The following is a 56,697-nucleotide window of genomic DNA, read 5'->3' as shown; positions in this document are numbered from 1 at the left end:
CAGCAGCGGCGGCGGTGCCAGCAAGTTCGATGTCGATTCCTTCCTGCGCGCACCGGACTCGGGATTGCCCGAAGTGCTGGGCAATCCGGGCTTTCTCAAGGCCACGCGCGTGTCCGCCACCGAGTGCGCGGTGATGCTGCAGTCGGCCAGCACCGGCGTGCTGGAAGACCTGCCGCCCAGCAGCAATGCGCGCGGCCCGGCCTGGCTGTTGCATCCGAAGGGCCAGCCGGACCAGGTATGGCTGGTGGTCAGCGAGTCCGGCGGCGAGCGCACCTGCCATGGGCCGCTGCCGGCCGACGCCATGCGGGCGCTGGCCGCCCGGGCCAAGGGCTGAACCCGAGGCGCCGCCGTCAGTGCGGCTTGATGGCGATCTTCAGCACGCCGTTGCGCTGGTTGGCGAACAGGTCGTAGGCCGCGACGATGTCGTCCAGCTTGTACTGGTGCGTCACCAGCGCTCCCAGGTCGACCCGCCCCGACTCGATCACATTGATCAGCCGCCGCATGCGTTCCTTGCCGCCGGGGCACAGCGCGGTGTTGATCTTGTGGTCGCCCAGCCCCGCGGCGAAAGCCGACAGCGGAATGGTCAGGTCGCTTGAATAGACCCCCAGGCTGGACAGCATGCCGCCGGGCTTGAGCACGCGCAGCGACTGCTCGAAGGTTGCCTGCGTGCCCAGCGCCTCGATCGAGGCATCCACGCCGCGCCCGCCGGTCAGCTTCATGACCTCGTCCACCACGTCGCAGTTGCGGAAGTTCAGGACCACGTCCGCGCCCATCTTGCGCGCGATCTCCAGCCGGTGGTCGTTGCCGTCGATGGCGATGATGGTGGTGGCGCCGCACAGCCGCGCGCCGGCGGTCGCGCATAGCCCGATCGGGCCCTGCGCGAACACGGCCACGGTGTCGCCGATGCGGATATTGGCGTTTTCCGCGCCCTTGAAGCCGGTGGACATGATGTCGGGGCACATCAGCACCTGCTCGTCTGTGAGGCCATCGGGGATTGGCGCCAGGTTGGCCTGGGCGTCGGGCACCAGCACGTATTCCGCCTGGGTACCGTCGATCATGTTGCCGAAGCGCCAGCCCGCGGTCGCCTTGTAGCCGTGGCAGCCGCACTGGCCGCTGGCCATCAGGTAGCTGCCATCCTGCGAGGCCACGCCGTCCTGCGCCGCGTAGGAGTTGAAGTTGGGGCAGATTGCGCCGGCGATCACGCGCTGGCCTTCGCGGTATCCCGTCACCGCGCTGCCGAGCTTTTCAATGATGCCGACGGGCTCATGGCCCACGGTCAGGCCCTTCGCCACCGGGTACTCACCCTTGAGGATGTGCACGTCGGTGCCGCAGATGGTGGTGGTGGTGATACGCACCAGCGCATCGTTGGGGCCGATATCCGGGATCGGCTTGTCTGCCAGTTCGATCCGGCCAGGCTCGACAAAAACGGCGGCTTTCATCATTGCGGTCATGCGTTGCTCCCAGGGAAGGCGCAGAGGGATGCGCGGTGGGTGGAGTGGTGCGGGACGTTGCCGGCCCGCTTACTTACTGATAGCACGCATGGCTTATAGCTCGGTTTATCCAGATCAAGCCGAAGCCACACTGAAAATGTGCGCAATACAACGTAATCTGGCAAAAGTTTCATATCGGTGTGCAAAGAAGCTGAACGCCGCGGTGTGCCGTGTGTCCCAGCATCCTCATACTCGCCAAATCCATCAGGAGAACGACATGATTGCGAAGCGAACCATCCGGCGTTGGCTGCGCCAGTCCGCCATGCTGGCGGCGGGCGGGGCCCTGCTGGCGGCTTGCGCGGCGCCCGCGCCGACCGGCCCGCAAGGCGCGCGTGGCACGCCGGAGGGCTGTGCCGCCGACAAGCTGGCCGACGGTGCCTTGGTCGGCAAGCCCGAGGCCGAAGCCATCGGCCTGCTGCAGGGCTGCGCGTGGCGACTGGGCGAGCGCGACGGCCAGCAGTTCCCCGGCACCACGGACTACAACCCGCAACGCCGCACGCTGGGCGTCAAGGCTGGCAAGGTGGTCTGGGTACGCCGCGGCTGAGATTCGGCGCCCGCCTTGCCGGTTCGTCTTCGCACAGGGGGCGATTAGGTTAGTGCGGGCATCTCCCTGGTATTGATCGGTCAACGGGCGTCAACATGACAGAAATGTAATTTGACCGCCTGAACAAGAATCAATATTGTTTCCCGCTGACCGGAATCCAATAACCGGGCGGCCTCGGGGTCCCCGGCGGCTGCCCAAACCATGCTGGGGAGCCATCCGCGTGAAGACCACTATCCGAACCTTGCTGCCGCGCGCTGTGGCGCTGGCCCTGCTGACCCTGCCGCTCGCCGCTGCGGCGCAGGAAAAGGTGCTCAACCTCTACACCGCGCGTCACTACCAGACGGACGAAGCGCTGTACGCCAACTTCACCAAGCAGACCGGCATCAAGATCAACCGCATCGAAGGCCAGGAAGACCCGCTGCTGGAGCGTATCCGCAATGAAGGCGCCAACAGCCCGGCGGACGTGTTCATCACGGTGGATATCGGCCGCCTGTGGCGCGCCCAGCAGGCTGGCGTGTTTGCGCCGGTAAAGTCGAAGGCGCTGGAATCGCGCATCCCGGCCAACTATCGCGACCCCAATGGCGAATGGTTCGGCTTCTCGGCGCGCGGCCGCGTGATTGCCTACAACAAGACCGCGGTCAAGGCCGGCGATATCGCCAGCTATGAAGACCTGGCCGATCCCAAGTGGAAGGGCAAGGTCTGCACGCGTTCCAGCGGCCATGTCTACAACCTGTCGCTGGTCTCCAGCCTGATCGCCCACGATGGCGAGGCACGCACCGAGCAGTGGGCGCGCGGCGTGGCCGCCAACCTGGCGCGCGTGCCCAAGGGCGGAGACACCGACCAGCTCAAGGCGGTTGCCGCCGGCGAGTGCGACGTGGCCATCGCCAACACCTATTACATCGCGCGTCTGCTGAAGTCGACCAAGCCGGAAGACAAGGCCGTGGCCGACAAGCTGGGCGTGCTGTGGCCGAACCAGTCGAGCCAGGGCGTGCACATGAACGTCTCGGGCGGCGGCATGCTCAAGCATGCGCCCAACAAGGAAGCGGCGGTCAAGTTCCTGGAGTACCTGGCCAGCGACGAGGCGCAGCGCTACTTTGCCGACGGCAACAACGAATGGCCGGTGGTGCAGGGCGTGAAGGTCAGCAACCCGGCGCTGGAAGCGCTGGGCACGTTCAAGGCCGACACCATCAACGTGGCCGAGCTGGGCAAGTACCAGCCGCAAGCGCAGAAGCTGGTGGACCGCGCCGGTTTCAAGTAAGCCGCCACGGCCTTTGCAGTAGGGGCGGTTCCTGCTACAGCAGGAACCGCTTGTTCCCAGTCACCTGCGTGGGCTCCAGCTTGCGGAACGTCAGCTTCACGCTGCTGTTGAGCCGCCGCCCCGCCTGTCGCCGCACCAGTGCGCGGTGCAGCAGGCCCTTGTGGCCGACCGTGCCTTCGGCATAAGGCTGGTCCGAGGTCCCGCCCAGCGCCATCGCGGCCAGTGCCTGGTTGCGTTCGGCCGCACTCTTTTCCAGCAGCTTGTCCAGCGCCATGCGGGCGCGCACCTGCGCGGCCAGCGCGATGTCGCCGGGATTGGCGCGGGCGCGCTCGGCGTCCCACGGCAGTTGCACCTTGCCGGCAACGCGGCGCAGCGCGGCGCGCAGTTCGGCGCCATCCATCCGGGTTTCCTGCACGATCCAGACGGCGTCATGGCGCAGCACCGCTTCGGCATCGGCCATGCGGCGCACCAGCGCGGGCTGCAGCTCGGGCGACGAGAACTGCCGCGCGCGGCGGATCGCGTTGAGCGCGATGCGTCGCACCTGCGGGTTGGCGTGATCGAACAGGTCGGCGATGACGCGCGCGGCGGTGTCGGCCGAATCGACCATCTCGGCCAGCTGTCCGGCCAGCGAGACTTCTTCCACGCCGCTCAGCTTGTTGCGGCTCAGCCGGTTCAACTTGAACAGCAGGATGTGATATCGCAGCATAGGTTCTTGCGCGGCAGGCATGCCGCTGTTCGCTCCCGGGCGAACGCCGGGCCATAAAAGGCTATCGGCGCGTTGTGGCGCGACTTTAGGGCAAGAAGCGTGGGAGGCTCAGCGCTGCGCTTCGCGCCGGATCGTGCGCGACAGCACGATCACCGGCAGCAGGCCCACGGCCACGATCACCAGCGAGGCGGTGGCGGCCTCGGTCAGGCGCTCGTCGGCAGCGAGGTTGTAGGCCTGCACGGCCAGCGTGTCGAAGTTGAACGGGCGCATCACGAAGGTGGCCGGCAACTCCTTCATCACGTCGACAAAGACGATCAGTGCCGCGGTCAGCAGGCTGCCTCGCAGCATCGGGAAATGCACGCGCCGCAGCGTGGCGCCGGGGCCGTGGCCCAGGCTGCGCGCGGCCGCATCCATGCTGGGGGTGATCTTGCCCAGCCCGGCATTGACGGTCTGCAGCGCCACGCCCAGGAAGCGCACCAGCAGCGCATAGACCAGCGCGGCGATGCCGCCGGTCAGCAGCAGCCCCACCGAGAGCCCGAACTGCTGCTGCAGCCAGGCCGACAGCGCGTTGTCGAGCCGCGCCACCGGCACCAGCACGCCCACGGCAATGACCGAGCCCGGCAGCGCATAACCCATGCCGCACAGCCGCGTCAGGCCGCGCATCAGCCAGCTGCGCTTGCCGTTGGCCGCGCGCGCGGCGTAGCCCACCGCCAGCGCGACCGTCACCGCAGCCAGCGCGGTGGCGCTGGCCAGCAGGAAGCTGTTGCGCACCAGCCCGACAAAGCGCGCGCCGAACTGCGCATCGCCGTCGGTGAAGGCCATGCGGCACAGCATCAGCGCGGGAATCAGGAAGCCCAGCAGCACCGGCACCATGCATACGGCCAGCGCCAGCCAGCCGCGCGCGCCGTCCAGCGTCCAGGCCACGGCGCGGCGCTGGTTGCCGTAGACCTGCGCGCGGCCGCGGCTGGCGCGCTCCATCAGCAGGATGGCGGCGACGAACAGCAGCATGCATGCCGACAGCTGCGCCGCGGCGTTCTTGTCGCCAAGCGAGAACCAGGCGCGGTAGATGCCAGTGGAGAAAGTCGGGATGGCAAAGTAGGCGACGGTGCCGAAGTCGGCCAGCGTTTCCATCATTGCCAGCGCGGTGCCGGCAACGATGCCGGGGCGCGCCAGCGGCAGCACCACGCGCCAGAGCCGGCTCCAGGTGCCGTGGCCGAGCAGGCGCGCGGCCTCCAGCGTGTTCTGGGTCTGCTGCAGGAAGGCGGCGCGCGCGGTCAGGTAGACGTAGGGATACAGCACCAGCGAGAACAGGGCGATGGCGCCGCCCAGCGAGCGGATATCTGGAAACCAGTACTCGCGCGCCTTCCAGCCGGTCAGCTCGCGCAACCAGCCCTGCACCGGCCCGGCAAACTGCAGCGCGTCGGTGTAGGCATAGGCGATCACGTAGGCGGGCATCGCCATCGGCAAGACCAGCGCCCATTCCATCACGGCGTGGCCCGGGAAACGGTAGGTCGATACCAGCCAGGCGGTGGTCACCCCCAGCAGCAATACCCCCACGGCGACGCCGCACAGCAGCCAGACGGTGTTGAGCACGTATTCCGCCAGCACCGTGTCGATCAGGTGGCGCCAGGTGTCGCCGGCGGGCAGCAGCACGGCCGAGGCGATCACCAGCACCGGCACGGCGATCAGCAGCGCCATCACCAGGGTGGCCAGGGTCAGGGGATGGAAGCGGCGGCGGCTGGACAGGAGCATGCGTCGGAAAGTGGGCGGAAGTGCCGCGCACAGCGTGCGGCTGCCGCATTCTAGCAATGTGGGGCACGCATTTGCCCCGAAAGGCGCTCACGGCCCCCGGCCGCGTCCCTATAATGCGCACATGCGAACCGATTCCTATTCACGCTTGCCCGGCGCCCAGGCCCGCAGCCGGCCGGCGACCCGCGCAGGCGTTGCTGACGTCACTGGCGCTGGCGCCGCTGTCATCGAGGTCGACCATATCCGTCACGCTTTTGGCCGCCATGTGGTGGTCAAGGGGCTGTCGTTCTCGGTGGCGCGCGGCAATATCGCCTGCCTGCTGGGGCCCAGCGGCTGCGGCAAGACCACGGTGCTGCGTGCCATCGCCGGTTTCGAGCCGCTGCAGGACGGCCGCATCGTGCTGGACGGGCAGGTCGTGTCGTCGTCCGGGGCGATGCTGGCGCCGGAGCAGCGCCGCATCGGCATGGTGTTCCAGGACTATGCACTGTTCCCGCACCTGGACGTGGCGGCCAACGTGGGTTTCGGCCTGGTGCGCGCCAGCCGCGCCGGGCGCGCGGCGCGCGTGGACGAGGTGCTGCAGCTGGTCGGACTGGCCGGCGCGGGCCGCAAATATCCGCATGAGCTTTCCGGCGGCCAGCAGCAGCGCGTGGCGTTGGCGCGCGCGCTGGCACCGCGCCCGGAGCTGCTGCTGCTCGACGAGCCGTTCTCCAACCTCGATGTCGACCTGCGCGAACGCCTGAGCCTGGAGGTGCGCGCGATCCTGAAGGCGCAGGGCACCACCGCGATCCTGGTCACCCACGACCAGCACGAGGCCTTTGCCATGGCCGACGAGATCGGGGTCATGCACGACGGGGTGATCGAGCAGTGGGGCAGCGCGCACGACCTCTACCACCGGCCGATATCGCGCTTTGTCGCGGGCTTTATCGGGCAGGGCGTGCTGATGGCGGGGCGGTTGCGCGAGACCGCGGAGATTGAACTGGAACTGGGCCTGCTGCGCCCCGCGGCGCCGCTGGCGCTGCCCGCTGGCGCCGCCGTAGACGTGCTGGTGCGCCCCGATGACATCATCCACGACGACGCCAGCCCGATGCGCGCCGAGGTGGTCCACAAGGCCTTCCGCGGCGCCGAGATCCTGTACACGCTGCGCCTGGCCAGCGGCGGCCGCGTACTGGCGCTGGTGCCGTCCCACCACAACCATGCCGTGGGCGAGCGCATCGGCATCCGTGTCGAGATCGAGGATGTGGTGGCATTTGCCGCCTAGCGTGCCACGCAGGGGCAGGGCGCCGATGGTCTACACTGTGGCGTTCTGCATTCACAAGGCTTGAATACCGTGGCGGACACGCTGTTTTCCGATACTCCCGACCGTTCCCGGCAACCGCTGGCCGAGCGCCTGCGCCCGCGCACCATCGACGAGGTGATCGGGCAACAGCACCTGCTCGGTGCGGGCAAGCCGCTGCGCGTGGCGTTCGAGTCCGGCGAGCCGCATTCGATGATCCTGTGGGGCCCTCCGGGCGTGGGCAAGACCACGCTGGCGCGGCTGATGGCCAGTGCCTTCGACGCCGAGTTCATCGCGCTGTCGGCGGTGCTGTCGGGGGTCAAGGACATCCGCGAGGCGGTCGAGCGCGCCGAGCAGTTTCGCGCGCACGGCCGGCGCACGCTGGTGTTCGTCGACGAAGTCCACCGTTTCAACAAGAGCCAGCAGGATGCCTTCCTGCCGCATGTGGAAAGCGGGCTCTTCACCTTTATCGGCGCCACCACCGAGAACCCCTCGTTCGAAGTCAACGGCGCCTTGCTGTCGCGCGCTGCGGTCTATGTGCTCAAGAGCCTGGACGATGCCGAGCTGACCCAGCTGGCGCTGCGCGCCAGCGAAGAACTCGGCGCACAGGCGGGCGACCTGAGCTGGCAGGACGAAGCGCTGCAGCTGATCGTGGCCTCGGCCGATGGCGACGGGCGCAAGCTGCTGAACAATATCGAGATCGTGGCGCGTGCCGCGCGCACCGCCGGCGCCGCGCAGATCGATACCGCGCTGCTGGGCAGCGCGCTGTCGGAAAACCTGCGCCGCTTCGACAAGGGCGGCGACGCCTTCTACGACCAGATCAGCGCGCTGCACAAGTCCGTGCGCGGCTCGGACCCGGACGCGGCGCTGTACTGGTTCTGCCGCATGATCGACGGCGGCGCCGACCCGCGCTACCTGGCGCGGCGCATCGTGCGCATGGCATGGGAGGATATCGGCCTGGCCGATCCCCGTGCCGCCCGCATCACGCTGGACGCGGCCGAGACCTATGAGCGCCTTGGCTCGCCCGAGGGCGAGCTGGCGCTGGGCCAGGCCCTGATCTACCTGGCCGTGGCGCCCAAGTCCAACGCCGGCTACAACGCCTACAACGCGGCGCGCGCCTTCGTCGCCAAGGACAAGTCGCGTGCGGTGCCGGTGCACCTGCGCAACGCGCCGACCAAGCTGATGAAGGAGCTTGGCCACGGCCACGCCTACCGCTACGCGCACGACGAGCCCGAGGCCTACGCCGCCGGCGAGCACTACTTCCCGGACGACCTCAAGGCCCAGGACTGGTACCAGCCGGTGCCGCGCGGGCTGGAGGGCAAGATCGCCGAGAAGCTGCGCCACCTGCGCGAGCTGGATGCCGCCTGGCATCGCGAGCAGCGCGTGGCCAAGCCAAAGGACGGCGGCAAGGGCGGGGAGTGAGCGGTGGCGTGAGCCGGCAACACGGCGCTGGCCTGGCATCGCCCGGTTCGCGCCGGACGGGGCCGGTGCAGTAAAATGGCGGGTCCGCCGGCATGTCGCTGGCCCTGCACTTCACCAAAGCAACATGCTCGACATCCAGCTGTTCCGCAAAGACATCGACGCCGTGGCGCAACGCCTTGCCACGCGCGGCTACCAACTCGACGTTGCGGCGTTCCAGGCACTTGAAGCCGAACGCAAGCAACTGCAGACCCAGACCGAGGAACTGCAGGCGCGCCGCAACAGCCTGTCCAAGCAGATCGGCATGCTCAAGGGCAAGGGCGAGGACGCCTCGGCCGTGATGGCGGAAGTTGGCGGCATCGGCGACACGCTCAAGGCCTCGGCCGCGCGGCTGGACGAGATCCAGGCGCACCTGGCCGAGCTGATGCTGGCCATCCCCAACCTGCCGCATGAAAGCGTGCCGGTGGGCAACGACGAAACCCAGAACGTTGAAGTGCGCCGCGTGGGCGAGCCGCGCCAGTTTGACTTCGCCGTGCGCGACCACGTCGACGTGGGCGAGAAGCTGGGCCTGGACTTCGACACCGCGGTCAAGGTCACCGGTTCGCGCTTCTCGATGCTGCGCGGCGGCCTGGCGCGCATGAACCGCGCGCTGGTCCAGCTGATGCTCGACACCCATACGCAGGAACACGGCTACACCGAGATGTACGTGCCGTACATGGTCAACGCCGCCTCGATGCGCGGCACCGGCCAGCTGCCCAAGTTCGAGGAAGACCTGTTCAAGGTGCCGCGCAAGGTCGGCAGCGAAGACGGCGAGCGCATCGAGAACTTCTACCTGATCCCGACCGCCGAGGTGCCGCTGACCAATATCGTGCGCGACGCCATCGTCGCCGGCGAGAAGCTGCCGCTGCGCTTTGTCGCGCATACGCCGTGCTTCCGCTCGGAGGCCGGCTCGTACGGCAAGGACACGCGCGGCATGATCCGCCAGCACCAGTTCGACAAGGTCGAGCTGGTGCAGGTGGTGCCGGCCGCGCAGTCGTTCGAGGCGCTGGAACAACTGACCGGCCACGCCGAGGCAATCCTGAAGAAGCTGGAGCTGCCGTTCCGCACCATCGTGCTGTGCACCGGCGACATGGGCTTCGGCAGCACCAAGACCTACGACCTCGAAGTGTGGATCCCCGCGCAGAACACCTACCGCGAGATCAGCTCGTGCTCGAATATGGGCGACTTCCAGGCGCGCCGCATGCAGGCGCGCATGCGCGCGGGGCAGGGCAAGCCGGAGCTGGTGCACACCCTCAACGGCTCCGGGCTGGCCGTGGGCCGCACGCTGGTGGCGATCCTCGAGAACTACCAGAACGCAGACGGCTCTGTCACCGTGCCGGCCGCGCTGCAGCCGTACATGGGCGGCATCACCCGCCTGGAACCGGAGATGTAAAGCGAACCGAAAAAATCCGCTGCCAGCCTATTGCATTGGCTGGCCGGACATGGCTATAATTTTGGTTTCGCCACACGGCAACAAGTTACCGGAGAGGTGGCAGAGTGGTCGAATGTACCTGACTCGAAATCAGGCGTACCGGCGACGGTACCGTGGGTTCGAATCCCACCCTCTCCGCCAAAATAAGAAGCTGCCCGGCTCGACCACCGGACAGGCAAAAACAGTGTAGTAAAACTCAGGCCGACGCCCACGAAAGTGCGCGTCGGTTTTGTTTTTCTGGCGCGCCCCCCTCCGAGGGATGGCGCAAGCGCTAGCCGACGTACGCGATGGACTCTCGCATGGGGAGCCGCCGGCTGGCGATACGGGCCTGGTTTCGTGCGGCACGTGCGTCGACTCGCTGGCAACCAGTTCGAACATGACTAGACGCCCAGCGGATAAACGTCCTTATTGCTAAATGCCCGAGCGATCAAGCCGTGCTGAAGATAGGCTGATAACGGGCCCCCTCCTCCTGAGACTTGCCAGCCCTCCTACTTTTGGCGGATGCCTCCCGTGGCAGAACTGTCGCAAGATTTAGCGAAGCCTTACCCGGGGGGGAGTCATGAGGCGTTTAAATGTGGCGGTTCCAGCCACCACCTTGTTGCCGGGCGCGTGCGCCACGACTTCCTGCCAACGCAACGACTACAAGTCATATGTTGTCGGGTGGGAGGCAACAACGTCCACCGGCAGCGAGATGTTCTTCGACCAGAATGGGTGCGCCGTCGGGCAGCGATTCTGGACAGGACTGCTTAATTCGCCGGACGGCTGGAAGACAGCCCAAACCATGTCGGACGATTGCTCTCGCAAAGAGCTCATCTGTTCGGGCGCTTCCGGGACGGCCATTGGGCCAATCCATCGCGAGTTCCGGCAGGGCTATGCTGCGCCAGCCTTTTACCAAAGCGTGAAGTGTGACTTCGCACAGTCCAAGACCGTGCAGGCCCAGAACTACGCCCAGGACATCCTCGCGGCGGACACAAGCAGGTCAAGTACAAGGACCTCCGCGAACGATATGGGGTGGGTGTGGGGTCATAACGCCGAGATTGGAGCAAAGAAAGTGCAGGCAGGTCGGCTCGCCGAAGGTTGGCGAGTGGATGCGCCATGCGTCCTCAAGCATGCCTAGGTTTGCCGTCGTACGGTTCCGGGGGGGGGCTGCAAAATGACAATCGATACTAGGGTGTTTACCCGCAGCGACGCTATTCGATGGGCGATTGTGCTCGTGATTCTGGTGCTGGATTTTGTCTGGCTGATGGCCAGCGGGCGTTCGGTGACGCATAGCGGTCTAGTCTCGCGTTGCCTGGCGGTGGCCATGCTGGCGGCCATCTCCCTGGTGCTGAGTTTGATTGCGGGCCTGCCACGCATAACGACGACTTCGCGCGGATTGCACTACCGACGCCTGGCACTGGTAGCGCAGTGTGGCGCGTTGCTGGTCGCATTCACCAGTGTCACGTGCGTCTTGTCCTACTTGCTTGTCACGCTGGCCCCTCCATTGGTGGACGCCAGGCTGGCGGCATTGGATGCGATGCTAGGCTTTGATTGGCTGCGGGCCTATGCCTGGGTGCGGGCGCAGTCGACGCTGAACGTCGTTTTGCAGTTGGCCTACGCCAGCGGTCTGCCTCAACTGGTGCTGGTGCCAATGCTAGTCGGATTGCTTGGGCGGGCTGCTTACTTGCGGGAGTTCCTTTCCAATCTGATGCTCTCATCCGTGCTCCTGCTGCTGATTGCGGCACCGTGGCCGGCCGCGGGGGCCTTCGTTTTCTTCGGCGTGGCGAGTCCTGCAGAAATGGCGACCGTTTCACACTTCAGCGCGCTGCGTGAAGGGTCGATGCGGGTGTTCGACCTCGCACAAATGCAGGGCCTGGTATCGCTTCCCTCCTATCACACGGCCATGGCGCTGTTCTTTGTGCAGGCGATGCGCTGGACGCGGGTGGGCGTGGTGATCATCGGCCTGCTTAACCTGTTGATGATCGTGTCTACACCCACCGAGGGTGGCCACTTTCTTATCGATGTTGTGGCTGGCGTGGGATTGTGGGTGGTGACAGCAGGCGCGCTGCGCTTGCTTGCCGGCAGGGGCGCGCCAGTAAGGGCGGAACCAGCCGCAGCGCCTCAGCCGGTCTGAGCCGGAGCGCGCCGCATGCCCTTTTTGCATTGGCTGGCTGTGCGGCTGAGGAGGTGTGTTTCGGATGTATTCGAACCACGAACGCACGACCGACAAGAATAATCGTCGGCTGGAGGGGGGAACCATGAAATCGAGAAACTTGATCGCAACCGCATTGCCGACGGCAACACGGGTTCAAGACGGCGGCAAAGCCCCGGCGGATGCCACTGCGCCACGTTGGACGCATACCCTCTGTATCTTGTTTTTCTTTTCCGGTTTTCCGGCTCTTATTTACCAGCTGATATGGCAACGCGCTCTGTTTCGGATTCTTGGTGTCAATATCGAGTCGGTGACTATCGTTGTCACCGCCTTCATGCTGGGGCTTGGGCTCGGCAGTCTCGCGGGCGGGTTGCTGTCGAAACGACGCGGCCTTGCCTTGCTTCCGCTGCTGGCTGCCATCGAGCTTCTCACTGGAGCCTTCGGCCTCGTGTCGCTTGATGTTTTCGACCGGGTTGGCACCCTTGCGCTGGGTCTGCCGTTAAGCGCGACAGCGGCAGTGGCGTTGGCGCTGGTGCTGGTGCCGACGCTGCTCATGGGCGCCACGCTGCCGGTCCTGGTCGGTCATCTGGCTCGACGCTCTGGTAACGTCGGCAGCTCCGTCGGCTTGCTCTACTACGTCAATACCTTGGGGGCTGGCGTCGCTTGCCTAGTCTGTACGGCGTTGCTGTTCCCTTTTCTCGGCATGCAGGCTGCGGTGTACGTGGCGGTTGCCATCAATGCAGCGGTGGCGGTCGGGGCGTTGGTCGCGCACTGGCGCGACAGTGGTGGGGGCGATACGGGCGCGGCACAATCGCAGGTTCTACCGACTGCTACACCGGCCCTGCCCTTTGGCGCGGTGCTGGCCCTGGCTTGTGCTGGCGGGGCGATCTCGCTCTCATATGAGATCTTCTTCTTCCGCACGGTGTCTTATGCCTCCGGGAGCGGCGCCTCGGCTTTCGCGGCTACCTTGGGAGCATTTTTGATCGGCATCGCCTCGGGATCGCGCCAGGCGGGGGAGTGGTGCGGCGGGGCGCTCGAGGACGGCATGCGGCAGTTGGCAGGCTCGCTGTTCAAGGCCAATCTGGCGGGCTTGCTGTTTCTGCCACTGCTGGCGCATTTCCCCGTGCCCGGTGGCGCGCAGCTTGGCGTCTCGCTGCTGGCGGTGTTCGTGGTGGCCCGCAACTGGGGGGCGCTGCTACCTTGCCTGGCCCATTGGGGCGTGTCCCCCGATGGCCATGCCGGCATGCGCATTGCGCTACTCTATCTCGCCAACATAGTCGGCTCTGTCACGGGCAGCATCCTTACCGGGTTTGTCCTGATGGAGCATCTCGGACTGGTCAGCATTTCCATGGTGCTGGTGGGGGCTGGTGTCGCATGTTCCTTGTTGCTGCACGTATGGCTGCCTCTGCCACCGGTGGTGAAGCGCTGGCATGTCGGCTGGGCCGCCGCTATCGGCATGTTGACCGTAGCGGCGCTGCCTGCGCTTAGTAACGGCGTACTGGAAACGCTGTTATGGAAAGGTTCACCCGACGCCAAGGGGCCTTTCGCCCACGTGATCGAAACCCGCAGCGGCATCATCACAGTCGATCGGGAGGGTACGGTGTATGGCGGCGGTATGTATGACGGCCGTTTTAACGTCGATCTGCGGCATGACACAAATGGCATCTTTCGTCCCTATGCGCTGAACCTGTTCCACCGCCACCCGCGCGACGTGCTGATGATCGGACTTTCATCCGGTTCGTGGGCGCAGGTGATTGCCAACAATCCGGAGGTGCGATCGCTGACAATCGTGGAGATCAATCCCGGCTACGTTGAGTTGGTGGCGGGTTCGGCGGAAGTTGCATCGATACTGAGCAACCCCAAGGTGACTCTCGTGATTGACGACGGACGCCGCTGGTTGCGCATGAACCGCGAACGGCGCTTTGACGCTATCGTCTCTAATACGACTTGGCATTTCAGGGCCAATGCCACTAATCTGCTGTCCGCCGAATTCCTTCAACTGGCCGATGCCCACTTGACGCCAGGGGGAGTCCTTTACTACAACACCACCGATTCGGAGCGGGTTCAGCGCACGGCTTGTCTGGCATTCCCCCACGGGGCGCGTTTCAGCAACCATATGGTTGTGTCGCGTGCACCGCTGGCCTGGGACTTCGAACACCTCCGCCGCACTCTGGAAGCCTATCGCATCGATGGCCGGCCGATCGTCGACGTGGGTCGCGGCCAAGACCGCATCGTCGCAAATGCCTGGATGACCCAGTGGGAATCCTCGCTGCACGCTGACAGCTCTCATCGCGATGATCCCATGGAAACCTGTCCGCGCATCCTGGCCCGCACCGTTGGGCTGAGGCAGGTCACCGACGACAATATGGGTACCGAATGGCGTCACTTGATGGGTCTCGAGTGAGCGCTGTCGATCCGATAAAGGTGCTGCTGGATTTCCTCGTCGACCGACTGGATATGGTCGTCGCTGCAATCGCAGTTCCTGGCCTCAAGACAGACGCGAGATCGGCCGACGCCCACGAAAGTGCGCGTCGGTTTTGCCTTTCCGAGGCCAGTTCTTTATGCGGCGGGCATGGGCCGCCGCACTGGCCTGCGTACCGGACGCGCTGCCGGGTGCACTATCATGGCGATCCGCAACGCAGGATGCCGCACCATGACACAGCCACCCGCCAGCCAACCCCCAGCACCGGCCTTCCACGGCGATCCGGCCGAACTGCCGGCCGACCCCAACCTGGTCGCCGGCATGCCGTACCGGCACTACAAGGGCGGCGCCTACACGGCAGTCGGCATCGGCCGCTTCGAGGCCGATCTCGCGCCCGTGGTGGTCTACCGCGCGATGCGCGATCCCTCATTGCTGTGGGTGCGCCGCGCCGATGTGTTCAGCGAACCGGTGGCCACGCCGCAGGGCGAGGTGCCGCGCTTTGCGCCCGCCTGGCCCGCGGCGCTGGCGTGCCTGGACTTCCTGCCCCGCCAGGCGGTGCTCGATGTGCTGGCGCTGCACGATACGCCGTACCGGCACTACCACGACAGCCGCCATATCCTGGAGATGTTCGAGACCGCCCACGCGCGCGGCATTGCGCTGGACCGCGCGCAGGCGCTGGCGGTGCTGTGCCACGACGCGGTCTATGTGGCGGGGTGCGGGCACAACGAAGCCGCCTCAGCCGCGCTGATCGAAACGGTGGCGCCCGGCGAGGACCGCGCGGTGTTGGATCGTGCCGCGCAGATCGTGCTCGATACGCGCGGCCATGGCCCGAGCATTGCCGGCGCCGACACCGTGCTCGATCTCGACCTGCTCAGGCTGGCCGCGGCTTCGGAAATGTTCGATGCCCACAGCCTGGATGTGTTCGCCGAGAACCGCGCCATGCTGGCCGCTCGCACCGGTCTCCAGGGGGAGGCGCTGGAGACTGAATTCATGCGCCGCCGCGCGGCGTTCCTGGGCAAGCTGGCGCAGCGCCCGCGACTATTCCTGACCGACGCCTTTGCCGACTGCGAGGCGCCGGCGCGCGCCAATATCGCCCGCATCGTCGGCGCCGCGGGTGGGTCCCGTGATTGACGTGCCGGCAGGCGCGAGCGCCTTCGCCGAGGCCTGGCTCACGCCGGGCACGGCGCTCGGGCTGCTGGCGCTGTTCACGCTGGTGACGGTGCTGCTGCTGAGCCTGGTGCCGCTGCTGGTGGCGCTGTTGCGGCCGGTGGTGCGCTGGCTGGACCGGTGGCGCGTGTGGGGGGCCGGCGCACTGTCCGCGCGCGTGGCCGCACAGCCGCGCCGGCTGAGCACGCTCACGCTGCGCATGCTCGAGCGCGACATGGCCGAGCTGCTGGTGGTCCTGCTGGCCGGCGCCGTGCTGCTGGCCTGCGGCAGCGCCCTGTTCTGGCTGGCCGGCGAGGTCGCAGAAAGCGGGGGCGTGGTGCGCATCGACCAGATCGTGTTTGCATGGCTGCGTGCCCTGCGCACCGACTGGCTCGATATCGCGATGGTGGCAGTGACCGAACTGGGCGGCGCGCGCATTTCCCTGACGGTGGGCGTGGCGGTGTTCGCGTGGCTGTGCTGGCGGCGCGCCTGGACCGTGGCCCTGTACTGGGCCGCCGCGCTGCTAGGGGCGCGCGCCTGCGTGATGGCGCTCAAGCTGGGCATGACGCGCATGCGCCCGGCCAGCATCTACAGCGGCCTGGAATCGTATTCCTTCCCCAGCGGGCACGCCACCAGCAGCATGGTCACCTATGGCTTCCTGGCCTTCCTGATGTGCCTGCGCCAGCCGTGGCGCGTGCGCATCCCGGTGCTGGCACTGACCGTGGTGGCGGTGGCGGCGATCGGGGTATCGCGGCTGTACCTGGGCATGCACTGGCTGTCGGATGTCGCTGCAGGCTATGCGCTGGGGCTGGCATGGATCGCGCTGCTCGGCACGGCTTACCGCACGCTGCACGTGCCGGCGCCGAAGGAATCGGTGGCGCCATGGCGGCTGGGCGCGGTGGCGGCGGCAGCGGTGGTGGTGGCGTTCAGCTATGTGGCGTGGTTCCGGCTGCCGGATACGCTGGAGCGCTACCGGCAGGCCGTCGCGCCTACGCCAGCCGTGGCGGCGCTTCGGCTTCCGGCGCCTGCGGCAGGCGCGACACCAGCAGCTGGTCGATCTTGTGATGGTCGATGTCCAGCACTTCGAAGCGATAGCCCGCCACGGTGATCGACTCGGATTTCTTCGGGATGCGCTTGAGCGAATAGATCACCAGCCCGGCCGCGGTGTCGACATAGTCCTCGCCGGGCAGGGTGTCGAGATCCAGCGCCTTCTTCAGGTCCACCAGCGGGGTGAGGCCGTCGACCAGCCAGGAGCTGTCGTCGCGCCGCACGATCTGCTCGTCCTCGCTGGAATACAGGATGTCTCCCATCAGCGCGCCGACGATATCGTCCAGCGTGACGATGCCCACCACCAGCCCGTATTCGTTCATCACCACGGCAAAGTTCTGGTGCATCTCGCGGAAGCGCGTGAGCGCCTCGGACAGGGTCAGCGTGTCGGGGATCACCAGCACGTTCTTGTCGTGGTGGCGGCCGATATTGTTGATCACGGTGGCGCTCTCGTCGGCCAGCAGCAGCTGCAGGATGTCCTTGGAATCGATATAGCCCTGCACGTCGTCGAGGTCGTGCCCGCACACCGGGTATTGCGCGTGCGGCTGGTTGACCAGCTTGCGGCGCACGCTGTCGGCGGGTTCGTCGAGACTCAGGTAGACCACGTCGTCGCGCGGCGTCATGATCGCGGTAATGCTCTTGAACTCGAGCTCGAACACGTTTTCGATCAGGTGGAGTTCATGCTTGTGCAGCACGCCGGCTTCGGCGCCGGCATCGACCATCGCGGCGATGTCCTCGGTGGTGATCTGGTCGACCGGCTTGGTCGGCAGGCGCAGCAGCCGCAGCGTGGCATCGGCGGCGGCGTTGAAGATCCAGACCAGCGGCTTGAGCACGCGCAGCAGCGTCAGCATCGGGTCGATCACCGCCACCGCGCACCGCTCGGGGAAGGTCATAGCGATGCGCTTGGGGATCAGGTCGGCAAACTGGATGAACAGCAGCGTCACGATCAGGAACGAGCCGATATTGGCCACGCGCTGGGCGTGGACCACCTGCATATAGGGCGACAGCGTTTCCAGCAGCAGGTCCGATACATGCTTCTCGCCGAGGATACCGGCCAGGATGGCCACGCTGTTGACGCCGATCTGCACGATCGTGAAGAAATTCCCGGGCTCTTCCTTGAGCCGCAGTACGCGCGTGGCGCGGCCATCGCCGCGCTCCGACAGGACTTGCAGCTTGGTGCGGCGCGCGGCGGTCAGCGCGATCTCGGAGACCGAGAAAAAGGCGCTGACAAGGACAAGGGCGATCAGGGTCAGGACGAACATAGGCGGTTTGGCGCACGCAGGTTGTGCCTGCAGGCGGCTTGATGATGGTGCACGCCGCGCGCGGCTGTCAATCGGACATCAGTCAGACATCAGGCGGACCTCGATCGCGGCTCCGGGGCGTGGCGTCAAAGCTGGCGGCTGGCGCTTCCAGCCGCTGCGGCAGCGTTGCGGCCAGTTCCGCGGCGGCCAGCGCAAACTGCGCGCGCAGGTCGTCGGCCAGGCTGGAGCCGGCGCGATGGCTGGCGCGCAGCATCTGGACCTCGAACGGCAGCACTGGCGCCACGTCGTGCAGCGCGACCCGCTCGGGGCTGGCGCTGAGCGCGGTGTACTGGTCCAGCAGGGTCACGCCCAGCCCCGCATCGACCAGGGCCAGCGCCAGCGAATAGGTCTGCACCTCCAGCGTCGAGCGCGGCTCCAGCGCGTGCCGGGCCAGGGTCTGGCGCACCAGCAGCCCGAGCGAGCTGTTGTCGTCATAGCCGATGAAGGCGCGCTCCATCAGCCGCTGCATCGGCACCACCTGGCGGCGCCCGCCGGCGGGCAGCGGCTGGCCGCGCGGCACCGCCAGCAGCATGCGGCCGCTGGCCACCGGCTCGCTGGCGATGGCCTCGTGGCCCGGCGGCGCAAAGGCAAAGCCCAGGTCGATCTGGTTGGCCAGCAGCGCCCCGACGATCTCGTCGGTATGGTGGGTCAGCACCTGCACCTGCGTGTCCGGGTGGCGCGCGCAGAAGCGCCGCACCGCCGGCACCAGCAGCGGGTTGGCCAGGCTGGGGGTGGCGGCCACGCGCAGCCGCCCGGCGCCCTTGTGGCGCAGGCTTTCCGAGACCCGGCGCACGCGCTCGATCTCGCCATATAGCCTTTCGACATCGCCATAGAGCGCATTGGCCTCGGGCGTGGCCTGCAGCCGGCCGCGCACCCGCTCGAACAGGCGAAAGCCGAGCGAGGCCTCGGCGTGCTGCAGCACGCGCGTGACCACCGGCTGGGACACGTGCAGCAGGCGCGCGGCCTCGCTGACGGTGCCGGTCAGCATCACGGCGCGGAAGACTTCGATCTGGCGCAAGCGCATGGCAATCCGGGAAGCGGGCAGGTATCCATAGCCTGATGACATATTCTGGCACGTATTCGCATTGGGCAATCCGCGCCGCCTGCACTACGCTTTGCCGGATCGGGAAAAAGCAATCAAGGGATGGCAATGCAGGTAGTGATTGTGGGCGCCGGCGTGGTCGGCATGACGACGGCGTGGCGCCTGGCCGAGGACGGCCACCAGGTGATGGTGCTGGAGCGCCACGACGGGCCGGCCGAGGAGACCAGCTTTGCCAATGGCGGGCAGCTCAGCTACAGCTATGTGGCGCCACTGGCCGGGCCGGGCGTGATGGCCAAGGTGCCGGGCTGGCTGCTGCGGCGCGATTCGCCGATGCGCTTCCGGCCCGCGGCCGACCCGGCGCAGTGGCGCTGGCTGGCAGCCTTCATGGGCGCCTGCAATGCCGCCACCAGTGAAGCCACCACGCGCAAGCTGCTGCGGCTGGGGTTCTATTCACGCGACCTGATGCAGGCTTTCGTGGCCCGGCACCAGCATGACGATGTTGGCGCCGGTTTCGATTTTGCGCGGCGCGGCAAACTGGTTGTGCACCGCGATGCGGCGGCGTTCGATGCGGCCTGCCGGCTGCTGGACTACCAGGCCAGCCTGGGTTGCGAGCAGCAGGCGCTGGACCGCGATGCCTGCGTGGCGCTGGAGCCCGCGCTGGCCGGCATCCGCAACGAGATTGCCGGCGCCATCTACACGCCGAGCGAGGAAGTGGGCGACTGCCACCGCTTCTGCCTGTCGCTGGCACGGTTGCTGCAAGACGGGGCGCACGCCGGGGTGTCGATGCGCTTCGGCACCGTCGTGCAAGAGCTGGTGCAGCAGGGTGGGCGCGTGACCGGCGTGCGGACCGCCAGCGGCGTGGTGCCGGCCGACGTAGTGATCGTGGCCGGCGGCATCGGCAGCGTGCCGCTGCTGCGCCCGCTGGGCGTGCGGCCGATGCTGTGGCCGCTCAAGGGCTACAGCATCACGGTGCCGCTGGCCAGCGGCACGCGCGCGCCGCATATCAGCGTGACGGACTTTGCCAACAAGATCGTCTACGCGCGCATCGGCAATACACTGCGGGTGGCGGGCATGGCCGACCTGGTGCGCGGCGGCACCCGCATCGACCCGGAGCGGGTCGGCACGCTGGTGGCACAGACACGCGCGCTGTTCGAGGGCATCGTGCCCGAGCTGCCGCTGGCGCAGCTGCAGCCGTGGGCCGGGCTGCGCCCGGCCACGCCGGACGGCCTGCCGCTGGTGGGGCCGTCGCGGGTGTCCGGGCTATGGCTGAACCTGGGCCATGGCGCGCTCGGTTTTACGCTGGCGATGGGCAGCGCCGGCCTGCTGGCCGACCGGCTGGCAGGGCGCCGTCCGGCCATCGAAGCAGAGGATTTTGATGCTGCGTGCGCCTAACGTCCTGTCCCGCTAGCGCCGCAGGCAAGTGTTGGTTCATGCCGTACCCGTGCGTCCGCAAGCCACGACGCCGTCCACGAAACATGCCTCAATGACCAAGCCCCACTACAAGGAGCGCCACATGCAATCACTGCACCCCCACCGATCCGCCACCCGCCGCGCGCTTGCGGCCGCCACGCTGCTGCTGGCCGCCGGCGCCGCCCATGCCGCCGATGGCGACACGCTGAAGAAGATCAAGGACAGCGGCGTGATCTCGCTTGGCTATCGCGAATCGTCGATCCCGTTCTCATACACCGACGGCAAGGAGGTCATGGGCTATTCGCACGAGATCCTGCTGCAGATTGTCGACAAGGTGAAGAGCGAACTGAAGATGCCCGGCCTGCAGATGCGCCTGACCCCGATCACCTCGCAGAACCGCATCCCGCTGGTGCAGAACGGCACCATCGACATCGAATGCGGCAGCACCACCAACAACCTGGAGCGCCAGAAGCAGGTGGCGTTCTCCAACAGCATGTTCGTCTACGGCATCAAGATGCTGACCAGGAAGGATTCGGGCGTGAAGGAGTTCACCGACCTGAAGGACCGCAATGTGGTCACCACCGCCGGCACCACCGGCGAGCGCCTGCTGGTCAAGATGAACGGCGAGAAGGCCATGAACATGAACCTGATCAGCACCAAGGACCACGGCCAGTCCTTCCTGATCCTGGAGACCGGCCGCGCCGCTGCCTTCGTCATGGACGAGCCGCTGCTGTACGGCGAGCGCACCAAGGCCAAGAGCGCGGCCGACTGGGTGGTGGTCGGCGCGCCGCTGCAGACCGAGAACTACGCCTGCATGTTCCGCAAGGACGATCCCTCGTTCAAGAAGCTGGCCGACGGCGTGATCGCAGACCTGCAGACCAGCGGCCGTGCCGAGAAGCTGTACAACAAGTGGTTCATGTCGCCGATCCCGCCGCGCGGCATCAACATGAACTACCCGCTCTCGGCCGACATGAAGGCGCTGTTCGCGGCGCCCAACGACAAGGCCTACCAGTAAGGGCAGGGCGCCACGGCCGGGCCGTATCAGGTCCGGCGGTTATTTAGCCATAATGAATCAGTATTTAGCGCTCGATAGTGTTTGCGGTAGTGTTGAGCCCGATATAGGCTCATAGCAGCACAACTGGCCGGCGGCCCTCACAAGCGGCCTCCGGCGCTGTCTGTCCCCCACACTGCTTATCCGCATCCACTGGAGAACATATGCGATCGATTCGTACTGGCTGGCTCAAATCCCTGCTGGCTGCCTCGCTGCTTGCCGGCGCCGGGCTGGCGTCCACCGCGGCGCAGGCCGCCGACCTGCTCGATACCGTCAAGCAGGCCGGCGTGCTAAAGATCGGCCTGGAGGGCACGTATCCGCCGTTCGGCTTCCGCGGCGCGAAGAACGAGCTGGAAGGGTTTGACGTGGACGTGGCGCGTGCGGTGGCGGGCAAGCTGGGGGTGAAGCCGGAGTTCGTCACCACCGAGTGGAGCGGCATCATTGCCGGCCTGCAGGCGGGCAAGTTCGACGTGATCGTCAACCAGGTCAACGTCACGCCTCAGCGCCAGCAAGTGCTGGACTTCTCCACGCCCTACGTCTACTCGGATGCGCAGCTGATCCAGCGCAAGGACGACAAGCGCCAGTTCAAGTCGCTGGAAGACCTGAAGGGCCACAAGCTCGGCGTCAGCCTGGGCAGCAATTTCAACGACCTGGCCAAGTCGGTGCCGGGCATCGACGTCAAGACCTATCCCGGCGCGCCTGAGTACCTGCGCGACCTCGCGGCACAGCGCGTCGACGCCGCGCTGAACGACCGGCTGATGGTCGCCTACCTGGTCAAGTCCGCCAACCTGCCGCTGCGACCGGGCGCGATCGTGGCGGGTGCCACCACGCAGGTGGCCATCCCGTTCCGCAAGGACAACCCCAAGTTCGCGCAGGCCATCAACCACGCGCTGGATGACCTGGGCAAGGACGGCACGCTTGGCAAGCTCTCGGTGAAGTGGTTCGGCACCGACGTGACCAGGCCCGCCGGTAAGCCAATCAAGTAAGCCAGTCAGGTAAGCCGGCCAGCAAGCCGGGCGGTATCATGTCGCGGCGCCGCGGTCTGCATGGCTGCCGCGCCGTTTTCTTTTTCATTCTTCTGTCGCCGCCACGCCCATGTCCGCTCTCCAGCTTGTCACCGATTCCCTGCCAGTGCTGCTGCAGGGCACGCTGCTGACCATCAAGTTCGCGTTGTGGTCGATGGTGTTCGGGCTGATGCTGGGCACGGTGGTGGCGCTGATGGGCATCAGCCATAGCCGCGTGCTCAAGGCGGCGGCGCGCACCTACGTCAGCATCATGCGCGGCACGCCGCTGCTGGTGCAGATCTTTGTCGTCTACTACGGGCTGCCGGGCATCGGCATCGCGCTGGAGCCCACGCCCGCGGGCGTGCTGACGCTGAGCCTGAACGTCGGCGCCTACCTGTCCGAGAGCATGCGCGGGGCCATCCTGGGCGTGTCGCGCGGCCAATGGCTGGCAGCCTACAGCCTGGGCCTGACGCCGGCGCAGGCACTGCGCTACGTGATCGGCCCGCAGGCGCTGCGGCTGGCGGTGCCAAGCCTGTCCAACAGCCTGATCAGCCTGATCAAGGACACCTCGCTGGTATCGGTCATCACCGTGACCGAGCTGCTGCGCACGGCGCAGGAGGTGATCGCGGCCACCTACCAGCCGCTGCCTCTGTACCTGGCGGTGGCGGCGATCTACTGGGTGCTGAGCACGGGGCTGTCGGGGGTGCAGCATATGCTGGAGCGGCGCTTGTCGCTGCCCGGGCGCCACTGATCGGCGCGCAAAGAAAAAGGCCAGCTCTGCGGAGCTGGCCTTTTTTTATCGCCGGGCCGGTCAGCCCTGCGCGATGCGGCTGGCGATATGCCCCAGCGCCTCTTCCACCTGGTCCACCAGGACCAGGCACAGGTCGCCCGGCTGCAGGTGCGACAGCGCGGTATCGATGGCGAGGAACTCGCCACGGATCTCCTCGACCTGGCCGGCGCGTTGCGCGCCCTGCAGGCCTTCGCGCAGCAGCGCCAGCACCTCGCCGTCGGCGCGGCCGCGCTGGCACTGGTCCTGGTACAGGATGACTTCATCGAACACGCCGCCCAGGATCTGGGTCTGGCGGCGGATGTCGTCGTCGCGGCGGTCGCCCGCGCCGCTGATCACCACCATGCGCCGCTTGGCCGGGATGGTCTCGACAGCGTTGCACAGCGCCAGGATGGCATCCGGGTTGTGGCCGTAGTCGGCGATCAGCGTGGCGCCGCGGTAGTCGAACACGTTGAAGCGTCCCGGGGCGGTCTGCGCGTCGTTGACGAAGGTGGCCAGGCCGCGGCGGATGGTCGGCCAGTCGATGCCCAGCGCCCACGCGGCGGCGATCGACGACATCGCGTTATCGACCTGGAAGCCGATGGTGCCGTTGCGCGTCAGCGGGATCTCGGCTACCGCGATGCGCACTTCAGTATCGCCTTCGGACGCCACGATGTCGGCGCCGTCCACGAACACCACGCGCTTGCCCTGCGCGCGGTGCGTGGCCATGGCCGGCTGGTTGGGATCGTGGGCGAAGAAGGTGACGCTGCCGGGGCACGCGTCGGCCATGCGCACCACCATCGGGTCGGCTGCGTTCAGGACCGCCATGCCGTGCGGCGCGACGTTCTGCACGATCACGCTCTTGAGCACCGCCAGGTCTTCCACCGAGTTGATGTAGGACAGGCCCAGGTGGTCGCCTTCGCCCACGTTGGTCACCACCGCCACGTCGCAGCGGTCGAAGGCCAGGCCTTCGCGCAGCAGGCCGCCGCGCGCGGTTTCAAACACGGCGGCGTCCACGTCCGGGTGCAGCAGCACGTTGCGCGCGCTGCGCGGGCCGCTGCAGTCGCCGGTGTCGATGCGCTCGCCCTGGATATACACGCCGTCGGTGCCGGTCATGCCCATGCGCAGGCCGCTGGTGGCCATGATGTGGGTGATCAGCCGGACCGTGGTGGTCTTGCCGTTGGTGCCGGACACGGCCACCACCGGGATGCGGCCATCGTCGCCATCGGAGAACATGGTCGAGACAATGGCTTCACCGACCGCGCGGCCCTTGCCGTACGACGGCTGCAGGTGCATGCGCAGGCCCGGCGCGGCGTTGACCTCGACGATGCCGCCGGCCTGTTCCTCGAACGGCTTGAGCATGGTCTCGCACACGGCGTCGACGCCGGCGATGTCCAGGCCCACCATCTGCGCCGCCGCCACGGCACGCGCGGCGATGTCCGGGTGGACGTCGTCGGTGACGTCGGTGGCGCTGCCGCCGGTGGACAGGTTGGCGTTGTTGCGCAACACCACGCGCGTGCCGTTGGCCGGCACGGAATCGGCGGTCAGGTTCTGCTTGGCCAGCGTGGCCAGCGCGATGTCGTCAAAGCGGATCTTGGTCAACGAGGTCGCATGGCCTTCACCGCGGCGCGGGTCGCGGTTCACTTCCTCGACCAGCTGGCGCACGGTATGCACGCCGTCGCCGATGACCTGCGGCGGGTCGCGGCGCGCGGCCGCCACCAGCTGCTTGCCGACCACCAGCAGGCGGAAGTCATGGCCCGGGATATAGCGCTCGACGATTACGTCCGAGCTGATGTCCGAGGCGACCTCGTAGGCCGTCATCACTTCCTCGCGGGTGCGGATGCGCACCGCCACACCCTTGCCCTGGTTGCCGTCGCGCGGCTTGACCACCACCGGGGCGTCGATTTCCTGCGCTGCGGCCCAGGCCTCTTCGGCGCTGCGCACCGAGCGGCCCAGCGGCACCGGCACGCCGGCGGCGTGCAGCAGGGTCTTGGTCAGGTCCTTGTCCTGCGCGATCGATTCGGCCACGGCGCTGGTGCGGTCGGTCTCTGCGGCCTGGATACGGCGCTGCTTGCTGCCCCAGCCGAACTGCACCATCGAGCCCTGCGTCAGGCGCCGGTAGGGGATGCCGCGCGCCACGGCGGCGTAGACGATGGAGCCGGTGCTGGGCCCCAGGCGCACGTCCTCGTCCAGCTCGCGCAGGCGGTGCAGCGCGTCTGCCAGGTCGAACGGGGTGTCGTTGCGCGCGGCGCGGCACAGGGCCTCGGCCAGCTCGAACGCAAGCCGGCCGACTTCTTCCTCGCTGTATTGCACGATCACCTGGTAGGTGCCGGGTTCGACCGTCTGCGCGGTGCGGCTGAAGGTGACCGGGCAGCCGGCGGCGGCCTGCAGGCGCAGCGCGGTTACTTCCAGCACGTGGGCCAGCGACAGCTCGCCCGATTCCTCGTCCGGGCGCAGCGGCCCGATTTCGGGGAAACGGGCGCGCAGCCGGTCTTCAAAACCGGGCAGGGCCGACAGCATGTTGGTGGCATCCTGGCAGGCCACGATCGCCTCGATGGCGGTGTGGCGGCACCACAGGTTCGGGCCCCGCAGGGCCCGGATACGTGAGACTTCCATAGAACGGTTTCCGTGTCTTCTATGCGCGGTTGAGCTTGGGGCCGCGTCAGGCGCGGCGCGCAGGCTGGCCCATCCAGTGGTGCACCAGGTCGACGGTGGCGCCGGTGGCGGCCTCGTCGCACTGCAGAACCAGCAGGTCGCCCGGCACCAGCTGGCTGAGCGCGGTTTCAATGGCGCTGGCGCGCGTGCCTTCGTCGATGATCTTGGTCACGCGCCGGCCTTCGTACAGGCCCTGCTTGAGCAGCGCGCGCGCCTCGGCATCGGGCAGGGCGCGCTTGACGCTGCGGTCCTCGCACAGGAAGACGCGGTCGAAATGCTGCCCCAGCGCCATGCCCTGGCGCACCAGGTCTTCGTCGCGGCGCTGCATGCCGGCGCCGTAGACCACCATGCGGCGCTCGGCCGGGAAGCGCTCCAGCGCGGTCGCCAGGGCTTCCAGCGCGGGCGCGTTGTGGGCGTCGTCGACCACCACGGTGGCGCCGTTGCGCTCGAACAGCGTGAAGCGGCCCGGCACGTCGACCTGGCCGACATCGAAGGTCACCACGCCGGCGCGGATCAGGTCGTTGGAAATGCCCAGCGCCCAGCCCGCGGCCACGGCCGCCAGCACGTTCTCGACCTGGAACGCGACGCGCCCGGCATAGGTCAGTGGCACCGCGGCCACGTCCACCAGCGCGGTCTCGCTGCTGCCGGTGGCCAGCACGATCTTGCCTTCGCGCAGGTACACCGCGCGCTTGCCGGCGGCGCGGTGCGACACGATAGCGGGCAGTTCCGGCGTCAGGCCGAAGAAGATCACGTCGCCGTCGCACAGCCCGGCCATCTCCACCAGGCGTTCGTCGCGCGCGTTGAGCACGGCCGCGCCGGTCTCCAGCACCACGTCGACCTGCGTGCGCAGCACGTTGTACATGCGGTCCTCGTCCTCGACGTAGTAGTCGCCGAGGTGGTCGGGCTGGTCGAAATTGGTGACCACGCCGACCTGGCAGCGGTCGTAGGCCAGGCCTTCGGAGAGGATGCTGCCGCTGTCGTTCTCGAACACGGCGGCCTCGACCGCGCGGTTCATCAGGATGCGATGGCCCGATTCCCAGTTGGCGCGGTCGCCGCTTTCCACCTGGCGGCGGTCCAGGAACAGCCCGTCGCTGCAGGCCAGGCCGGTATGCTTGCCCGACAGCTGCAGCAGGCGCGCCACCAGGCGCGCGACCACGGTCTTGCCGTTGGTGCCGGTCACGCCCACCACCGGGATGCGGCCCTGGTCGTCATCGGACTCAGGGAACAGGTGGTTGACGATGGCGCGGCCGACCGGGCGCGGCGTGCCTTCGGCCGGCTTGATATGCATCAGCAGGCCGGGGCCGGCGTTGACCTCGACGATGGCGCCGCGCTGCTCGGCCAGCGGGCGCGAGATGTCCTCGGCCACCAGGTCCACGCCGGCGATGTCCAGCCCGACCACGCGCGCGGCGAGCGCCGCATGCGCGGCGACGCTCGGGTGCACACGGTCGGTGACGTCGAAGGCGACATTGCCGTTGCGCTGGATCAGCACGGTGCGGCCTTCGGGCGGTACCGAGCTGGCGTCCATGCCCTGGCGCTTCAGTTCCAGGCGCGCGGCCGAGTCCAGCCGCACACGGTTCAGCGGATGATCCTCGGTGGTGCCGCGGCGCGGATCGGAATTGATCTGCAGCTCGATCAGCTCGTCGATGGTGGACTTGCCGTCGCCGACCACGCTCGCGGTCTCGCCCATGGCGGCGGCCACCAGGCGGCCGCCCACCACCAGCAGGCGGTGCTCGTTGCCGGGGATGAAGCGTTCGACGATGACGCCGTTGCCTTCGTCGATGGCCACGCCGTAGGCGGTCTCGACTTCCTCGCGGGTCATCAGGTTGGTGAACACACCGCGGCCGTGGTTGCCGTCATAGGGCTTGACCACCACCGGCACGCCGATGTCCTCGGCGGCGTCCCAGGCGTCTGCCGGGGAATCGACCATGCGGCCCTCGGGGACCGGCACGCCGCAGGACTCCAGCAGGCTCTTGGTCAGGTCCTTGTCGCGCGAAATGCTTTCGCCGATGGCGCTGGTGCGGTCGGTCTCGGCGGTCCAGATGCGGCGCTGGCGCGCGCCGTAGCCCAGCTGCACCAGGTTGCCGTCCGACAGGCGGATCGCCGGGATGTCGCGGTCGTCCGCGGCATCGACGATGCAGGCGGTGCTGGGGCCCAGGCAATGCTCGTCCACCAGGCGGCGCAGGTTGTCCACGGCGGCGGGGACGTCGAAGGGACGGTCCTCGATCGCGGCCATGACCAGGTCGCGGGCGGTGAACAGGGCGACGCGGGTGACTTGCTCGTGCCAGGCGCGCACGATCACCTTGTAGACGCCGCGCACCGGGGTCTCGCGCGCCTTGCCGAAGCCGCCGGGCATGCCCGCCAGGTTCTGCAGCTCAAGCGTCACGTGTTCCAGGATATGGCCGGGCCAGGTGCCGTCCTTCACGCGCTGCAGGAAGCCGCCGCGCTCGCCGATACTGCAGCGATGCTCGATCAGCGACGGCAGCCAGGCCGACAGGCGCTCGTGGAACCCCGGAATCGTGTTGGAGGGAAAGTCCTCCAGTTCCCCGATATCGACCCATGCCTCCAGTACGGGCCGATATGTCCACATATTCGGGCCGCGCAGCGACATGACATCGAAAATCTCAATGTCCTTCTTTTTCATTGCATTAGCTTGAGGCAGTGGGCGGAACCGCCCGAGAAATGGAAGCCTAACCTTTCAGTAACGTTACAGCACAGAGCGGGTTGACTTTCTTCGTGTAAAAGTGATTGTGCAGTGCATCAGGAGTACCCGCGCGTTCGTCGTTATGTATACTGCGGGCGAATTCGCGGGCCGCCAGAGCGTGCCCGGCCTAAATTTGTTTCAAGTTATGTCCGTACCCCCTGGACGCACGCCGCGCCATCCATGACCCAGTCCTCCCTGCCTGTCCCTACCGCCCCTGCTGCCGACGAGCCCTGGCGTACCGAATCCGGATCGTGGCTCCGACCCGGCGAGACCGTCCTGGCCGGACTGGCTCTGGACCTCGACGCGAAGCTGCATTTTACCCAAGGGTGGCTGGTTGTGACCGACCAGCGCATCGTTGCCCGGGCTCCCGGTGAAAAAAATGTGCGGGAATGGAACATCGGAACCTCCCTGCGCCTGTCGCACACCGACCACGCGGGCGTGGGCGCGCTGGAACTGAGCGGTCCAGAAGGCCGGCTGGCGAGCTGGCGATACACGCTTGGTTACAATCCGGCCGCGCTGCGGCTGGCCGACCAGTTCGAATTCCAGCGCGATGCCGCCGGCGCGCGCCCGGCGGGCGGGGCGGGCGAAGTGCTGTGCCCGACCTGCAAGGCGCCGCTGCCGCCGGACGAGGAACAGTGCCCCCAATGCAGCCGGGAGCTGGAAACTCCGCCGTCGACCTGGGCGCTGCTGCGCCTGTGGCGCTTTGCCCGGCCGTACCAGTGGCAGCTGCTGGCGGGCTTCCTGCTGACGCTGCTGTCCACCGCGGCCACGCTGGTGCCGCCGTACCTGACCATGCCGCTGATGGACAAGGTGCTGATCCCGTTCCAGAACGGGGTGCCGATCGACTACGGGCTGGTGCGTCTGTACCTCGCGGGATTGCTGGGGGCGGCGCTGGTGGCCTGGTCGCTGGGGTGGGCGCGCACTTACCTGCTCGCGCGCGTATCGGAGCGTATCGGCGCCGATCTGCGCACTACCACGTACGAACATCTGCTAAAGCTGTCGCTGGAATACTTCGGCGGCAAGCGCACCGGCGATCTGATGGCGCGCATCGGCTCGGAAAGCGACCGCATCTGCGTCTTCCTGTCGCTGCACCTGCTGGACTTTGCCACCGACGTGCTGATGATCCTCATGACGGCAGTGATCCTGGTGTCGATCAACCCGTGGCTGGCATTGGTCACGCTGGTGCCGCTGCCGTTCATCGCCTGGATGATCCACCTGGTGCGCGACCGCCTGCGCCACGGCTTCGAGAAGATCGACCGGATCTGGTCCGAGATCACCAATGTGCTGGCCGACACCATCCCCGGCATCCGCGTGGTCAAGGCCTTTGCCCAGGAAAAGCGTGAGGTGTCGCGCTTCCGCGAGGCCAACAAGCACAACCTGGCGATCAATGACCGCGTCAACGCGGTATGGTCGCTGTTCACGCCGACGGTGACCCTGCTGACCGAGATCGGCCTGCTGATCGTGTGGGTGTTCGGTATCTGGCAGGTGTCGCACAGCGCCATCACGGTGGGTGTGCTGGTGGCGTTCCTGACCTATATCAGCCGCTTCTATACCCGGCTGGATTCGATGAGCCGGATCGTCTCGGTGACGCAGAAGGCCGCTGCCGGCGCCAAGCGCATCTTCGACATCCTCGACCATGTCTCGAGCGTGCCGGAGCCGGTGCGCCCGGCGAAGCTGGACAAGGTCGAAGGCGCCATCGACATGAGCGACCTGGGCTTCCGCTACGGCAACCGCGCGGTGATCCGCGGGCTGAACCTGTCGATCGAGCCGGGCGAGATGATTGGCCTGGTGGGGCACAGCGGCTCGGGCAAGAGCACGCTGGTCAACCTGATCTGCCGTTTCTACGATGTTTCCGAGGGCGCGATCCGCGTCGACGGCGTCGATATCCGCTCGCTGCCGGTGTCGGAGTACCGCCGCCATATCGGCCTGGTGCTGCAGGAGCCGTTCCTGTTCTTCGGCACGATTGCCGACAATATTGCCTACGGCAAGCCCGACGCCACGCGCGAGGAGATCATCGCCGCCGCGCGCGCCGCGCATGCGCACGAGTTCATCCTGCGCCTGCCGCACGGCTATGACTCGCTGGTCGGTGAGCGTGGCCAGGCGCTGTCAGGCGGCGAGCGCCAGCGCATCTCGATCGCGCGCGCGCTGCTGATCAACCCGCGCATCCTGATCATGGACGAGGCCACCTCGTCGGTCGACACCGCCACCGAGAAGGAAATCCAGAAGGCGCTCGACAACCTGGTGCAGGGCCGCACCACCATCGCCATCGCGCACCGCCTGTCGACACTGCGCAAGGCCGACCGGCTGGTGGTGATGGACCGCGGCCAGATCGTCGAAGTCGGCAGCCATGATGAGCTGCTGTTGCGCGAAGGCGCATACTACAAGCTGTACCAGGCGCAGGCGCGCAATGTCGACACCGAGGACGGCGAAGACGAAGCGATCGAAACGCCGGAGGCCGCCAATGCCCAATGACGTTCCCGCCACCACGCCGACACCCATGTTTACGCTAGATCGCAATCGTTTTGGCCGCCTGGTCCTGATCGCCGAAGACGGCACCGTCCACGAAGGCGTGGTGCCGGTGCGCGCCTTCCCGATTTCCGCGCCACAGGGCGGCATCGGCCTGATGAGCACCGACGGGCATGAGGTGGTGTGGATTCCGCGGCTGGAGGATGTGCCGCAGGCAGAGCGCGACATGATCGAAGCGGAACTCGCCTCGCGCGAGTTCATGCCGGAGATCCAGCGTATCGTCAGCGTGTCGACCTACGCCACGCCCAGCGTGTGGACGGTGCAAACCGATCGCGGCAAGACCGAGCTGGTGCTGCGCGGCGAAGAGGCAATCCGGCGCCTGGCCGGCAGCACGCTGCTGATATCGGACACGCACGGCATCCACTACCTGATCCGCGACCTGACGGCGCTGGACAAGCACAGCCGCAAGATCCTCGACCGCTTCCTCTGAGGCGTCGCTGGCGACGCCGAGACCCGGGCCGGCGCGCTGCCGGCCGGGTTCCTGATCCTTGTTCCTAGTGCAGCATCTCGGATGCGTCGTCTTCGTCGTCCCAGTCATCGTGCATGACCGGCACGTCAGGCGCCATGTCGAACACCATCGAGTGGTAGCGCACGCTGAACCACTCGCGGAACATCTGCAGCGACAGTTCCTCGGGCCACATCGAGTCATCGAACCACTCGCCCAGCATGAATTCAAAGAATTCCTGCCAGCGCTTCTCGACCCAGCGCAAGGCGTTGTCGTGCGTATCGGCCAGCTCTTCCGGCAGCAGAAACACGCTCTGGTCCTCGCGCACCTGCTCTAGCGTGAGGCCGGCCACCGGCTGGGGATCGACCGCCTGGATCCAGTCCAGGAACGGCTGTTCCGGGACCAGCGCGACCATGGAACGGTTGATGGTGAAGCGGGGATGGTCAGACATGGCGAAAGCCTTCAAGGACTGCAACCGCCTATTGTAGTCCTTCGCCGTGCGGCTTCCGTGCGCGCTACTGATAATCCATGGTAAAGATCATCGCGCTTGATACCGTCCCCGGGGAGGGCGTGCCGCCAAGGCCGATGTAGCGCGCGCCGAAGCGGTATGTGGCGGGGACGTTGGCCGTGATGTTGCCCATCGCATTGCGCACCTGCAGGGGTACAGGCTCGGTGCCGCTCGCATTGACGATCTGCACGCCTGCGCCGCTGGCCATGCCGCCCGTCCCGGCAGTGACGATACCAAGGATGCCATTCGCGGCCGAGGCTACCGGCGTGCCTATGGCCCCGTCCAGTGTCATGCCAACAATCGCCGCGCCACTGCAGGTCAGCTGGATGGCGAAGGGCGTATTGCCGCCCGCGCCCTGGTTTGCGAGCGTCGTGGCACTGATTGCAGGCAGGTTGACCACGGGGGGATAGTTGGTGTTGCAGGCAATTTCCCGCGGTGTCACGTTGCCGCTGAAGCCGATATAGTTGTCGACGCCACCCAGTCCCCCTGCCGTGCTGCCCTTGTAGACGCCGAAGCCGAAGCGGGTCTGGGTGGGATCAAGATTGCCTGAAGTGATCGTCCCGGTCTTCACGAATTCCACCGATACCGACACCGAATAGTTCAGGCTGGCGTCCAGGTAGCCAAGGTTTGCGCTGCGGGTATCGCAGTTCAAGCCGGCTGCGTTGGTCATGGGCTGGCCCGCTGCATTGCGCAGCCGGATGCCGATGCCGGCGACTCCGGTGGAGTAGACGCCGGGCATGACTTCAGTGCCGCTGCCGTAGTAGCAGGAGATGATGGGAGCGCCGGCCACCACGTACGGCGGCACGTTGGTACAGGTGCCGCTGAATGAGTAGTAATGCACTGTTCCGGGAATGGTGCTGCCGACGGCGAGGTTGGCGGCGACTGCCATGTTGCTGAGTGCCTGCAGATATGGCATCGCCGGCGTGGAGCTGCAGGCCGCATGAGCCAAATGCGGGACCGCAAAGCATGCAAGTACCACCAGCCAGTGGCGCAGGGTGCTGATTAGCTGTTTTCCGTTCATGGCAGGGCTCGCGGTGATGGCATGTGCGGCGCGCACAAACGGCCAGGTTGTGCGGCCCTCCGGCTTTCCGGCTTTCCGGCATGCCGGTTAAAGTTGCGCTACTACGATACGTGTGGCGCATTCCCGGCAGCAATAAGGCTTGCCTTAAATCTGGGTCAGAGATTTCATGCCACCGGAACGGAAGAACTGCCCAACAACCCCATGAACCACACCGTGCCGCAAGGCTCTGTGATCCGGACTTCCCGCTTTCGTGCAGCCATTGAGGAAAACGACAAGCGCATTGCCGCCGGTTGCTGGCTATAGTCTGCGAGGGGCTGCAGGCAGGCCATGCGGTCTGATGCGTGCAAGGCATGAATCAATTCTTGCCCGTCATGAATCGGGCGCCTGCCGACAAGGCAAAAGCCCGGCAAGGAGAAGTCATGGATACGTATGTCGACCTGCAGCGGGCCATACTGAACAACATACCCGACCAGGCCTGGCTGAAGGACGTCGGCTCCCGCTACGTCCTGGTCAATGACGCCTTCATGGCCGCATGCGGGCGGTCCGAGGCCGAGATCCTGGGCAGTACGCCGGACAAGGTGTGGTCGGCGGAATGGGGGCAGGTCTACCTGGACACCGACAACGCCGTGGTGGCCAGCGGCATCCGCCGGCGCTATGAGGAATGCCGTCACGGCCAGGACGGCAGCCTGCGCTGGTTCGATACCATCAAGATGCCGATTCGGGGCCAGGACGGCGCGGTCGTCGGCACGGTCGGCATCTCGCGCGACATTACCGACCGCAAGCGCTCCGAGCAGGAGCTGCTGGAATCGCGCGCGCAGCTGCGTGAGCTGTCCGCCTACCTGCAGTCCGTGCGCGAGGCGGAGCGCACCCGGATCTCACGCGAGCTGCACGATGAGCTTGGGCAGTCCCTGACGGCATTGCGCCTGGGACTCAGCTTTATCGAAGCGCAGCAGGGCCCCGATGCCGGCGACGCGTGCCGCAAGCATTTGCAGATGCTCAAGCAGATCGCGGATTCGACGGTGGACGCGGTGCAGCGCATCGCGGCAGACCTGCGCCCGCCGCTGCTGGATGAGCTGGGGCTGACCGCGGCGATCGAGTGGCTGGCCGAGTCTTTTTCCGAGCGCGGCGGCATCGCCTGCGAGCTGGCGCTGCAGCCCGTCGGCGAGCTCAGCGCCGAACTCAGCACCGCGGTCTTTCGCATCGCGCAGGAAGCGCTGACCAATGCCTGCCGCCATGGCCGCGCCGATCGCGTGCGGGTGGAGCTGAGCGCGGCCGGCGGGACCTTGCGGCTGGTGGTTGCCGACAACGGCCGCGGCATCGATGCGTCCAGGGCCGGGCATCGCCGCAGCCTGGGTTTGCTGGGGATGCGCGAGCGTGCGCTGATGCTGGGCGGCAAGCTGGCGGTAACCAGCGAGAAGGGCGGCGGCACCCGGGTCGAGGCGCAGATCCCCAATGCCGGCACTGCCGGCAACGGAGGCGCAAGATGATCCGCCTGATGCTTGCCGACGACCACACCATCATCCGCGACGGGCTCAAGAAGATCTTCTCCACCGTGCCCGACATGCAGGTGGTGGCCGAAGCCGCCGACGGCTGCGAAGTGTTGGCGCTGCTGCGCGCGCAGACGCCGGACGTGCTGTTGCTGGACATGTCGATGCCGGGGCGCAGCGGCATCCTGCTGATCCAGCAGATACGGGCCGGCTATCCGGCGCTACCGATCCTGGTGCTGAGCATGTACCGCGAGTCGCAATATGCAGTGCAGGCTATCCGCGCGGGCGCGGCTGGCTACCTGACCAAGAATGTCGAGTCCGACCAGCTGCTCGGTGCCATCCGCAAGGTGGCGCGCGGCGGTACCGCGGTCTCGCCGGCGATTGCCGACAAGCTCGTCAGCCAGGCCCGGCAGCCCGATGCCATGTTGCCGCATGCACGCCTGACGGCGCGTGAACTGCAGGTGTTCCAGATGCTGGCAGAGGGGCTGGGCATCAACGAGGTCGCCGCGGCGCTGTCGCTCAGCGCCAAGACGGTGAGCACCCACAAGGCCAACATCCTCGGCAAGATGGATATCGCATCGACGGCCGGGCTGGTGCACTACGCCATCCGCCACGGCCTGCTCGCCGAAGCCGGGGACGCGGCCTAGTCTGCTGCGGTGCGTCTAGGAAAATCCTTAGGTCGAATTCAGCCAATCCTGATGTAGTGATGCCGCCCCGGCACCTACGCTTCAGGTAGCGAAGCCCTGACTTCGCCTGCACAACAAGACCTGAGGAGACAAGCCATGCAGCTGGACCTGCTGATCCGGGACGCCTGCGTACGCGACGACGCGCCCCTGACCGATATCGCCATCCGCGACGGCCGCATCGTCGCCATCGAGCCCGGCATCGACGTGCCGGCGCATGAAGTGATCGAGACCGGCGGCCGCGCGGTCATCCCGGGGCTGGTCGAAGCGCACCTGCACCTGGACAAGGCACTGCTGCACCGCCGCCTGCCGGCGCGCTTCGGCACGCTGGACGAAGCCATCCGCGTCACCGGCATCCTGAAAAGCAAGCAGCAGCGCCAGGATGTGCTGGACCGCTCGCGCCAGGTGCTGGACATGGCGGTCAGGAACGGCACGGTGGCGATCCGCGCGCATCCCGATGTCGACCTGATCCAGGGGCTGATCGGGGTGGAGACGCTGCTTGAACTGAAATCGGAGTACCACGATCTGCTCGACCTGCAGATCGTGGCCTTCCCGCAAGAGGGCATCCTGAAATCGCAGGGCACCCGCGAGCTGCTGACAGAGGCCATGGACATGGGCGCCGATGTGGTCGGCGGCTGCCCGTACAACGAGCTGAGCTGGGCCGACACCATGCGCCATATCGACATGGTCTTCGAACTGGCGCAACGCTATGACGCGCCGGTCGACATGCATGCCGATTTTGCCGACGACACCGGCGACCAGCGCTTTGCCGCAGTGTCATATATCGCGCAGAAGACCATCGAAACCGGCTACCAGGGGCGCGTGTCGCTGGGCCATGTCACGAGCCTGGGCGCGCTTGACGCGGCGCAGCTGCAGCCGCTGATCGAGCAGATCCGCGAGGCCGGCATCAGCATCGTCACGCTGCCCGCCACCGATCTCTATCTCGGCGGCCGCAAGGACGTCCAGAACCAGCGCCGCGGGCTGGCGCCGGTGAAGGCCCTGCACAGCGGCGGCGTCAACGTGGCGTATTCCTCGAACAATATCCGCAACGCCTTCACGCCGTTCGGCAAGGCCGACATGCTGCAGATCGGCAACATGCTGGCGCACGTGGCCCAGTTCGGCGTGCCCGAGCACCAGCTCGCGGTGCTCGACATGGGCACGCACAACGCCGCGCGCGCGATGGGCCTGCACGACACCTATGGCCTCAAGGTCGGGCGCCAGGCTGACCTGGTCGTGCTCGATACCTTCCAGGTGGCCGATGCGCTGATCGACATCCCGCCGCGGCTGTGGGTGGTCAAGCGCGGCAAGATCACCGTAGTCACGCAGCATCGCTGCGAGATCCATCGGCACCGGTGCTGCCCACACTGACCGCAATGCCCGTTCCCCGTCCATCAAGGAGTCGATCATGAGAAAGCTGCCCGCCGAAGTCGTGGCTTCACTGCTTGCCATCACCACCGTTCCCATCGCCGCGCATGCCTCGCACCTGCCGCCATGGGCCATCTTCATCAGCTGGGCCGCGACCTTTGCCATGGGCGGCCCCACGCCGGAGAACCTGAAGAAGATCTGGCCGACACTGCCGGTGGGCTCGCTCTTTGCCTTTGTCATCGTGCTTTGCTTCCGCCAGGCGGCCGAGCAGTTCTCCGGGCCAGCGCTGATCGTGGCGGAGATGGTGATCCTGTTCGCGCTCAACGCTTCGATGATGTATCTCGCTCGCGTGTTCGTCACGCTGCGCTTCATCCCCGGCATGTTCTTTGGCTTTGCCTCGTATTTCGCCACGCTGTTCGGCGGCTTCGGCCCGGTGCCGGGCGATCCCGTTGTCGCGCTTGGCGCGGTGATCGCCATGAATGCGCTCGGACCGGCCTATGCCTGGATCAAGCATCACTACGCGGCACCGGAATCCGTTGCCGAACGCCCATGGCAAGGCTGGAAGACCGGGACCTGAGCCGACGCGTCCTGCCGGGTTTGCGTGCCAGGCGCAGCATGACCCGGCGCCATCATCGAATCGTTATCGCGGCTGCCAGCGTGGGCCGGCCGCGCGTATCCGGGGGAAGTGAGTATGGAATTTCTGGGTGAAGTGGATCCTTGCGGCACCGGCACGTCGCGCCGGGCATTCCTGGCCGGCTCGGCCGCGCTGGCGGGCAGCACCGTATTGCCTGCCGTCGGCCAGGAACTGGCGCAGGAGCCGGCGCAATCCGGACGCGCAGGGCTGGCGCATTCGTCCGCGGGCATGGTCACCAGCCCGCATGGACTGGCCAGCCAGGCGGGGCTGGAGGTATTGAAGGCCGGGGGCAACGCCATCGAGGCGGCGATTGCCATCGGCGCGGTGCTGAGCGTGACATACCCGCATTTTACCGGCCTGGGGGGCGACGCCTTCCTGGTGGTCAGCGACCGCGGCGGCAATGTGCGCACGTTCTCCGGCATCGGCCAGGCGGCGTCCGAGATCTCGGGCTATGCCGGCACGATTCCGCTGCGGGGCCCGGCAGCGGCACTCACTGCCGCCGCCACCGTTGCGATCTGGGACCGCGCCTTTGCCTTCAGCCGGGACCAGTGGGGCGGCACGCAGTCGTGGTCGGCGCTGCTGGCGCGGGCCACCGAGTACGCCGCCAACGGATTCCCGGTCACGCCGTCACAGTGCTTCTGGCAGGAGTTCCGCTCGGCGGACCTGTCAGGCTGGGATGGCTTCGGACAGGTCTTCATGCCAGACGGGCGCATGCCCAGGCCCGGCCAAATGTTCCGCCAGCCTGAGCTGGCCCGCACCCTGGACCGGGTGGCGACACAGGGCGGGCGCGAATTCTACGAGGGCGACCTCGCCGGTCGCCTTGCCGCCGGGCTGGCCAAGGCCGGCTCGCCGTTGCGCGAACAGGACCTGGCGCGCTGCCAGGCGCGCGAAGAAGTGCCGCTGCGCGTGGCCTACCGCGACGGCGAACTGCTCGGCCTGCGTCCGCCCACGCAAGGCGTGACCACGCTGGAGATCATGGGCATCCTCGACCGGTTCGATCTGTCCGGTATCCAGGAAGGCAGCGCAGACTATTACCACCTGCTGGTCGAGGCCGTGAAGCTGGCGTTCCTGGACCGCAACCGCTACGTCGCCGATCCCGATTTTGTCGACGTGCCGCTGGAGCGGCTGTTGTCCAGGTCCAATCTCGACGCCCACGCGCGCCGCATCCGCATGGACCGCGCCATGGCGTGGCCGCATGTGTTCAAGCCCGGCGACACCGTCTACATCGGCGCCGCCGACCGCGAGGGCCGCTGCGTGAGCATGCTGCAGACCGTCTATTTCGACTGGGGCAGCGGCCTGGTCGTCGGCGACACGGGGGTGCTCTGGCACAACCGCGGCGCATCGTTCAGCCTCGATCCCGCCAGCCCCAACGTGCTGCGCGGCGGCAAGCGGCCATTCCATACCCTCAATCCCGGCATCTACCTCAAGCAGGGCCGGCCGCACCTGCTGTACGGCACGCAAGGCGCCGACGGCCAGCCGCAGACACTGGCCGCGGTGCTGACACGGATGATCGACTACGGCATGGATCCGCTGACGGCTCTGCGCCGCCCGCGCTTCCTGCTGGGCAAGACCTTCTCGGACAGCCGCGACAGCCTCAAGCTGGAACAGGATGCCGGCCTGCCGGTGTTCAACGAGCTTGCCGCGCGCGGCCATCAACTGAGCCCGATCCCTGCGCAAAGCCAGCTGGCCGGTCACCCGGGCGCGATCCGGATCGATACCGGCGGGCAGCTTAGCGGCGCGCACGACCCGCGCAGCGATGGCCGGGCGCTGGGGGTATAGCGCGCGGCGCCCGGCGCCGGCGGCGCTTCCCGGTGACGCTGCGTTGTACCGGTGCGTCACCCAAAGAAAGAGCCCTCGGCCAGGGAGGACGAGGGCCACAAGTGGTAGCGGGCGAGTCGCAGTACGCCCGCATACCATGATGGTGCCGCTACGCGATCCGGGCATCCCCAATTCTGGGGATGTTGCTTTCCACTGCGCGCTGATAGCACCAACCATCAATGGAGCAAAGGGACGTGCAATTCCCTGAAATCGAACGCGTCCGATTTGTCATTGATGCCATGAATGGTCAGGACGGCATCGTGGGTCATCGCCAGCTGCAGGCCTGCGGCAATCGCGGCATCGCGTGACGGGTAGACCGGTCCCGGGTTGTCGGGGTCGTATTCCAGGGCCCACTGCGCGTCTCGGGTGAGGATGACCTCGATGGACTTGATTGGCATCGCCAACTCCGTTTCTTGTGGACGATGTGCGGTCGCGCCGGCGTGGAGAAAGGGCCTGGCAACGGGGAGCCGGTGCCAGGCGTCCGCCTGTGGAGCACTGTGATGCTGATGCCGTGCATGGCCCGGCCTGCAGCGATTCCAGCGTAGGCCAGGGCTGGGGACATGACTGTAAACAACTGCAAAGGCTGCGGTGCGATTTGGTTACCGTCCTGGAAAACAGATGGCGGGGTATCCGCTGCCAAAGAAAAAACCCGCGAAGCCTTCGGCTATCGCGGGTTTCTAGACCTGCAGGTGCTGCATCGGACTGAATACTGGTGGAGCCGGCGGGAATCGAACCCGCGTCCGTAAGCCCTCCACAGAGAGTTCTACATACTTAGTTCTGTCATTTGATTTAACCGGCGCATCGCGGACGAACACGCTCTACGACGGCGAGTCACTAGGTTTTCGTCCCCGGCTTCGTGACCCTTCCGGAGCTTATCTGACGTAAATGACCTCGCGTGGTCTTGCGACCCTAGCCCGTCAGCGAGCCAGTGCGAGGACGGCCGCAATTAAGCGGCCAGTGCGTAACGTTCGTCGTTAGCAGTTATTGCATTCCCATTGATTAACGAGGTGACGGGTCCTCGGTATGCCCTCCACTGCTTTGTAACCCACGTCGAAACCAGGTCGGCCCCAGTGAGGAAGCTGGATTGTACCCGGTTGGACGCAAGCTGTCGCGGGGAGTTCCGGGAACGGCCAGGATACCCCTGCGACACAATCAGGCGACCACGGCGGGCAACAGCAGCGGGATCAGCTCGGCCGGGTGGCGGATCAGGTGGTCGGCGCCCCAGGTCTCGGGCGGCTCGGCGTCGCCGCAATAGCCATAGGCGGCTGTGACGGTGATCATGCCGGCGGCCTTGCCGGCCTGGATGTCGCGCAGGTCATCGCCCACATAGACGCACTGGCGCGGGTCGACGCCGGCGCTTGCCGCGGCATGCAGCAGCGGGGCGGGGTGCGGCTTGGCGTGGGGCGTGGTGTCGCCGCTGACGACCGCGCTGGCGCGCGGGGCCAGGCCGATCGCGGCGACCAACGGCACGGTGAAGCGGGCGATCTTGTTGGTGACGATGCCCCACGGGATGCCCGCTGCCTCGAGCGCGGCCAGCACTTGCGGCATGCCGTCGAACAGGCGCGTGTGCACCGCGATGTCGGCCTCGTAGTAGTCCAGGAAGACATCGCGCAGCGCCGGGAACTCTGCATCCTCCGGACGCAGGCCGAAGGCTGCACCCAGCAGTCCACGCGCGCCGTGCGAGGCGACGGGACGCAGTTTTTCATAGGCCACCGGCGCCTGGCCGCGCTCGACGACCAGCCGGTTGGCCGCCGCCGCCAGGTCCGGCGCGGTATCTGCCAGCGTGCCGTCGAGGTCGAAGAAGACCCCTGCGATGCCGGCGCTCATGCTGCCACCCGGCGGAACGCCATCATGTAGTTCACATCGGTGTCGCTGCCCAGCGCATACACCTGCGACAGCGGGTTGTAGGTCATGCCGCGCATTTCCACCAGGTCCAGCCTGGCCTGGCGGGCAAAGCGCGCGAGCTCGGACGGCGTGATGAACTTGTCGTAGTCGTGCGTGCCGCGCGGCAGCATGTTGAGCACATACTCCGCGCCGACGATGGCCAGCAGGTAGGCCTTCAGGTTGCGGTTGATGGTCGAGAAGAACACATAGCCGCCGGGCTTGACCAGCGTGGCACAGGCTTGCACGATCGACGCCGGATCCGGCACGTGCTCCAGCATCTCCATGCAGGTCACCACATCGACGCTGGCCGGTTCACGTGCGGCCAGCGCTTCTGCGGCGATCTCTTCGTAGGTCACGGCAACCCCGGTCTCCAGGCTGTGCAGGTCCGCTACCTTCAGTGCCTTGGTCGAGAGATCGATACCGCGCACCGTGGCGCCCAGGCGTGCCATGCTTTCGGACAGGATGCCGCCGCCGCAACCCACGTCGACCACGCGCTTGCCGGCCAGACCGGCGATGCCGTCGATCCAGCGCAGGCGCAGCGGGTTCAGCTCATGCAGCGGCTTGAACTCGCTTTCCGGGTCCCACCAGCGGTGGGCCAGTTCGCTGAACTTGTCGATTTCCTTCGGATCGGCATTGCCGCGCGGCAGGTCCTGATTGGCGGCGCCGGCTGCGGAAAGGGTTTGCGATTGCAACGTCATCGTATGCGGGGCCGGCGGCACTAGCCGCGCCGGCGGTGTGAAGGGAAGAGAGGGACAGTCCGGGCAACTGTACCAAAAAAAAAGCCCAGCTTGCGCTGGGCCTTTCGTCGTCGGAAAGAATCCGATTAACGTGCGCTGCGGGTGCCGACCACTTCGACTTCCACGCGGCGGTTCGGCTGCTGGCAGGCGATCTGGGACTTGCGGTTGCCCTTGCACGACTTCGGATCGACCTTCAGCTGGCGCTTGCCCTTGCCTTCGGTGTAGACGCGGTTGGCTTCAACGCCCTTGCTCACCAGGTAAGCCTTGACCGATTCAGCACGACGGATCGACAGGCGATCGTTGTACTTGTCCGAACCGAACGAGTCGGTGTGGCCAACGGCGATGATGACTTCCAGGGTGATGCCTTGCAGCTTCGAGACCAGGTCGTCCAGCTTGGCCTTGCCTTCCGGCTTCAGGACAGCCTTGTCGAAGTCGAACAGGGTGTCAGCAGCGAAAGTGACCTTCTCGCTCGAGACGACCGGAGGAGCCACCGGAGCCGGTGCCGGTGCCGGTGCGGCCGGGGCCAGGGCGCCGTCGCACAGCGCGTTGGCGGTGGCCGGGGTCCAGGAGCTGTCGCGCCAGCAGAGCTCGTTCGTGCCATTCTTCCACACGTACTCGCTCGTACCGTTGCCCCAGTTGTCGTTCACTGCCTTCTTTTCATAAGGGACGGACTGAGCTTGAGCGGATGCAGCCATTACTGCGGTAGCTGCAACGAGCGCGAGCTTGGCAAATTTTTTCATATTTCTCCTCTCAGGATGAGATCACCGCAGGGTTACTGCGAGCAAATGGACGAAAACAAGTCATACATTCTTCGGAGTATAACATTCTCGATGTGGTGGATGCTCCACTTCGAACAATGTCTGGCTCTTCGCTGGGGAATTGTGCCACAAGGGTCGTTTCCTAAGAAGTAAATATATTCGATTCGCCGCATGGGTTTTGGGCCTGTGGTGTTTGTGCAACATAGGTCTTGTGTCGCCCGCAAAGCCTTGTGGCATCAGGGATTCCGGGTTTCAGCGAGGGCCTCGGGAGGTGTGCGCAAGGGCTGTCCGGAGAGCGGCAGGCGGGGGGTGGCGGCATGTTAGAATGACACGTTGCCCAGCCGTCAGGCGCCCACTGTGCCGCGCGCTAAAGGGCCTGTCATTCGCTTAAACCTGCCGCATAAACCACGCCGCAATGGATCCATTCGCAAAAGAAACCCTTCCGGTCTCCCTCGAAGAGGAAATGCGCCGCTCCTATCTCGATTACGCCATGAGCGTGATCGTGGGCCGGGCGCTTCCTGATGTGCGGGACGGCCTGAAACCGGTGCACCGGCGCGTGCTGTTTGCGATGCACGAGCTTAACAACGACTGGAACCGACCCTACAAGAAGTCGGCCCGTATCGTCGGTGATGTGATCGGTAAGTATCACCCGCACGGCGATACCGCAGTCTACGACACCATCGTCCGCATGGCGCAGGACTTCTCGCTGCGCTACATGCTGGTCGACGGCCAGGGTAATTTCGGTTCGGTCGACGGCGATAACGCCGCGGCCATGCGTTATACCGAAATCCGCCTGGCGAAAATCGCCCACGAGATGCTGTTCGACATCGACAAGGAAACCGTCGATTTCGACAGCAACTACGACGGCTCTGAAAAAGAGCCTTCGATCCTGCCGGCGCGTATTCCCAATCTGCTAATCAACGGTTCGTCCGGTATTGCGGTGGGCATGGCCACCAATATCCCGCCGCATAACCTGAATGAAATCGTCGATGGCTGTCTGCACCTGCTGCGCAACCCGCAGGCGACGGTGGATGAACTGATTGAATTGATTCCGGCGCCTGATTTTCCGACCGCCGGGATTATCTATGGCATCCAGGGCGTTCGCGAAGGCTATCGCACCGGCCGCGGCCGCGTGGTGATGCGGGCCAAGACGCACTTCGAGGACATCGACCGCGGCCAGCGCCAGGCGATCATCGTCGACGAGCTGCCCTACCAGGTCAACAAGCGCACCTTGCTCGAACGCATCGCCGAACTGGTCACTGAAAAGAAGATCGAGGGCATTTCCGACATCCGCGACGAGTCGGACAAGTCCGGCATGCGCGTGGTGATCGAGCTCAAGCGCAACGAGGTGCCCGAGGTTGTTCTCAACAACCTATATAAGAACACCCAGCTGCAGGACACCTTCGGCATGAACATGGTGGCGCTGGTCGACCGCCAGCCGCGCCTGCTGAACCTGCGCCAGATGCTGGAGTACTTCCTGGCGCACCGGCGAGAAGTCGTCACCCGCCGCACGGTATTCGAGCTGCGCAAGGCGCGCGAGCGCGGCCACGTGCTGGAAGGCCTGGCCGTCGCGCTGGCCAACATCGACGAATTCATCGCCATCATCAAGGCCGCACCGACTCCGCCGATCGCCAAGCAGGAACTGATGGCGAAGGCATGGGATTCGGCCCTGGTCCGCGAAATGCTTGCGCGCGCCGAAGGCGAGACCCCGGGCGGCCGCGCCTCCTATCGTCCGGACGGGCTGCCGCCGGTGTTCGGCATGCAGGCAGACGGCCTGTACCGCCTGTCGGATGGCCAGGCGCAGGAAATCCTGCAAATGCGCCTGCAACGCCTCACCGGGCTCGAACAGGACAAGATCGTCCAGGAATATCGCGACATCATGGCGGTAATCACCGACCTGCTGGATATCCTGGCGCGGCCGGAGCGTATTACTGCAATCATCGTCGACGAACTCACCGCTATCCGCGCCGAATTCGGCGATGAGCGCCGTTCGCAGATCGAGCTGAACGCGACCGAGCTGGACACCGAAGACCTGATCACCCCGCAGGACATGGTGGTCACGCTGTCGCACAGCGGCTATATGAAGAGCCAGCCGATTTCCGAGTACCGCGCGCAAAAGCGTGGCGGACGCGGCAAGCAGGCGGCAGCGACCAAGGAAGACGACTGGATTGACACGCTGTTCGTGGCCAATACCCACGACTACATCCTGTGCTTCTCCAACCGCGGCCGGCTCTACTGGCTGAAGGTGTATGAGGTGCCGCAGGGCTCGCGCAACTCGCGCGGGCGCCCGATCGTCAACATGTTCCCGCTGTCCGAAGGCGAGAAGATCAATGTGATCCTGCCGGTCAAGCAGTTTGACGCCGAGCACTTCATCTTTATGGCCACCGCCCGCGGCACGGTCAAGAAGACCGCGCTGACCGAGTTCTCCAATCCGCGCAAGGCCGGCATCATCGCGGTCGACCTGGACGAGGGCGACTACCTGATCGGCGCGGCCGTGACCGACGGCCAGCACGATGTGATGCTGTTCTCCGATGCCGGCAAGGCCGTGCGCTTCGACGAGAACGACGTGCGTCCGATGGGCCGCCAGGCGCGCGGCGTGCGCGGCATGAACCTGGAAGACGGCCAGACCGTGATCGCCATGCTGGTGGCGCCGGCCGAGACCGCCGAAGAGGCTGAGGCGGGCATGCGCGGCAGCGTGCTGACCGCGACCGAGAACGGCTACGGCAAGCGCACCCCCATTGCTGAGTACACTCGACACGGTCGCGGCACCAAGGGCATGATTGCGATCCAGACGAGCGAGCGCAATGGCCGTGTGGTGGCGGCAGCACTGGTTTCGCCCGAGGATGAGATCATGCTGATCACCACCGGTGGCGTGCTGATCCGTACCCGCGTGGCTGAAATCCGCGAAATGGGCCGCGCCACGCAGGGTGTCACGCTGATCAACGTTGACGAAGGCACCAAGTTGTCCGGGCTGCAGCGCATCGTCGAAAGCGATGCCGATAACGGTGCCGGTGGCGACGAGGCTGAAGACGCCGACGGTGCAGAAGGTGCTGCCGGGGCCGACTTGGACGCTAATCCGTAAGACAAATCGTAAATTGTTGCAACAATAGGACGCCCGCCGGAACTCGCGTCGCGGCTGTCCGGACTAAAACGGACGTATTTACCAGGGAGTCACAATGCTCAAAACCTATCGACGTATCGCAGTTCTGGCCGCTTTCGTTCCGACCTTCATGATGGCGCAGCACGCCCATGCGCAGGATGCGGAAAAGACAGCAGCCATCAAGGAACTGCTTTCCGTCATGCAGGCAGACCAGGCTGTCAAGGGCCAGGCCGAAAACTGGCAGCAAGGCGCCAAGCAGGAAGCTCCGCTAGTGCTGGAACAAGTGCTGGTCGAGAACAAGACCCTGAACGACAAGCAGAAGCAGGCCGCTGTCGAAAAGCTGAAGAAGAACGGCGCGGTCCAGCGCATGGTTGACGGCGCCGGCTCGGCCTTCAGCACCGATGGCTTCCGCAAGGACGCGATCCAGGCGCACTACGATGCCTTCGGCAAGTACTACTCGACGGCGGAACTCAAGGACCTGACCACCTTCCTGAAGTCGCCGACCGGCCAGAAGTTCATGGCCAACCAGGGCAAGGCGACCCAGGAGATCTGGGGTTCGATGATGCAGAAGTACGGCCCGCAGGTCGGCAAGTCGATGCGCGACGCCGCAGAGAAGGAAATCACCGCCGCTTCGAAGTGATGCTGGCGTGATCCGCCACTGAATCAGACCGCCGTCCGCCTGCAGCCTTGCAGGCAAGTGCGGCCCCGGGGCCTGGCCCCGGGTGCCCAACGGGGCGCGGGTTTGAGGGATAATGGCTGCTTGGGTAACACCGGCAGCCATTTTTCCATTCCCCGTCTCATGAACGATCCCCAGAATCCCGCTCTTGCCGGCATGATGCAGCGTGCATTAGCCGAACGTGTCTACAACTTCTCCCCTGGCCCGGCGGCGCTGCCCGCCGAAGTGCTGCAGCAGGCTGCCGAGGAGATGCTGTCCTGGCACGGGACCGGGGTTTCGGTGATGGAAATGAGCCACCGCAGCCGCGAATTCGAAAGCATCCATAACGAAGCGATCGCTGACCTGCGCGAGTTGCTGCACATCCCCGCCAATTTCAAGGTGCTGTTCCTGCAAGGTGGCGCCATTGGCGAAAACGCCATCGTGCCGCTGAACCTGATGCGGCTGCGCAGCGCCGAGCAGCCCAAGGCCGATTTCGTCGTCACCGGCACCTGGTCGGTCAAGACCGAGCAGGAAGCCCGCCGCTATGGCGCGGTCAATATCGCGGCCACCAGCGAGGCGGAGAAATTCCACCGCATCCCCGACATTGCTGACTGGAAGCTGTCGGACGATGCCGGCTACGTGCACCTGTGCACCAACGAGACCATCGTCGGCGTGGAGTTTCAGGACATTCCCGATATCGGCCAGGTCAAGGGCGACCGCGTGGTGGTGGCGGATGCTTCCAGCCATATCCTGTCGCGCCCGATCGACTGGTCGCGCGTGCAGGTGGTCTACGGCGGCGCGCAGAAGAATATCGGCCCGGCCGGCGTCACCATCGTGATCGTGCGCGACGACCTGATCGGCCATGCCCACCCGCTGTGCCCGTCGGCATTCAACTGGCGCCTGGTGGCCGAGCACAACTCGATGTACAACACGCCGCCGACCTATGCGATCTATATCGCCGGCCTGGTCTTCAAGTGGCTCAAGCGCCAGGGCGGCGTGCCCGCGATCGAGCAGCGCAATATCGCCAAGGCGTCGGCGCTGTACAACTACCTGGACCAGAGCGATTTCTATCGCAACGAGATCCATCCGAGCTGCCGCTCGCGCATGAACGTGCCGTTCTTCCTGGGCGACGAATCGCGCAATGAAGTGTTCCTGCAACAGGCGCGGGCCAACGGCCTGGTGCAACTCAAGGGACACAAGACCGTTGGCGGCATGCGCGCCAGCATCTATAACGCGATGCCGCTGGAAGGCGTGATGGCGCTGGTCGATTTCATGCGCGAGTTCGAGCGTACGTCCGCCTGACGCGCATTCCCGCTGGCTGCCCGCGCACCTCAGGCACAGTGCGCCGGCAGGCAGAGGTCAGTTTTTCTCCGGCCGCCGCGCCCCGGCGGCCCACCGGATTCATACAAAATGACAAGCCAAGACCGCACCCCCGCGCGCGAGGAGACGCCGCCCAACGAGCAGCAGAACGACAGCCACCTGAGCGAAGCCGAGCGCAAGCTGTCGGTCGAGCTGAGCCCGCTGCGCGAGCAGATCGACACCGTTGACCGCGAACTGCTGGCGATGCTGAACCGCCGCGCCAAACTGGCACTCGAGGTCGGTGAGGTCAAGAAGAAGTACGGTGCGCCGGTGTTCCGCCCGGAGCGCGAGCTGCAGGTGATCCGCAAGGTGCAGGGCGCCAACCCCGGCCCGCTGCTGGGCGAAAGCGTTGCGGCGATCTGGCGCGAGGTGATGTCCGCCTGCCGCGGGCTGGAAAAGCCGCTGGAAGTGGCTTTCCTCGGCCCGGCCGGCACGTTCTCCGAGCAGGCGCTGTATGCGCACTTCGGCCATGAGGTGTCGGGCGTGCCTTGCCCGAGCATCGACGAGGTGTTCCGTGCCGTCGAGGCGGGCACGGTCGAGTACGGCGTGGTGCCGGTCGAGAACTCCACCGAGGGCGCGGTGTCGCGCACGCTCGACCTGTTCCTGCAGACCTCGCTGAAGATCAGCGGCGAGATCGCGCTCAAGGTGCACCACAACCTGATGGCATCCACGCCCGACATGCAGGGCGTCACGGTGGTGCGCGCGCATGCGCAGGCACTGGCGCAGTGCCAGCACTGGCTGACCGCCAACTATCCGCACCTGGAGCGCCAGGCGGTGTCGAGCAATGCCGAGGCCGCGCGCATGGCCAGCGAAGATCCGACCGTGGCCGCGATTGCCGGCGAGTCCGCCGCCAACCGCTATCACCTGCATATCGTGCGCACGCATATCCAGGACGATCCGCACAATCGCACGCGCTTTGCCGTGATTGGCCGCTATGAGACCGAGCCGTCGGGCAGCGACCAGACCTCGATGATCCTGTCGGTACCTAACAAGGCCGGCGCGGTGTACCAGCTGCTGGCGCCGCTGGCGGAGAACGGTGTGTCGATGTGCCGCTTCGAGTCGCGCCCGGCGCGCAGCGGCGCGTGGGAGTACTACTTCTACGTCGATGTGGAAGGGCACCAGCATGAGCCGGCAGTGGCGCGCGCCATCGAAGAGCTGCGGCGCAACGCGGCTTACCTGAAGGTGCTGGGCTCGTATCCGTCGAGCAAGTAAGGCAGCCAGGCAAGAACAAGGAGACGAGATGGCAGAGCAGGGTAAGCAAGGCGGCACGGTGTTCGGACCCGGCTATGTGCGGGCGATTTCGCCGTACGTGGCCGGCAAGCCGATTTCGGAAGTCGCGCGCGAGTTCGGCCTGGACGAGGCCGGCATCGTCAAGCTCGCCTCCAATGAGAATCCGCTCGGCATGCCCGAGTCGGCCCGCCGCGCGGTGGCCGATGCGGTGGCTGAACTCGGCCGCTACCCGGATTCCAACGGCTTTGCGTTGAAGGGCGAGCTGTCGGCGCGCTTCGGCGTGCCCGCCGACTGGCTGACGCTGGGCAATGGCAGCAACGACATCCTGGAGCTGGCCGCGCATGCGCTGGTGGAGCCGGGTCAGTCGATCGTCTATGCCGAGTACTCGTTCGCGGTCTACGCGCTGGCCACGCAGGAGATCGGCGCACGCGCCATCGAAGTGCCCGCGCGCGACTACGGCCATGATCTGGAGGCGATGGCCGCGGCGATCGCGCCCGATACGCGCCTGGTCTTTATCGCCAACCCGAACAACCCGACCGGCACGTTCGTGCCGGCCGCGCAGATCGAAGCCTTCCTGCAGCGGGTGCCGGCCAATGTGGTGGTGGTGCTGGACGAGGCGTACAACGAATACCTGGATGCCGACCAGCAATACGATTCGCTCGCCTGGGTGCGCCGCTACCCGAACCTGATGGTGTCGCGCACGTTCTCCAAGGCCTATGGCCTGGCGGGCCTGCGCATCGGCTACGCGGTGGCGCAGCCGGAGCTGTCGGACCTGCTGAACCGCATCCGCCAGCCGTTCAACGTCAACAGCGTGGCGCAGGCCGCGGCCATCGCCGCGCTGGGCGATGCCGGGTTCCTGCGCCGCAGCGCCGAGCTGAACCGTGCCGGCAAGCGCCAGCTGACCGATGCCTTCGACCGGCTCGGGCTGGAATACGTGCCGTCGTCCGGCAACTTCGTGATGGTGCGCGTGGGCGATGACGACGGCGCCGGCGCGCGCGTCAACCTGGCGTTGCTGAAGCAGGGCGTGATCGTGCGGCCGGTGGGCAACTACAACCTGCCGCGCTGGCTGCGCGTGACCATCGGCCTGGCCGAGGAGAACGCGGCCTTCATCGCGGCGCTGGAGCGGGCGCTGGCGTGAGCGCGGCTACAATCGCGGCGTTTCGCTGCAGGCTGCTTGCCTGCCTCGTTGCCAATCATCGATTTACCTCGGCCTGGTCCGAGCCACTGCCCCTAGCGGCCTGAGATTGTGAGTGCATTGCATTTTTCCCGTGTTGTCATTGTCGGTGTCGGCCTGATCGGCGGCTCGCTCGCGCTGGCGCTCAGGCGCGCCGGCGTGGTGGGCACGGTGGTCGGGGTGGGGCGCTCGCCGGCGTCGCTGCAGAAGGCGCTGGACCTTGGCGTGATCGACGAGGCCGCGACGCTGGCGGATGCCGCGCGCGGCGCCAGCGTGATCGTGCTGTGCGCGCCGGTGGCGCAGAACTTTGCGCTGCTGCACGCGCTGGAGCCGCACCTGCAGCCGGGCACCATCGTCACCGATGCCGGCAGCACCAAGTCAGACGTGATCATGGCGGCCAAGACGGCGCTCGGCGACAAGGTCGCGCAGTTCGTGCCGGCACACCCGATCGCCGGGCGCGAGCTCAACGGCGTGGAGGCGGCGCTGCCGGACCTGTACCTCGGCAAGAAGACCGTGCTGTGCCCGCTGCAGGAAAACTCGCGCGCCGATGTCGCCGCGGTGCGCGCCATGTGGGAAAGCGCCGGCGCAGAATGCCATGTGATGTCGGCAGTGCAGCACGACGCGGTGTTTGCCGCGGTCAGCCACCTGCCGCACGTGCTGTCGTACGCGCTGGTGGCGCAGGTCGCCAATGCGGAAGATGCCGCGCTGAAGCTGGGCTTCGCCGGCGGCGGTTTCCGCGATTTCACGCGCATCGCGGCCTCGTCGCCGGAAATGTGGCGCGATATCTGCGTGGCCAACCGCGACGCGCTGCTGCGTGAGCTGAATACCTACCAGTCGGTGCTGGCGCACCTGAAGGCGCAGATTGAGAAGGGCGACGGCGACGCGCTCGAACGCATCTTCGCGCGCGCCAGCAAGACCCGGCTGGCCTGGGGCGCAGAGCGTGCCGCGGGCAACCATACCGAACCCTGAACCAATCGCCTGACCGCGGCGCCCCGGCGCCCACGAGAACCATGGAACACCTGACGCTAGGCCCCCTGACCCGCGCCAACGGCACCGTCCGGCTGCCGGGCTCGAAGAGCATCTCCAACCGCGTGCTGCTGCTGGCCGCACTGGCCACGGGCGAGACCCGCGTGCGCGATCTGCTCGATTCCGACGACACCCGCGTGATGCTGCAGGCGTTGCGCACGCTCGGCGTGGCGTGGCGGCAGGAAGGCGACGACTACATTGTCACCGGCGCCGGCGGCAATTTCCCGAACAAGTCGGCCGAGCTCTTCATGGGCAATGCCGGCACCGCGATCCGCCCGCTGACTGCCGCGCTTGCGCTGCAGGGCGGCAACTACAAGCTGTCGGGCGTGCCGCGCATGCATGAGCGGCCAATCGGCGACCTGGTCGACGGCCTGCGCCAGGTGGGCGCCGTGATCGACTACCTTGGCAATGAAGGCTTTCCGCCGTTGCATATCCAGCCGGCCGGCATTCGCATCGATGCGCCGATCCGCGTGCGCGGCGATGTGTCGAGCCAGTTCCTGACCGCGCTGCTGATGAGCCTGCCGATGGCGCAATCCGACAGCGGCCGCATCGAGATCGAGGTGGTGGGCGAGCTGATCTCCAAGCCGTATATCGAGATCACGCTGAACCTGCTGGCGCGCTTCGGCATCAAGATCGAGCGGCAGGGCTGGGAGCGCTTCGTGCTGCCGGCCGGCGCAGCTTACCGCTCGCCGGGCGAGATCTTTGTCGAGGGCGATGCGTCGTCCGCTTCCTACTTCCTGGCGGCCGGCGCGATCGGCGGTGGCCCGGTCCGGGTGGAAGGCGTGGGCATGGCCAGCATCCAGGGCGATGTGCGCTTCGCCGAGGCGCTCAACCGCATGGGCGCCAATGTGATGGCAGGTGACAACTGGATCGAAGTGCGCGGCACGGAACGCGACGACGGGCGCCTGCACGGCATCGAACTGGACTGCAACCATATCCCCGATGCGGCGATGACGCTGGCGGTGGCAGCACTGTTTGCCGAAGGCACGACTACGCTGACCAATATCGCCAGCTGGCGCGTCAAGGAAACGGACCGTATCGCGGCGATGGCGACGGAACTGCGCAAGCTCGGCGCACTCGTGGAAGAGGGGGCAGACTACCTGCGTGTGACGCCGCCGCAGCCGTGGCAGACTCCGGCCGACGGCATTGGCACCTATGATGACCATCGCATGGCGATGTGCTTCTCGCTGGCAGCCTTCGGGCCGCTGCCGGTGCGGATCAATGATCCGGGCTGTGTGGCGAAGACGTTCCCGGATTACTTCAGCGTGTTTGCGGGCGTGACCGGCTAGGCGCCGGCCAGGTTGGCGTGGTTGCGCTGCGCCGGGGCATGATTGCGGGCAGTCCCGGCTTGGCGGCGCTCGCGCTTCTCCCAGTAGCGGTCGAAGAAGTAGTGGGCCACGGTATTGACGGCCGGCTCGATGAAGGTGATGGCACCGCTGATGGCGAGGCTGCCGGTCAGCGCATACGTCACGCTGAACGCGATGCCGAGGTGCATGATGCCGAACGTCAGGGTTTTTGCCATGTTAGATTGCCTCGCGACTGGGACGGGAAGGGCACTGTGCCGCGGCTGCGGTCAAGCGCCATGAATCAAATAATAATGATTCTCAATTGAATTCACAATCAATCGTTTCTTTTGGCTTTATAAACAATGACTATCGTCAACGTCATCGCCATTGACGGGCCGACTGCCTCGGGCAAGGGCACTGTCGCGCACAAGGTTGCGGACGCCGTGGGCTTTCACCTGCTCGACAGCGGCGCCCTGTACCGGCTCGTGGCGCTGGCCAGCGACCGCGCCGGGATTGACCTGGCGGACGTGGACGCGCTTGCAAAGATCGCTTCCCGCCTCGATGTGAAGTTCGGCCCTGACCGCGTCTGGCTGCAAGGCGAGGAAGTCAGCCTGGCAATCCGTGCCGAGGCGATCGGCAACCGGGCCTCGGCCATCGCCGTGCACCAGCCGGTGCGCGATGCGCTGACCCAGCTGCAGCGCAGCTTCCGCAAGCTGCCCGGGCTGGTCGCCGACGGCCGCGACATGGGCACCGTGATCTTCCCGGATGCGCCGCTCAAGGTGTTCCTGACCGCAAGTGTTGAGGCGCGCGCTCGCAGGCGCTATAAACAATTGATTGATAAGGGAATTTCTGCTAATATTGAAGACCTTTTGCGTGACCTTGAAGCGCGCGATGTACGGGATCGCACCCGCACCGCCGCGCCGCTTCGTCCCGCCGAGGATGCAAAGCTGCTGGATACCTCCGATATGACGGTGGACCAGGCAGTGGCGCAGGTGCTGGAGTGGTTTGCCGCTGTGCGGCCCGATGCATGAGATGCATGCGGGCGCATCAGTAGAAGCGGCGTACCCCGACGGCACCAGATGGCGCCAGCCCGGGCAAGACTTGTGGCTGGCTTGTGTCAAACCTGACCCCGCTGCACTGGCAGACTGAGCGCGATAGTCGCGCCGGCCAGCGTATTGCGGATTTCACCTTACGTTTATGTCCGACCTGCAAACTAACGAATCCTTTGCCGCACTGTTCGAGGAATCCGTCGCCCGCTCCAATATGAAGGCTGGCGAAGTGATCTCCGCTGAAGTCGTGCGCATCGACCACAATTTCGTGGTCGTCAATGCCGGCCTCAAGTCCGAGGCATTCGTGCCGGTGGAGGAGTTCCTGAACGACCAGGGCGAACTCGAAGTGCAGGCCGGCGACTACGTCTCCGTGGCCATCGATGCGCTCGAGAACGGCTATGGCGACACCATCCTCTCCCGCGACAAGGCCAAGCGCCTGGCATCGTGGCTGAACCTCGAGAAGGCGCTGGAAGACGGCGAGATCATCTCGGGTACCGTGACCGGCAAGGTCAAGGGCGGCCTGACGGTGATGGTCAACGGCATCCGCGCGTTCCTGCCGGGTTCGCTGGTTGACGTGCGCCCGATCAAGGACACCACCCCGTACGAAGGCAAGACCCTGGAATTCAAGGTCATCAAGCTGGATCGCAAGCGCAACAACGTGGTGCTGTCGCGCCGCGCCGTGGTCGAAGCGACCCTGGGCGAAGAGCGCCAGAAGCTGATGGAAACCCTGAAGGAAGGCGCCATCGTCAACGGTATCGTCAAGAATATCACCGACTACGGCGCGTTCGTGGATCTGGGTGGCATTGACGGCCTGCTGCACATCACCGACCTGGCCTGGCGCCGTGTCCGCCACCCGAGCGAAGTGCTGTCGGTTGGCCAGGAAATCACCGCCAAGATCCTCAAGTTCGACCAGGAAAAGAACCGCGTCTCGCTGGGCGTGAAGCAGCTGGGCGAAGATCCGTGGGTTGGCATCTCGCGTCGCTACCCGCAAGGCACCCGCCTGTTCGGCAAGGTGACCAACCTGACCGACTACGGCGCGTTCGTCGAGATCGAAGCCGGCATCGAAGGCCTGGTGCACGTGTCGGAAATGGACTGGACCAACAAGAACGTTGCCCCGTCCAAGGTTGTCCAGCTGGGCGACGAAGTCGAAGTCATGGTGCTGGATATCGACGAAGACAAGCGTCGTATCAGCCTGGGCATGAAGCAGTGCAAGGCCAATCCGTGGGACGATTTCTCGCGTAACCACAAGAAGGGCGACAAGCTGGCCGGCCAGATCAAGTCGATCACCGACTTCGGCGTGTTCATCGGCCTGCCGGGCGGCATCGACGGCCTGGTGCACCTGTCGGACCTGTCGTGGCAAGAGACTGGCGAAGAAGCCGTTCGCAAGTACAAGAAGGGCGACGAAGTCGAAGCCGTGGTTCTGGGCATCGACGTCGACAAGGAACGCATCTCGCTGGGCATCAAGCAGCTGTCGGGCGATCCGTTCAACAACTTCATCTCGGCCAACGACAAGGGTTCGCTGGTTCAGGGCACCATCAAGGCGGTTGACGCCAAGGGCGCCGTGGTCCAGCTGGCTGACGATGTGGAAGGCTACCTGCGTGCTTCGGAAATCTCCGCTGACCGCGTGGAAGACGCCCGCAACGTGCTGAAGGAAGGCGAGCAGATCACCGCCCTGGTGGTGAACGTCGACCGCAAGTCGCGCAACATCAACCTGTCGATCAAGGCCAAGGACAGCGCAGAGCAGCAAGAAGCGATGCAGAAGTTCCAGGCTGACACTGGCACGGCTGGCACGACCAACCTCGGCGCCCTGCTGAAGGCCAAGCTCGGCCAGGACAACCAGTAATCGCAGGCCCCCGCGCTTGCGCGTATGCCCATGACCAAGTCGGAGCTCGTCGAAAAACTGGCTGCCCGCTTCCCCCAGCTGCTGCTGCGGGACGCGGACATCTCGGTCAAAACGATACTCGACGCGATGTCCGAGGCGTTGGCCGATGGCCACCGCATCGAGATTCGCGGATTCGGCAGTTTTGGTCTGAACAAGCGTCCGCCTCGCGTGGGGCGCAATCCCAAGTCCGGCGAGCGTGTGCTGGTGCCCGAAAAACGGGTGCCGCACTTCAAGGCGGGCAAGGAATTGCGCGAACGGGTTGACCGCAGCCAGCCGGCGCCTCCGGGCGCCAATGGCAACGGTCATGCCGCCGGCACGGCCCAGGCCGTGCCGGGCAAGGTAGGCCAGGGCAGCGCTCCCGCCGCAGCGGCGGGATTGCACGAGGGTGGGCTGAATTTTGTCCGCTCTTCCTGATTGCCGGGTTTTGCCTGCTGCTTGTGTGGTTGAAAAAAGCGCCCCCTTAGGGGCGCTTTTTTTATTGCTGCCGGCCTTGCGTGCGCACCGAGACGGGTGGCGCATCGTGCGCAAGCGGCTTGCCGGCGTCTGGCGCCGGGCCGCAGCCCGGGCCGCATTACGGCCCGGTTACCGAATAGGTGAAGTGTATCCGTTACAATGCCGGGGTCTTTGCCGGACCTCGCGCGAGTGCGCCGGTGCCGCTTCCACGTCACGCTGAAACGCTGCCAACCGCATGAAACTGTTCGCCTGGATCGTCCGCATCGTCGTATTCGTGCTGCTGTTCGTGCTGGCGCTGCGCAATACCGCCGAAGCCTCGCTGCAGCTGTTCTTCAACGCCGTCTGGCATGCCCCGCTGATCCTGATCCTGTTCGCGGCCTTCGTGCTCGGCGCGGTCGCGGCACTGGCATCGATCGCGCCCAACCTGATGCGCCAGCGCATGGAGCTTGCCCGGCTGCGCCGCGCCCTGGCCGATGCCGGCGCGCAGGCGAGCGCGTCAGCGGCATCGCCGCCGTCGCCAACGTCGGCAGCCGCCGCCGCGCCGCGCGACGGCAAACCTGTTCCCTATAACGTAGTCGGCCCGAAGGTCTGATCCATGATGTTTGAAACCTGGTGGCTGCTGGCGCTGCCACTTGTCTTTGGCCTTGGCTGGATGGCGGCGCGCTTCGATGTGCGCCAGCTGATCAGCGAGCAGGGCGCCTTGCCGCGCTCGTATTTCAAGGGCCTCAACTTCCTGCTCAACGAGCAACCCGACAAGGCCATCGACGCCTTTATCGAGGTCGCGCGGCTGGACCCGGAAACCACCGAGCTGCACTTCGCGCTGGGCGCGCTGTTCCGCCGCCGCGGCGAAACCGAGCGTGCCATCCGCGTGCACCAGAACCTGGCGACCCGCCCCGACCTGCCCGAGCCCGAGCGTGAGCATGCCTTGTTTGAACTGGGCGAGGACTTCCTGCGCGCCGGCCTGCTGGACCGCGCCGAGGAATCGCTGCGCCGGCTGATGTCGGGCCCCTACGCGGCGTCGGCCAAGCGCG

General features: G+C 66.1%; 48 protein-coding genes, 1 tRNA gene and 1 other RNA gene (2 of these 50 only partly in view). 35 read left to right on the top strand and 15 right to left on the bottom strand.

Features of this window, described 5'->3' with window-relative positions; all coding sequences use genetic code 11:
* Positions 1-334: the 3' portion of a hypothetical protein gene (locus tag AC3WRR_RS14360; protein WP_492297283.1), read on the top strand. It extends 104 nt beyond the left edge of the window; the window shows 334 of its 438 coding nt (coding positions 105-438); its start codon lies beyond the left edge, outside the window; the stop codon is at positions 332-334.
* Positions 335-350: 16 nt separating this feature from the next.
* Here the strand turns inward: AC3WRR_RS14360 and AC3WRR_RS14355 are convergent, their stop codons facing one another.
* A complete protein-coding gene (locus AC3WRR_RS14355; RefSeq protein ID WP_492297281.1) occupies positions 351-1,451 on the bottom strand; it encodes an NAD(P)-dependent alcohol dehydrogenase in 1,101 nt (366 codons plus the stop codon).
* Between the two features lie 256 nt (positions 1,452-1,707).
* On the opposite strand from AC3WRR_RS14355, the gene AC3WRR_RS14350 reads away from it, so the two are divergent.
* Both AC3WRR_RS14350 and AC3WRR_RS14345 read left to right on the top strand, forming a co-directional pair.
* Positions 1,708-2,034, top strand: coding sequence for a hypothetical protein (locus AC3WRR_RS14350; protein ID WP_492297280.1), 327 nt, complete (start codon positions 1,708-1,710; stop codon positions 2,032-2,034).
* 220 nt (positions 2,035-2,254) lie between these two features.
* Entirely contained in the window at positions 2,255-3,292 is a 1,038-nt protein-coding gene (locus AC3WRR_RS14345) for a Fe(3+) ABC transporter substrate-binding protein (RefSeq protein ID WP_492297278.1), read from the top strand.
* Positions 3,293-3,326: 34 nt separating this feature from the next.
* On the opposite strand, the gene AC3WRR_RS14340 is transcribed toward AC3WRR_RS14345, so the two are convergent.
* Both AC3WRR_RS14340 and AC3WRR_RS14335 read right to left on the bottom strand, forming a co-directional pair.
* Positions 3,327-3,998, bottom strand: a complete 672-nt coding sequence (locus tag AC3WRR_RS14340) for a hypothetical protein (RefSeq protein WP_010812992.1) — start codon at positions 3,996-3,998, stop codon at positions 3,327-3,329.
* 108 nt (positions 3,999-4,106) lie between these two features.
* On the bottom strand, positions 4,107-5,750 hold the full coding sequence (locus AC3WRR_RS14335) for an ABC transporter permease (protein WP_010812991.1): 1,644 nt from the start codon (positions 5,748-5,750) through the stop codon (positions 4,107-4,109).
* A gap of 121 nt (positions 5,751-5,871) precedes the next feature.
* On the opposite strand from AC3WRR_RS14335, the gene AC3WRR_RS14330 reads away from it, so the two are divergent.
* From AC3WRR_RS14330 to AC3WRR_RS14295, 8 genes are all read left to right on the top strand, one after another.
* Complete coding sequence (locus tag AC3WRR_RS14330; protein ID WP_081050167.1) at positions 5,872-7,005, top strand: ABC transporter ATP-binding protein; 1,134 nt, start codon at positions 5,872-5,874, stop codon at positions 7,003-7,005.
* A 69-nt stretch (positions 7,006-7,074) separates the two neighbouring features.
* Entirely contained in the window at positions 7,075-8,442 is a 1,368-nt protein-coding gene (locus tag AC3WRR_RS14325; protein WP_011614682.1) for a replication-associated recombination protein A, read from the top strand.
* 124 nt (positions 8,443-8,566) lie between these two features.
* Positions 8,567-9,871, top strand: a complete 1,305-nt coding sequence (gene serS, locus AC3WRR_RS14320) for a serine--tRNA ligase (RefSeq protein ID WP_010812988.1) — start codon at positions 8,567-8,569, stop codon at positions 9,869-9,871.
* A gap of 90 nt (positions 9,872-9,961) precedes the next feature.
* A tRNA-Ser gene (locus AC3WRR_RS14315) sits at positions 9,962-10,051 on the top strand.
* 1,012 nt (positions 10,052-11,063) lie between these two features.
* Positions 11,064-12,023 carry a phosphatase PAP2 family protein gene (locus tag AC3WRR_RS14310; RefSeq protein WP_439668631.1) on the top strand — a complete coding sequence of 320 codons (960 nt, stop codon included), beginning with the start codon at positions 11,064-11,066 and terminating at the stop codon, positions 12,021-12,023.
* Between the two features lie 64 nt (positions 12,024-12,087).
* Complete coding sequence (locus AC3WRR_RS14305; protein WP_439668632.1) at positions 12,088-14,445, top strand: spermine/spermidine synthase domain-containing protein; 2,358 nt, start codon at positions 12,088-12,090, stop codon at positions 14,443-14,445.
* A gap of 219 nt (positions 14,446-14,664) precedes the next feature.
* Positions 14,665-15,594 (top strand): DUF1653 domain-containing protein, encoded by a 930-nt coding sequence (locus AC3WRR_RS14300; protein ID WP_439668633.1) that lies wholly within the window; start codon positions 14,665-14,667, stop codon positions 15,592-15,594.
* On the top strand, positions 15,587-16,717 hold the full coding sequence (locus AC3WRR_RS14295; protein WP_492297294.1) for a phosphatase PAP2 family protein: 1,131 nt from the start codon (positions 15,587-15,589) through the stop codon (positions 16,715-16,717). The genes AC3WRR_RS14300 and AC3WRR_RS14295 overlap by 8 nt, the downstream gene beginning before the upstream one ends.
* Here AC3WRR_RS14295 and paeA read toward each other — a convergent pair.
* On the bottom strand, positions 16,599-17,918 hold the full coding sequence (gene paeA / locus AC3WRR_RS14290) for a polyamine export protein PaeA (protein ID WP_010812984.1): 1,320 nt from the start codon (positions 17,916-17,918) through the stop codon (positions 16,599-16,601). The genes AC3WRR_RS14295 and paeA overlap by 119 nt on opposite strands.
* An 82-nt stretch (positions 17,919-18,000) precedes the next feature.
* Complete coding sequence (locus AC3WRR_RS14285) at positions 18,001-18,981, bottom strand: LysR substrate-binding domain-containing protein (protein ID WP_010812983.1); 981 nt, start codon at positions 18,979-18,981, stop codon at positions 18,001-18,003.
* A 126-nt stretch (positions 18,982-19,107) separates the two neighbouring features.
* Here AC3WRR_RS14285 and AC3WRR_RS14280 point away from each other — a divergent pair, with 126 nt between their 5' ends.
* The 4 genes from AC3WRR_RS14280 to AC3WRR_RS14265 all read left to right on the top strand — a co-directional run bounded on the left by AC3WRR_RS14280 (position 19,108) and on the right by AC3WRR_RS14265 (position 23,215).
* On the top strand, positions 19,108-20,391 hold the full coding sequence (locus AC3WRR_RS14280) for a D-amino acid dehydrogenase (RefSeq protein WP_037023958.1): 1,284 nt from the start codon (positions 19,108-19,110) through the stop codon (positions 20,389-20,391).
* Between the two features lie 121 nt (positions 20,392-20,512).
* The gene (locus AC3WRR_RS14275; RefSeq protein WP_011614688.1) at positions 20,513-21,424 is read left to right on the top strand and encodes a glutamate/aspartate ABC transporter substrate-binding protein; all 912 of its coding nucleotides are present in this window, start codon (positions 20,513-20,515) and stop codon (positions 21,422-21,424) included.
* 200 nt (positions 21,425-21,624) lie between these two features.
* Entirely contained in the window at positions 21,625-22,446 is an 822-nt protein-coding gene (locus AC3WRR_RS14270) for a transporter substrate-binding domain-containing protein (protein ID WP_492297274.1), read from the top strand.
* 109 nt (positions 22,447-22,555) lie between these two features.
* Entirely contained in the window at positions 22,556-23,215 is a 660-nt protein-coding gene (locus AC3WRR_RS14265; protein WP_010812979.1) for an amino acid ABC transporter permease, read from the top strand.
* 60 nt (positions 23,216-23,275) lie between these two features.
* Here the strand turns inward: AC3WRR_RS14265 and cphA (AC3WRR_RS14260) are convergent, their stop codons facing one another.
* Both cphA (AC3WRR_RS14260) and cphA (AC3WRR_RS14255) read right to left on the bottom strand, forming a co-directional pair.
* Positions 23,276-25,846: a cyanophycin synthetase gene (cphA, locus tag AC3WRR_RS14260; protein ID WP_010812978.1), complete on the bottom strand. Its 2,571-nt coding sequence runs from the start codon at positions 25,844-25,846 to the stop codon at positions 23,276-23,278.
* 46 nt (positions 25,847-25,892) lie between these two features.
* Positions 25,893-28,526: a cyanophycin synthetase gene (cphA, locus tag AC3WRR_RS14255; RefSeq protein ID WP_010812977.1), complete on the bottom strand. Its 2,634-nt coding sequence runs from the start codon at positions 28,524-28,526 to the stop codon at positions 25,893-25,895.
* A gap of 240 nt (positions 28,527-28,766) precedes the next feature.
* Here cphA (AC3WRR_RS14255) and AC3WRR_RS14250 point away from each other — a divergent pair, with 240 nt between their 5' ends.
* Complete coding sequence (locus tag AC3WRR_RS14250) at positions 28,767-31,058, top strand: cyanophycin metabolism-associated ABC transporter (protein WP_011614692.1); 2,292 nt, start codon at positions 28,767-28,769, stop codon at positions 31,056-31,058.
* A complete protein-coding gene (locus AC3WRR_RS14245; protein ID WP_010812975.1) occupies positions 31,048-31,542 on the top strand; it encodes a cyanophycin metabolism-associated DUF1854 family protein in 495 nt (164 codons plus the stop codon). The genes AC3WRR_RS14250 and AC3WRR_RS14245 overlap by 11 nt, the downstream gene beginning before the upstream one ends.
* A gap of 64 nt (positions 31,543-31,606) precedes the next feature.
* Here the strand turns inward: AC3WRR_RS14245 and AC3WRR_RS14240 are convergent, their stop codons facing one another.
* Entirely contained in the window at positions 31,607-32,008 is a 402-nt protein-coding gene (locus tag AC3WRR_RS14240; RefSeq protein ID WP_010812974.1) for a hypothetical protein, read from the bottom strand.
* 64 nt (positions 32,009-32,072) lie between these two features.
* Complete coding sequence (locus tag AC3WRR_RS14235) at positions 32,073-32,954, bottom strand: fimbrial protein (RefSeq protein WP_037023955.1); 882 nt, start codon at positions 32,952-32,954, stop codon at positions 32,073-32,075.
* 551 nt (positions 32,955-33,505) lie between these two features.
* Here AC3WRR_RS14235 and AC3WRR_RS14230 point away from each other — a divergent pair.
* The 5 genes from AC3WRR_RS14230 (at position 33,506) to AC3WRR_RS14210 (ending at position 39,034) form a co-directional block, all read left to right on the top strand.
* The gene (locus AC3WRR_RS14230) at positions 33,506-34,573 is read left to right on the top strand and encodes a sensor histidine kinase (protein ID WP_492297271.1); all 1,068 of its coding nucleotides are present in this window, start codon (positions 33,506-33,508) and stop codon (positions 34,571-34,573) included.
* Positions 34,570-35,220 carry a response regulator gene (locus AC3WRR_RS14225; protein WP_492292691.1) on the top strand — a complete coding sequence of 217 codons (651 nt, stop codon included), beginning with the start codon at positions 34,570-34,572 and terminating at the stop codon, positions 35,218-35,220. The genes AC3WRR_RS14230 and AC3WRR_RS14225 overlap by 4 nt, the downstream gene beginning before the upstream one ends.
* A gap of 135 nt (positions 35,221-35,355) precedes the next feature.
* Positions 35,356-36,624, top strand: coding sequence for an amidohydrolase family protein (locus AC3WRR_RS14220; RefSeq protein WP_492297269.1), 1,269 nt, complete (start codon positions 35,356-35,358; stop codon positions 36,622-36,624).
* A 37-nt stretch (positions 36,625-36,661) separates the two neighbouring features.
* Complete coding sequence (locus AC3WRR_RS14215) at positions 36,662-37,198, top strand: DUF1097 domain-containing protein (RefSeq protein ID WP_011614696.1); 537 nt, start codon at positions 36,662-36,664, stop codon at positions 37,196-37,198.
* Positions 37,199-37,312: 114 nt separating this feature from the next.
* On the top strand, positions 37,313-39,034 hold the full coding sequence (locus tag AC3WRR_RS14210; RefSeq protein WP_058696972.1) for a gamma-glutamyltransferase family protein: 1,722 nt from the start codon (positions 37,313-37,315) through the stop codon (positions 39,032-39,034).
* A 215-nt stretch (positions 39,035-39,249) separates the two neighbouring features.
* Here AC3WRR_RS14210 and AC3WRR_RS14205 read toward each other — a convergent pair whose 3' ends face one another.
* Positions 39,250-39,471: a hypothetical protein gene (locus AC3WRR_RS14205; protein WP_010812967.1), complete on the bottom strand. Its 222-nt coding sequence runs from the start codon at positions 39,469-39,471 to the stop codon at positions 39,250-39,252.
* 162 nt (positions 39,472-39,633) lie between these two features.
* Between AC3WRR_RS14205 and AC3WRR_RS14200 the strand changes: the two genes are divergently transcribed.
* On the top strand, positions 39,634-39,819 hold the full coding sequence (locus AC3WRR_RS14200; RefSeq protein ID WP_153018154.1) for a hypothetical protein: 186 nt from the start codon (positions 39,634-39,636) through the stop codon (positions 39,817-39,819).
* On the opposite strand, the gene ssrA is transcribed toward AC3WRR_RS14200, so the two are convergent.
* From ssrA to ompA, 4 genes are all read right to left on the bottom strand, one after another.
* Positions 39,784-40,142, bottom strand: a transfer-messenger RNA (tmRNA) gene (ssrA, locus tag AC3WRR_RS14195). The genes AC3WRR_RS14200 and ssrA overlap by 36 nt on opposite strands.
* An 83-nt stretch (positions 40,143-40,225) precedes the next feature.
* A complete protein-coding gene (gene gph / locus AC3WRR_RS14190; protein WP_010812966.1) occupies positions 40,226-40,900 on the bottom strand; it encodes a phosphoglycolate phosphatase in 675 nt (224 codons plus the stop codon).
* Entirely contained in the window at positions 40,897-41,655 is a 759-nt protein-coding gene (gene ubiG, locus AC3WRR_RS14185; protein WP_010812965.1) for a bifunctional 2-polyprenyl-6-hydroxyphenol methylase/3-demethylubiquinol 3-O-methyltransferase UbiG, read from the bottom strand. Before ubiG ends, gph begins: the two co-directional genes overlap by 4 nt.
* A 125-nt stretch (positions 41,656-41,780) precedes the next feature.
* Entirely contained in the window at positions 41,781-42,434 is a 654-nt protein-coding gene (gene ompA, locus AC3WRR_RS14180) for an outer membrane protein OmpA (RefSeq protein WP_010812964.1), read from the bottom strand.
* Between the two features lie 433 nt (positions 42,435-42,867).
* Here ompA and gyrA point away from each other — a divergent pair, with 433 nt between their 5' ends.
* The 7 genes from gyrA (at position 42,868) to aroA (ending at position 52,285) form a co-directional block, all read left to right on the top strand.
* On the top strand, positions 42,868-45,534 hold the full coding sequence (gene gyrA / locus AC3WRR_RS14175; RefSeq protein WP_011614697.1) for a DNA gyrase subunit A: 2,667 nt from the start codon (positions 42,868-42,870) through the stop codon (positions 45,532-45,534).
* A gap of 94 nt (positions 45,535-45,628) precedes the next feature.
* Entirely contained in the window at positions 45,629-46,192 is a 564-nt protein-coding gene (locus AC3WRR_RS14170) for a DUF2059 domain-containing protein (protein WP_010812962.1), read from the top strand.
* Between the two features lie 159 nt (positions 46,193-46,351).
* A complete protein-coding gene (gene serC / locus AC3WRR_RS14165) occupies positions 46,352-47,509 on the top strand; it encodes a 3-phosphoserine/phosphohydroxythreonine transaminase (RefSeq protein ID WP_051398460.1) in 1,158 nt (385 codons plus the stop codon).
* A 108-nt stretch (positions 47,510-47,617) separates the two neighbouring features.
* Positions 47,618-48,778, top strand: a complete 1,161-nt coding sequence (gene pheA / locus AC3WRR_RS14160; RefSeq protein ID WP_010812960.1) for a prephenate dehydratase — start codon at positions 47,618-47,620, stop codon at positions 48,776-48,778.
* Between the two features lie 28 nt (positions 48,779-48,806).
* Positions 48,807-49,934: a histidinol-phosphate transaminase gene (hisC, locus tag AC3WRR_RS14155; protein ID WP_010812959.1), complete on the top strand. Its 1,128-nt coding sequence runs from the start codon at positions 48,807-48,809 to the stop codon at positions 49,932-49,934.
* Positions 49,935-50,042: 108 nt separating this feature from the next.
* The gene (locus AC3WRR_RS14150; RefSeq protein ID WP_011614700.1) at positions 50,043-50,939 is read left to right on the top strand and encodes a prephenate dehydrogenase; all 897 of its coding nucleotides are present in this window, start codon (positions 50,043-50,045) and stop codon (positions 50,937-50,939) included.
* A gap of 41 nt (positions 50,940-50,980) precedes the next feature.
* Positions 50,981-52,285 carry a 3-phosphoshikimate 1-carboxyvinyltransferase gene (aroA, locus tag AC3WRR_RS14145; RefSeq protein WP_439668635.1) on the top strand — a complete coding sequence of 435 codons (1,305 nt, stop codon included), beginning with the start codon at positions 50,981-50,983 and terminating at the stop codon, positions 52,283-52,285.
* On the opposite strand, the gene AC3WRR_RS14140 is transcribed toward aroA, so the two are convergent.
* On the bottom strand, positions 52,282-52,518 hold the full coding sequence (locus AC3WRR_RS14140) for a DUF2061 domain-containing protein (RefSeq protein WP_010812956.1): 237 nt from the start codon (positions 52,516-52,518) through the stop codon (positions 52,282-52,284). The two genes, aroA and AC3WRR_RS14140, sit on opposite strands and share 4 nt — an antisense overlap.
* Positions 52,519-52,644: 126 nt before the next feature.
* Here AC3WRR_RS14140 and cmk point away from each other — a divergent pair, with 126 nt between their 5' ends.
* From cmk to lapB, 5 genes are all read left to right on the top strand, one after another.
* A complete protein-coding gene (gene cmk, locus AC3WRR_RS14135) occupies positions 52,645-53,313 on the top strand; it encodes a (d)CMP kinase (protein WP_010812955.1) in 669 nt (222 codons plus the stop codon).
* Between the two features lie 166 nt (positions 53,314-53,479).
* On the top strand, positions 53,480-55,174 hold the full coding sequence (rpsA, locus tag AC3WRR_RS14130) for a 30S ribosomal protein S1 (RefSeq protein WP_010812954.1): 1,695 nt from the start codon (positions 53,480-53,482) through the stop codon (positions 55,172-55,174).
* Between the two features lie 30 nt (positions 55,175-55,204).
* The gene (locus AC3WRR_RS14125; RefSeq protein ID WP_010812953.1) at positions 55,205-55,627 is read left to right on the top strand and encodes an integration host factor subunit beta; all 423 of its coding nucleotides are present in this window, start codon (positions 55,205-55,207) and stop codon (positions 55,625-55,627) included.
* Positions 55,628-55,901: 274 nt separating this feature from the next.
* Positions 55,902-56,258: a LapA family protein gene (locus tag AC3WRR_RS14120; RefSeq protein ID WP_010812952.1), complete on the top strand. Its 357-nt coding sequence runs from the start codon at positions 55,902-55,904 to the stop codon at positions 56,256-56,258.
* Positions 56,259-56,261: 3 nt separating this feature from the next.
* A protein-coding gene (lapB, locus tag AC3WRR_RS14115; RefSeq protein WP_010812951.1) for a lipopolysaccharide assembly protein LapB crosses the window boundary here: on the top strand, positions 56,262-56,697 show its 5' portion. The gene runs 803 nt beyond the window's last position; 436 of the gene's 1,239 nt are visible here — the first part of the coding sequence; its start codon is at positions 56,262-56,264; its stop codon lies beyond the right edge, outside the window.

Source organism: Cupriavidus sp. FW305-3-2-15-C-LB2, assembly GCF_058787575.1.
This window is presented reverse-complemented; position numbering and strand designations above follow the sequence as displayed.

Bases quoted from the DNA above. Each gene is read 5' to 3' on its own strand.
- AC3WRR_RS14355 (WP_492297281.1), bottom strand. From the start codon at position 1,451: ATGACCGCAATGATGAAAGCCGCCGTTTTTGTCGAGCCTGGCCGGATC.
- AC3WRR_RS14350 (WP_492297280.1), top strand. From the start codon at position 1,708: ATGATTGCGAAGCGAACCATCCGGCGTTGGCTGCGCCAGTCCGCCATG.
- AC3WRR_RS14340 (WP_010812992.1), bottom strand. From the start codon at position 3,998: ATGCTGCGATATCACATCCTGCTGTTCAAGTTGAACCGGCTGAGCCGC.
- AC3WRR_RS14335 (WP_010812991.1), bottom strand. From the start codon at position 5,750: ATGCTCCTGTCCAGCCGCCGCCGCTTCCATCCCCTGACCCTGGCCACC.
- AC3WRR_RS14330 (WP_081050167.1), top strand. From the start codon at position 5,872: ATGCGAACCGATTCCTATTCACGCTTGCCCGGCGCCCAGGCCCGCAGC.
- serS (WP_010812988.1), top strand. From the start codon at position 8,567: ATGCTCGACATCCAGCTGTTCCGCAAAGACATCGACGCCGTGGCGCAA.
- AC3WRR_RS14310 (WP_439668631.1), top strand. From the start codon at position 11,064: ATGACAATCGATACTAGGGTGTTTACCCGCAGCGACGCTATTCGATGG.
- AC3WRR_RS14305 (WP_439668632.1), top strand. From the start codon at position 12,088: ATGTATTCGAACCACGAACGCACGACCGACAAGAATAATCGTCGGCTG.
- AC3WRR_RS14300 (WP_439668633.1), top strand. From the start codon at position 14,665: ATGGCGATCCGCAACGCAGGATGCCGCACCATGACACAGCCACCCGCC.
- paeA (WP_010812984.1), bottom strand. From the start codon at position 17,918: ATGTTCGTCCTGACCCTGATCGCCCTTGTCCTTGTCAGCGCCTTTTTC.
- AC3WRR_RS14285 (WP_010812983.1), bottom strand. From the start codon at position 18,981: ATGCGCTTGCGCCAGATCGAAGTCTTCCGCGCCGTGATGCTGACCGGC.
- AC3WRR_RS14280 (WP_037023958.1), top strand. From the start codon at position 19,108: ATGCAGGTAGTGATTGTGGGCGCCGGCGTGGTCGGCATGACGACGGCG.
- AC3WRR_RS14275 (WP_011614688.1), top strand. From the start codon at position 20,513: ATGCAATCACTGCACCCCCACCGATCCGCCACCCGCCGCGCGCTTGCG.
- AC3WRR_RS14270 (WP_492297274.1), top strand. From the start codon at position 21,625: ATGCGATCGATTCGTACTGGCTGGCTCAAATCCCTGCTGGCTGCCTCG.
- AC3WRR_RS14265 (WP_010812979.1), top strand. From the start codon at position 22,556: ATGTCCGCTCTCCAGCTTGTCACCGATTCCCTGCCAGTGCTGCTGCAG.
- cphA (WP_010812978.1), bottom strand. From the start codon at position 25,846: ATGGAAGTCTCACGTATCCGGGCCCTGCGGGGCCCGAACCTGTGGTGC.
- cphA (WP_010812977.1), bottom strand. From the start codon at position 28,526: ATGAAAAAGAAGGACATTGAGATTTTCGATGTCATGTCGCTGCGCGGC.
- AC3WRR_RS14250 (WP_011614692.1), top strand. From the start codon at position 28,767: ATGACCCAGTCCTCCCTGCCTGTCCCTACCGCCCCTGCTGCCGACGAG.
- AC3WRR_RS14245 (WP_010812975.1), top strand. From the start codon at position 31,048: ATGCCCAATGACGTTCCCGCCACCACGCCGACACCCATGTTTACGCTA.
- AC3WRR_RS14240 (WP_010812974.1), bottom strand. From the start codon at position 32,008: ATGTCTGACCATCCCCGCTTCACCATCAACCGTTCCATGGTCGCGCTG.
- AC3WRR_RS14235 (WP_037023955.1), bottom strand. From the start codon at position 32,954: ATGGCAGTCGCCGCCAACCTCGCCGTCGGCAGCACCATTCCCGGAACA.
- AC3WRR_RS14230 (WP_492297271.1), top strand. From the start codon at position 33,506: ATGGATACGTATGTCGACCTGCAGCGGGCCATACTGAACAACATACCC.
- AC3WRR_RS14225 (WP_492292691.1), top strand. From the start codon at position 34,570: ATGATCCGCCTGATGCTTGCCGACGACCACACCATCATCCGCGACGGG.
- AC3WRR_RS14220 (WP_492297269.1), top strand. From the start codon at position 35,356: ATGCAGCTGGACCTGCTGATCCGGGACGCCTGCGTACGCGACGACGCG.
- AC3WRR_RS14215 (WP_011614696.1), top strand. From the start codon at position 36,662: ATGAGAAAGCTGCCCGCCGAAGTCGTGGCTTCACTGCTTGCCATCACC.
- AC3WRR_RS14210 (WP_058696972.1), top strand. From the start codon at position 37,313: ATGGAATTTCTGGGTGAAGTGGATCCTTGCGGCACCGGCACGTCGCGC.
- AC3WRR_RS14205 (WP_010812967.1), bottom strand. From the start codon at position 39,471: ATGCCAATCAAGTCCATCGAGGTCATCCTCACCCGAGACGCGCAGTGG.
- AC3WRR_RS14200 (WP_153018154.1), top strand. From the start codon at position 39,634: ATGACTGTAAACAACTGCAAAGGCTGCGGTGCGATTTGGTTACCGTCC.
- gph (WP_010812966.1), bottom strand. From the start codon at position 40,900: ATGAGCGCCGGCATCGCAGGGGTCTTCTTCGACCTCGACGGCACGCTG.
- ubiG (WP_010812965.1), bottom strand. From the start codon at position 41,655: ATGACGTTGCAATCGCAAACCCTTTCCGCAGCCGGCGCCGCCAATCAG.
- ompA (WP_010812964.1), bottom strand. From the start codon at position 42,434: ATGAAAAAATTTGCCAAGCTCGCGCTCGTTGCAGCTACCGCAGTAATG.
- gyrA (WP_011614697.1), top strand. From the start codon at position 42,868: ATGGATCCATTCGCAAAAGAAACCCTTCCGGTCTCCCTCGAAGAGGAA.
- AC3WRR_RS14170 (WP_010812962.1), top strand. From the start codon at position 45,629: ATGCTCAAAACCTATCGACGTATCGCAGTTCTGGCCGCTTTCGTTCCG.
- serC (WP_051398460.1), top strand. From the start codon at position 46,352: ATGAACGATCCCCAGAATCCCGCTCTTGCCGGCATGATGCAGCGTGCA.
- pheA (WP_010812960.1), top strand. From the start codon at position 47,618: ATGACAAGCCAAGACCGCACCCCCGCGCGCGAGGAGACGCCGCCCAAC.
- hisC (WP_010812959.1), top strand. From the start codon at position 48,807: ATGGCAGAGCAGGGTAAGCAAGGCGGCACGGTGTTCGGACCCGGCTAT.
- aroA (WP_439668635.1), top strand. From the start codon at position 50,981: ATGGAACACCTGACGCTAGGCCCCCTGACCCGCGCCAACGGCACCGTC.
- AC3WRR_RS14140 (WP_010812956.1), bottom strand. From the start codon at position 52,518: ATGGCAAAAACCCTGACGTTCGGCATCATGCACCTCGGCATCGCGTTC.
- cmk (WP_010812955.1), top strand. From the start codon at position 52,645: ATGACTATCGTCAACGTCATCGCCATTGACGGGCCGACTGCCTCGGGC.
- rpsA (WP_010812954.1), top strand. From the start codon at position 53,480: ATGTCCGACCTGCAAACTAACGAATCCTTTGCCGCACTGTTCGAGGAA.
- AC3WRR_RS14125 (WP_010812953.1), top strand. From the start codon at position 55,205: ATGACCAAGTCGGAGCTCGTCGAAAAACTGGCTGCCCGCTTCCCCCAG.
- AC3WRR_RS14120 (WP_010812952.1), top strand. From the start codon at position 55,902: ATGAAACTGTTCGCCTGGATCGTCCGCATCGTCGTATTCGTGCTGCTG.